The organism is Curtobacterium sp. MCBD17_023 (genome assembly GCF_003224415.1).
Taxonomy (GTDB): Bacteria; Actinomycetota; Actinomycetes; order Actinomycetales; family Microbacteriaceae; genus Curtobacterium.
Genome location: NZ_QKLJ01000003.1, coordinates 341366 through 397324, shown reverse-complemented (window position 1 = coordinate 397324; position 55959 = coordinate 341366). Strand labels below are relative to the sequence as shown.

The window sequence follows — 55959 nt, the reverse complement described above, 5'->3', positions numbered from 1 at the left end:
CGTCGCGATGGTGCACTGCAACAACGGTGCGAGCGAGATCGGCAGCTGGGCTCGGGTCTTCGGCCGTTTCGCCGCGGCCGCCGGTATCCCCGTCGACACCGACACCGTGTTCCGCACGCTCCTCGACGAGGCAGCGGACGCCGACACCGACGCCGGCGGACTGCTCGCGGTGAACTACCTGGCCGGCGAGCCCGTCACGGGTGTCGAGGACGGTCGCCCGCTGCTCCTCCGCGCGCCCGACGCCCGCTTCACGCTCGGCAACCTCGTCCGCGCGGAGCTCATGGGCGCGTTCGCGACGCTCGCGATCGGCATGGAGGTCCTGCACGGCGAGGGCGTCGCCGTCGACCGGATGACCGCGCACGGCGGGCTCTTCCGGACGCCCGGGCTGCCGCAGCGCCAGCTCGCCGCGGCCCTCCGCGTGCCGGTCGCCCTCGAGGCCACCGCGAGCGAGGGCGGGGCGTGGGGCATCGCCGTCCTGGCCGCCTACCTCGAGCACGCCGCCGACAGCTCCCTCGCCGAGTACCTCGACACCACGGTCTTCGGGTCCGCCGCGACGAACGTCGTCGAGCCCGACGACCGCGACGTCGCCGGCTTCACCGCGTACCTCGACCGCTTCCGCGCCGCGCTGCCGATCCAGGCGATCGCGGCCACGGTGCCCGGCGCGACCACCCGCGGCGGCGTGTCGACGGGCGCGGGTGAGCCGGGCCTCCAGGCCGACACCGACACCGACACCGACACCGACCCCCAGCAGGAACAGGACGTGATCTGATGACCGACGACACCACCCGGGCGGCCGTGGCGGCCGCGCGCGAGCGCGTGGCCCGCCTGCACGGCGAGCTCGTCCGCTACGGCCTGGTGATCTGGACCGGTGGCAACGTCTCCGAGCGCGTGCCCGGCACCGACCTCTTCGTGATCAAACCGAGCGGCGTCGTCAGCGAGGACCTCGCCCCGGAGAACCAGGTCGTCTGCACCCTCGACGGTGTGCCGGCCGACGGCTGGGGCAACGAGCACGGCCCGTCGAGCGACACCGCCGCGCACGCCTACGTGTACCGCAACATGCCCGAGGTGAACGGCGTCGTGCACACCCACTCGACGTACGCCACCGCCTGGGCCGCCCGCGCCGAGGAGATCCCCTGCGTCATCACCGCGATGGCGGACGAGTTCGGCGGACCGATCCCGGTCGGCCCGTTCGCGATCATCGGCGACGACACCATCGGCCGCGGCATCGTCGAGACCCTGTCCGGACACCGCTCCCGTGCGGTGCTCATGCAGAACCACGGCGTGTTCACGATCGGCAAGGACGCGAAGGACGCTGTCAAGGCCGCGGTCATGTGCGAGGACGTCGCCCGTACCGTGCACATCGCGAAGCAGGGCGGCGAGCTCGTCCCGATCGCCCCCGAGAACATCGACCGGTTGTTCGACCGGTACCAGAACGTCTACGGACAGAACCCCGAAGGAGCCATGCGATGACGCAGGACACCCCCGTCGACCCCCAGGCCACGCTCGACGGCTACGAGGTGTGGTTCCTCACCGGGTCCCAGGGCCTGTACGGCGAGGAGACCCTCCGCCAGGTCGAGGAGCAGAGCCGCGCCGTGCACGCCGAGCTCGCGCCGCACGTCCCGGTGACGCTCGTGTGGAAGCCGGTGCTCAAGGACGCCGACGGCATCCGCCGCGCCCTCATCGAGGCGAGCGCGGACGACAAGGTCATCGGCGTCACGACGTGGATGCACACGTTCAGCCCCGCGAAGATGTGGATCAGCGGCCTCAACGCCCTGACCAAGCCGCTGCTGCACCTGCACACGCAGGCGAACGTCGCGCTGCCGTGGGCGGACATCGACTTCGACTTCATGAACCTCAACCAGGCCGCGCACGGCGACCGCGAGTTCGGGTACGCGCTGGCCCGCATGGGCGTCCGGCACGCCACCGCCGTCGGTCACGTGTCCGACCCGCGGGTGCAGCAGCGGGTGTCCGACTGGTCCCGTGCCGCCGCCGGTGCCGCCGCGATCCGTCAGCTCAAGCTGACGCGCGTCGGTGACAACATGCGCTACGTCGCCGTCACCGAGGGCGACAAGACCGAGGCCGAGATCGAGCTCGGCGTCCAGGTCAACACCTGGGGTGTCAACGACCTCGTCGCGGCCGTCGAGACCGCGACGGCCGACACCGCCGCCGTCGACGCGCTCGTCGCGGAGTACGACAGCACCTACGACCTCGTCGCCGAGCTGCAGGACGGCGGCGCCCGTCGCCAGTCCCTCCGCGACGGCGCCGCGATCGAGCTCGGCCTCCGCGTCCTGCTCGCCGAGAACGGGTCCGCCGCGTTCACCACGAACTTCGAGGACCTCGGCACGCTCAAGCAGCTGCCCGGCCTCGCGGTGCAGCGGCTCATGGCGGAGGGGTACGGGTTCGGTGCCGAGGGCGACTGGAAGACCGCCGTCCTCGTCCGCGCGATGAACGTCGCCGGCGCCGGGCTCCCCGGTGGCGCGTCGCTCATGGAGGACTACACGTACGACCTCACCCCGGGCGCGGAGAAGGTCCTCGGCGCCCACATGCTCGAGGTCTCGCCGACGCTGACCTCGTCCACCCCGACGCTCGAGATCCACCCGCTCGGCATCGGCGGGAAGGACGACCCGGTGCGCCTGGTCTTCACCGCCGACGCCGGACCCGCCGTGGTCGCCGCGCTGTCGGACACGCGCGACGGCTTCCGCCTCACCGCGAACGTCGTCGAGGTCGTCGAGCCCACCGAGGCGCTGCCGAACCTGCCCGTCGGCCGTGCCGTCTGGGAGCCGCAGCCGTCGTTCCCGGTGTCCGCCGAGGCCTGGCTCACCGCCGGCGCCGCGCACCACACCGTGATGACGACCGCCGTCGGCATCCAGGTGGTCGAGGACCTCGCGACGATGATCGGCACCGAGTTCCTGGTCATCGACGAGCACACCACGCTGCGCGGCTTCCGCGACGAGGTCCGCACGCAGCAGACCTGGCACCGGCTCGACCGGGGCTTCTGAGCCGGTCGGGAGGCCTACGATGAGCGACGTGATCGACGACGACACCACCACCGCAGCCCACACCCGCACCAACTGGGCGGGGAACGTCACCTACTCGGCGAGCCACCTGGCGGAACCGACGAGCCTCGACGAACTCCAGCGGCTGGTCGCCACCACCCCGCGCCTGACGGCGCTCGGGTCGCGGCACTCGTTCAACACCATCGCCGACACCGACGCGGTGCAGGTGACGCTCACGGGCCTCCCGCCCGAACTCGACGTGGACGGCGAGCGGCGCGTGGCGCGCGTCGCCGCCGGCCTCACGCACGCCCAGGTGGCCGTCGCCCTGGAGGCCCGTGGCTGGGCACTCGCGAACCTCGCCTCCCTGCCGCACATCTCCGTCGCCGGTGCCGTCGCGACGGGCACCCACGGCTCGGGTGTCGGCAACGCCTCGCTGGCGCAGTCGGTCGTCGGGGTCGAGATCGTGCGGGCCTCCGGGGAGGTCGAGCTCGTCGGCGCGGACGACCCCCGGCTCGACGCGCACCGGGTCGCGCTCGGCGCACTCGGTGTCGTCGTCGCGGTGCACCTCGCCGTCGAACCGAGCTACCGCGTCGCCCAGACGGTGCACACCGGCCTCGGGTGGGACGTCGTCGACGCGCAGTTCGAGCAGATCATGTCGGCCGGGTACAGCGTCAGCATGTTCACCGGGTACACCGCCGACGGCGTCCGCCAGATCTGGACGAAGCGGCGCGAGGACCGGGACGACGCGGTCATCGACCTCGCCGCGCTCGGGGCCGTCGCCGGCGCCGAACCGATCCACCCCGTACCGGGCAGCGAGACCGCGGGCGTCACCGAACAGGGCGGCGTGCCCGGACCCTGGCACGAGCGGCTCCCGCACTTCCGGTCGTCGTTCACGCCGTCCGCCGGCGAGGAGATCCAAGCGGAGTACATGGTCGCCGCCACGGACGCCGTCCCCGCGATCCAGGCCCTGCGCGAGATCGGCGAGGCCATCGCACAGGTGCTCTTCGTCTCCGAGATCCGACGCGTCGCGGCGGACGACGCCTGGCTCGCGCCGAGCTCGGGACAGGACTCGGTCGCGTTCCACTTCACCTTCCGTCGGCAGACCGAGGACGTGGCCGTCGCGCTGCCCCTCATCGAGAACGCCCTCGCGCCCTTCGCTCCCCGTCCGCACTGGGGGAAGGTCACCGCGGCGACGCCGGAGCGGCTGCACCAGGTCTACCCGCAGCTCGGGGCGTTCGCGGCGCTCGCGCGGGACCTCGACCCGCAGGGCAGGTTCCGCAACCCGTACCTGGACCGCGTGCTCGGCTGACGCGCGCGGCGCAGTGGACCGGAGCGCCCCGCACCGCTGGATGCGGCGCGGGGCGCCCGTGTCACTGGCCCGTGCGGCGCAGGTCGAGCAGGAACCGGGCGAGGGTCACGAGCAAACTCGCGATCCCCAACCACGGGACCTGACGCCTGGGCCGGCGTTCGGTGTCGTGCGACATCGAGTACCTCCTGGTGTCATCGCCGGCGGACACGAGGAGCGTGAGCCAGGGGTGTGCCGCCGAGCGGGCTCGGCTACACTGTTCCCGAGTGCTGAACTCGGGGAACGGTGTCTTCCCCTGGCCCTCCACTCGGAGAGCGAACCGAAGCCCGGGACTGTTTGCCCAGTCCCGGGCTTCACTCGTCCGCCCTGAACGCGTTCCGGCGGTCGCGCGCTCGCCGTCCAGCCTAACGGCCTGATACACGTATTCCAGTTGCGCGTTGCCGCTGCGTCGCCGCCGCTCACAGGGGATGCCGGGGGAGTGCACCGGCAGCGCACCGGAGCACTGCCGCGTGCGCACATGTGAGGACGCAAAGGTCAGGTATGGCGAACCTGAACCGCATCCTCGGCATGGCCTCGAAGGTCATCGACAAGCAACTCCAGAAGCTCTCCGGCCAGCCCGGTGCCGGGAACCAGGGCGGTGCGCAGCAGCCGGGCGGCATGCAGCCGTACCGGCAGCCCGGTCGATCGGGTGGCACCGACTGGCGCGGCCTGGTCCGGACCGCCGCGGACAGGTTGACCGGTGACGACCGGAGCGGGCACGACTCCGCGCGGCAGCCGCAGCAGCCGACCGGACAGCAGCCGTACGGCCAGCCGACCGGTGGGCGACCCGCCCGCACGCCCTCGACCGATGCCGACCGCGTGGCGATCGCGAAGTACGACTACCTGCTGAAGACCGCGGACCCCGAGCGTCTGGAGCAGGCGCACCACGACGCGTTCGCTCGCCTGACCCCGGAGCAGCGACAGCAGGTGCTCCAGCGACTCAACGCCGAGGTCCCGCAGCACGACCGGTCGACCGATGCGTCCCCGGCCGCCTTGGCGAGGGCCGCGACCCGGGGCGAGACGAGCCGCCCGGGGACGATGCGGAAGGTCCTCGCCGGCACCGCGATCGGTGGCGGAGCACTCGCGGTCGGCGGACTCGCGGTGGCGGTCGCGGGCGGCGCGGTCCTCAGCGCGGCAGCGGGACCGGTGCTCGCGCAGGCGGCTGACCTCGGCGTCGACTTCGAGGGCGTCGCGTCCGGCCTGGGCGACACCGTGAGCGGTGGGCTCAGTGACCTCGGCGGTGGCGTCGAGGGTGTCGCCGCACAGGGTGAGCAGGCACTCGGCGGGCTCGGCGACCAGGTCGGGAACCTCGGCGAGGGCTTCCAGTGGCCCGGGATCGGCGACTTCTTCGACCGCTGAGCCGGTCTGGAGGTCGACCCCCCTGGTCCGCCGGCGTGCGCCCCGACGGACCAGGCCGGCCTCAGAAGTACGTGATCCCGTGCGGCGTGCGCGGCGGGGTCAGCATCGACCGCAGCAGGGTCGGGGCGGCCTCGTCGGCGGCGTGCAGCAGCCCGGCGGCCGCCAGGGTCTGCGGCGACACCGACCCGATGAGCACCGCTCCGAGGTCGGCGACGTCCAGCGCGATGTCGGAGCCGGCCGCGTCGGCGTCGTCGGCCAGCCGGGTGACGGTGCCACGGGCCTCCCGGACGTCGAGCCGGTACGTACCGGACGCATGGCCGAGCGCATCCGTGACCGCGAGCGTGAGCGAGCCGTCGACCGCGTACGGGCGGGACTCGAGCACGGCGGCGACGTCCAGGACGCGGAGCCAGACGTGGTCCTCCTCGTGGTCGACGTCGAACGCGCGGTTGTCGGCGACGGCGGCGACGATCGGGTCGTCCAGACGCGAGCGGTCGTAGACGACCACGTCGTTCAGGTCGATCGAGAGCAGGAACTCCCACAGCGACAGGTAGGCCTCGTCGGTCACGTAGACGAGGTCGACGACCTCGACGCGGGTGTCCTCACCGGTCTTGCCCTCGACGACGCGCCAGGTGACGTAGCCGTCGACCTCGTCCGAGCCGTCGGGGCGGTGCACGGCGGCGCGGACGTCCTTCGCCTTCTGTCCGTCGCGGCCGATCTCCCCGAACACGATCGGCCACGTGCCGGTGTTGCGGACCATCGAGCCCGGCGTGCGGGCATGGAACCGGGCGAAGACCTCCTGGCCGACGCCGTCCGCGAGCCACTGCGTCGGGACCACCGCGACCGTGCCGGTGGTCGGGGCGAGGAAGGGGAGCGCGCGGGCGCGGCGGACACGGACCGCACGCTCGCGGATGGCGCAGCCGAACCCGAAGCGGCGGTAGATCGTGCCCTCGGACGCCGTGAGGGACGCCATCGCGTACCCCTCGGCGACACCGCGCTCGAGCGCGTGCGTCATCATCCGCCGGAGGATCCCGCGCCGACGCTCGGTCGGGCGGACGGTCACCGCGGACACCGCCTGCGTGTCGATCGCGGTCCCGTCACCCCAGCTGAGCGCCTTCCGGAACCACGTGAACGTGCCGGCGGGCCAGGTCTCGTCGACCGACCCCGGCGCTGGCTGTCGGACGTACACCCCGAGGAAGGTCTCCTGGTCGGCGATCATGTGCGCCGCCATGCGGGCTGCCGCTTCGTCGGTCTCGGTCGGCTCGTGGAAGCCGAGGCCGACGGCGTCCATCCACGGCTTCGTCCTGCTGTCCGGAGCTCCCTGGTCGTCGGTCCCCGGGTGGAACTCCCGGAGCTCGTAGCGGTCGGCGGACGCGTCGTTGATCGATCCCACGTGGCCGACCCTACCGGCGTCCGGTGGCGGTCGTCAGGGCATCCGGCGGGCGGCCTCCTGGGCGACGACCCGGTCGTGGTCCCGGTCCCGGTGGCGTCGGGGACGGTACGGGGATCGGTTGCTAGTCCGTCGCGCCGCGGGGCGGGTCGACGAGCAGGGCGACGCGGTCGTCGAGGTAGTCGGCGAGCGGCACGTCGGTGCCCGCCGTCGCCGACCAGCGGACCCGGGGGGTGCCGTCGCGGACGAACAGCGTGCCGTTGCAATCGACCAGGGAGTCGTCGAGGGGGATCGGCGTCGCGCCGTGGTTCACGGTGTCGCCGGGGGCGAAGTGCCCCTTCGCCGCGGCTGCCCGGTAGGCGCGGCGGACCTCGGCGGACACGGACACGAACTGCGCGCGGCCGGCCTCGGTGACCCGGGTGATGGACCCGGTCGACCACACCCGCCCGGCCGTCTCGGGTGAGGACCCGAGCAGCAGCGCCCCGACACGCCAGACCCGGCCGAGCGAGCGGATCGTCGGGTCACGTCGGATCCCGAGCACCGGCTTCGGCTCGACGTACTCCCCGAGCGCCTCGTCCCGGGTACCGGCCGCACCGAGTCGGTCCGCTGCCCCGGCGAGCAGCACCCGCGCCCGTTCCACCCCGTCCGTCACCCGCCAGAGCCTAGACGGGCGACGGCCCGGTCGAGCACCCGGGGTACGAACGGCTGTGTCCGCGCTCGGCGCGCCGGGGTTCACTGGTAGTCCGGTCCCGGCTCCGACCTGTCGCCGCAGCTGCGTCACCGACGACGCGACCGGGCGGTCGGCACCCTGGCCACCGCCGCCACGACGTCCGTCGCACCGATGCTCGTCGGGACCTGAAGACCACCGCTCCTGCCGAGGAGGACACCGTGCCGCACGCCTTCGACCCCCAGCGCCCCCGGCCGGTCGCGCTCGCCGACGTCGCCGCGGCGGCCGGCGCGGATCCGCTGACCGGGGCAGCCGCACGGACCGTCGTCACGGGCGCCGCGGTCGCCACCGCGGACCTCCTGCCCGGCTGGCTCTTCGTCGCGGTGCCGGGTCGTCGTGGCCACGGCTCCCGGCACGTCGACGCGGCCCGTGCCGCCGGAGCGGTCGCGGTCCTCACGGACGACGCCGGGGCGCGTGATGCTGCGCTCGCGGGGCTGCCGACCGTCGTCGTCCCGGACCCGCGCGCGGTCCTCGGTGCGGTCGCCCGGGTGGTGTCGGGCACCGCCGCCCTCGGGTTCCCGCTGTTCGGTGTCACCGGGACCAACGGCAAGACGTCGACCGTGTCGGTCCTCGACGCGGTCATGCAGCGCCTCGGGTGGACCACCGCCATGACCTCCACCGCCGAGCGCCGCATCGCCGACGAGGTCGTCGCCAGCCGGTTGACGACGCCGGAGGCCACGGAACTCCACGCGTTCCTCGCGCGTGCCCGTGAACGCCGCGTCGACGGAGCCGCGGTCGAGGTCAGCGCACAGGGGCTCACGCGCCACCGCGTCGACGGCGTGTGGTTCGACGTCGCCGGGTTCACGAACCTCAGCCACGACCACCTCGACGACTACGTGGACATGGACGACTACCTCCGCGCGAAGGTGCAGCTGTTCCAGCCCGACCGGGCCGGACGCGGCGTCGTGTCGCTCGACTCGGCCGCCGGTCGCGCCGTCGTCCGGGCGAGCGGGATCCCGGTCGAGACGGTCACGAGCGACCCGGGCACGTCCGCGGACTGGCGGGTCACGGTCCTGGAACAACGCCCCGACGGCACCCGCTTCCGGATCGACGGCCCGGGCGTGCACGTGACGACCGAGGTGCCGTTGCTCGGTCGTCACATGGCGGCAAACGTCGGGTTGGCGGTCGCGATGCTCCGCGCCGGCGGTGTCCCCGCGGACGACCTGGTCGCGGCGGTCGACGGCGGGCTCGACGTCGTCGTGCCGGGGCGGATGGCCGATGCGTCGAGTGCGACGGGTCCGCGCGTGTTCGTCGACTTCGCGCACACCCCGGACGCGTTCGCGAAGAGCCTCGCGGCGATCCGTGCGTTCGCCAGCGGCCCCGTGGCGATCGTCCTCGGCGCGGACGGCGACCGCGACCCGAGCAAGCGCGGTCCGATGGGTGCGGTCGCGGCGACGATGGCGGACCTCGTGGTCGTCGCGGACCACCACCCGCGGTTCGAGGACCCGGACGGCATCCGGGCCGCGGTCCTCGACGGCGCCCGGCGGTCCGGGGGGACGGCCGCCGTCGTGGAACTGGCAGACCCGGCGCAGGCGATCCGCCATGCCCTCGCCGCGGTGGGGGAGGACGGGGTCGTGTACTGGGCCGGTCCGGGGCTGACCGACTACCGGGACGTCCGCGGCGTGCACGTGCCGTACTCGTCCTTCCGGGACGCGCAGGCTGCACTCGCGGAGGCCGGTTACCCGGCGCGGGAGGCCGTCTCCGCCGTGTGACCGTCGCGGGCGACGTGGTCACGGCCCGCCCGACGACGTTCCGCCCGGCGCCGACGGCGGCGCACGGCGGAGACCGTGCCGATGGTGATCATGACGACGCCGTAGGTGAGCAGCAGGCCGGCGAGCGTCGGCAGCAGCCACGTCCGGGACCCGTTCACCACCTGGTTGACCGCGCCGAGCCCGGGCACGCTGTACCAGACCTCGCCGCGGACCTGCGCCGGGATCACGGGGTCGGCGTCGGCCTCGGCGTTCGCGTCGCCGCGGAACTCGAACGTCCGGGAGCCGTCCGAGGACGCACCGATCGCGACGACCCGGTGCGTGACCACCTCGGGCCGTCCGGAGACGAGCTGGTAGGTGACGACGTCCCCGACCCGGATGTCCTCGGGTGCGACCGGACGGACGACGACGAGCGTCCCCGGCGGCAGGGTCGGCTCCATCGACTGTGTCAGGACGGAGAGCGGCACCGAGCCGGTGGCCTTCGGGAGCACGACGAGCACGACGGCCAGCGCCGCCACGAGCAGGACCAGCCCGGTGCTCAGACCGAGTCCGACCGCGCGGAGGAGTGCCGGGAAGCCGGTCGGGACACGACGGACGGCGGGGCGGGCGGCGTGGCGGGGCCGGGTCGCGCCTCCGGACCGGGTGCCGCTGCTGATCGTGGTCATGCGCCGCATCGGATGGCGGGGCCGTCCTGCTGCGTGAACAGGGTCACCGGCCCGGAACCGGCGATGTCGTCGGTCGGCTGCCCGGCGTCGTCGAGGACGCGGACGTCCACGGTCACGGGCCCGGCGGGGGTGCCCGGCGGGAGGTCCACCGGAGCGATCTGGAGGGTTCCGTGGTAGCCCTGGTCGGACGCGCCGACCCGCTTCTCGCCCACGTAGGCGGCGTAGTAGGTGGCGTCCGGCCGGGTACCGCGGGCCCAGGCCACGTCGACGTAGTTGCCGTCGTGGTCCGTGCAGGTGAACGCGGGGAGGCCGTTGCCCGTGTTGAGGTACAGCCCGCCCGACACGGTGGCGGACACCCAACTCCCGTTCGCCGTCGTCAGTTCGAGGTGCACGTCCGTGGTCGCCTGCGGGGGTGCGTCGGCCCGGACCGTCGACCGGATGCACCACACGGCATCGGCCCGCGGCCCGAGGTGGGACACCAGGCTCGGGAGCGCGGCCCAGGTCCCTCGGACGGCACCGCTGCCGACGTCCCCGGTCGCGGTGCACCCGTCGGCCGACGGGACGGGCCACGCCACGACGTCGACGGCCTGGGCGAGGGCGACCGACCCGGCGGCGACCAGGACGCGCGTCGCGGTCGTGCCCGCGATGTTCCCGGTGTTCCGCAGGGTGACGGGGCGGGTGACGGTCGGGTCCGCGGAGGTGAAGGTGGTCGTGATGGCCTCGGTGCCCGTGATGCCCGCGACCACCTTGCCGTTCGTGACGCTCGACGCGGTGGTCCCGGTCGCGGTCCAGAGCGCCCAGGCGACGGAGGAGCCACCGCCGACGAACGCGGCGACGAGCACCACGGCGAGCAGGACCCGGAGGCGGCCGTTCACCCTGCCACCTGCGTCCCCGTGACCGTCAGGGTGAAGTCGGTCACGGCACCGGAGACGGTCTGCGGCGCGTCTGCGTCGAGGACCACCTCGACGCAGGCCGTGCCCGTGACCCCGACCGGCAGCGTGTAGTAGCCGCTCCCGGTGTCGAACGCGGTCGGGCGGGCACTGTAGCCGCCGAGCCCGGCCCGGCAGTCGGACGCCCGCGCGACCGCGGCGAGACGCACGGTGAGCTCGTCGAGCACGGCGGCGTCGGGGACGGAGGGGACGTAGGCCACCTTCGTCCCGGTCAGCGCGAGCCGGATGGAGAGCGGGACGGTGCCGGTGTTCCGGACGGTGAACGTCCCCGTCGTGCTCGTCCCCGGCGCGAGCGGTGCCGCGTCCGTGACGCGCATCGCCGTGACGGCGAGGGTCGCCGTGCCCGACCGGATCGTGACCGCGTCGGTCTCGGCGGAGCTGTTCCACAGGGCGTAGGTGCTGCCACTGCCCATGACAGCAGCGCTCACGGCGGCGGCGAGAGCGATCCCGAGGGTCCAGACCCAGCGCCGACGACGGGGCGCGCGGTGGCGTCCCGTCGTCGGTGTGGTCCTCGTCATGGTCGTCCCCCTGGACGTCGCGGTCCTCGTGGTGCGACGGACGACGGGCGGGTCAGGGGCCCGCCGTCCGCCGTGTCCGGGTCGCCGTCCGTTCCCGGGCGGCGTCGGTGCGTCAGGAACCGATGGCGGTCTGGGTGAGCGTGAACGCGAGCGCGCCGACGTCCACGGTGCCGCCCTGGCCGGTGGTCGCGGACTCGGGCAGGCTGATCGTGAAGACGACCTGCACGGTCGACCGGGCCTGGGACGGCGTGACCTCGAAGGCCGTGTCGGAGGTCCTGCGGAGCGCGGTGCTCGTCGAGGTGACCTCGAGGTGCTGGGTGCTCGCGTCGATGAGCTCCTGGTCACCGGTGATGCTCTGCGGCGCGTAGGTGAGGAGGGCGCGGAGGTCCGTGCCGGTCGCGCCGACCACGAGGGTCTGCGTGAAGCGGTAGGTGTTGCCCGGGACCATGAGCACCTGCGTCGGGTCGATGGACGCGGACCTCCCGTTCGTGATGTCGGTCCAGGAGCCGTCGTCGTCCGCCGTCAGGGTGAAGGTGCCGGAGCTCACCCCGGTCGCGGCACTGCTGGCCTGCGCGTTCCACAGGGCGAAGGAACCCGCTCCGCCCAGGAGGAGGGCGACGCCGGCGGCGCTCGCGATGGTGCCGGTCACGATCTTGTGCATGGTTCTTCCGTTCCTGCGCGGGCAGCGCTGTTGGCGTCATGGACTTCGGGAGAGCCCGACGGGACGGCTGTCATCGACCCCTGCGTGCAGGGGGCGCGGCTGACCGGTGCCGGAGGACGGCCGGTGCCCAGGAGTGAGGGAAACTCGGGCTCGGTCGTCCTGTGGTCGAACATACCCGGTCCCCCATACTGCGGACAGGGCACTATGCGTTTGCATCGGCCCCAGTTCGGGGGCGGAGCTCCTGCCGCGCGCGTCGGCCCCGGAATGCACACCGGATCCTTGCAGTTGCATCGACCGGATCGAGGAGGGTCACATGGGCTTCGTGCGGTGGTTGTTCGACGCACAACTCGTCATCGGCGACCAGACGGTGCTGTGGCGCGAGGTCATCGGCAACGCGTTCGGGTTGCTCAGCGCCCTCGGCGGCATGCGACGCCGGGTCTGGGCCTGGCCCGTCGGGATCGCCGGCAACGCCCTCCTCTTCACGGTCTTCATGGGGGCGCTCTTCGACACGCCCAACCCCGTCAACCTGCTCGGTCAGGCCGGTCGGCAGGTGATGTTCATCCTGGTCAGCGTGTACGGCTGGTACCGCTGGACCCACCGGGCCGACGACACCGCGACCGTGCTCGAGCCGCACTGGGCCTCCTGGCGGTCCCGCGCACTGCTCGTCGTCGGCCTGGTCGGCGGCACGGCCCTGCTGACCCCGGTCTTCCGCGCCCTGGGGTCCTACGAGCCGGTGTGGAGCGACGCCTGGATCTTCGTCGGGTCCCTCCTCGCCACCTACGGCATGGCGAAGGGGTGGGTGGAGTTCTGGCTCATCTGGGTGGCCGTCGACCTGGTCGGCGTGCCCCTGCTGTTCTCGGCCGGGTACTACGCCTCGGGCCTCATGTACGTCGTCTACGGCGCGTTCACGCTGGCCGGCTTCTTCGTCTGGATGCAGCAGCGCCGCAGGCCGTCGGCGGCGCCGGTCACCGTCGGCTGACCCACCGACGGCCGACTGGCTGCCCGCCCGCCAGGGGCCTCCCGTCAGCGGGAGCGCGGCAGCGTGCGCGTCCGGCGCCACCCGGCGATCTGCTGCAGCGTCACCTTCGACCCGTACTGCGCGACCGAGTGCCGGAACAGGTACTCGGCGAACCAGAGCAGCAGACCCGCGACGACGAACACCTCGACGATGCACACCACCGTCTCGAGGACGGAGAGCGAGCCGACCGCGTTCCGCACCATCGCCGTCACCGGGGTGAACGTCGGGAAGTACGTGAAGAACGCGGCGATCGGCGACGCGGGGGTCGTCGTGACGAAGAACGCGGCGTACAGCGGGATGATCACCGCGAAGAGCGCCGCGGACTGCAGCGTGGAGGCGTCCTTGATCGTGGGGACCGACGCGCCGACGGCGACGAACAGTGCGGACGCCAGCAGCACCCCGCCGACCAGGAGGAGCGCCCCGGCCACCATCCGCCACGGGTCGACCGCGAGGGCGCCGACCCGTCCCGCGACGAGCGGTAGGACCACGGCCAGCGAGAGCAGGCCCGGAACCAGGAACACCCCGACCTGCACGAGTCCGACCAGGAGCATCGCGAGGACCTTGCCGCGGATGAGCGTGCCGGCCGTGACGGTCGTCAGGATCATCTCGGAGATCCGGTTCTCCTTCTCCTCGACCACGACGGTCACCATCCGGGCGGCGAGCAGGACCACGAGCCCGAAGAACGCGGCGACGTAGAGCAGCGGCGGCACGACCGACAGCCAGCCCGGCGCGACACGACCGTCGGCGTAGGTCGTGACGTCGGTGGTCGGTGGTGACCGGAGGATGCGGACGGCCTCGGCGTCGTCGACCCCGGCGGCGACGCTCTGTTCGAGCACCCGTTGCGCGAGCGCCGAGTAGCCGTTGTTCGCGAACATCCCGCGGTCGGCCCCGAGGACGGTGACCGGGGACGTGGACGGCTTCGCGGGGAACTCGATGAAGGCGTCGAGGTGTCCGGTCCGCACCGCCGCGCGGTCGGCCGCCGGGTCCTCGGACGGCGACCCGCCCCACCTCGCGGCGATCGGTTCCGAGACCAGTCCGGAGTGGTCGACGTAGTGGAAGGGCGTCCTCGCCGCGGAGCCGCTCGAGACCGCCGAGTCGGTGCCGGCCGCCTGCCCGATGCCGACGAGCAGCGAGACGACGATGACGACGAGGGGGAGCGCGAGCGTGCCGATCCAGAACGCGGGCTTCTTCACCGCCCGCACGAACTCGAACCGGACGACGGTGCCGAGGCGGCTCACCGTGCTGCTCCGACCGGGGCGGCGTCGGTCGCCGCGTCGTGGCCGTACAGCTGCACGAAGATCTCCTCGAGGGGGATGCGGCGCATCGCGAACGCGGTGACGTGCACGCCGGCCCCGACGAGCTCGGCGAGGATGTCGGACCCGTCGCGGGCCGAGGCCGCGGTGGGCACCAGGTGGGCGACGTGCCCCTCGTGCCGGGCGAGCCGGTACAGGTCCGACGCGGGCACGGAGCCGGTCAGCCCGACCTGCGCGACCGCGCCGCCGAACGCGTCCTGCACCTCGGGGATGGTGCCGTACGCGGCGGCGACGCCGTCCTTGAGGAGGAGGATCCGGTCACAGAGCCGTTCGACCTCGTCCATCTGGTGCGTGACGAGGACGACGGTCGCGCCGTCGGCCTTCCGCTCGGCCACGAGGTCGAGCAGCAGCCGCCGGTTCACCGGGTCGAGACCCTTCGTCGGCTCGTCGAGGATGAGCAGTCGCGGGCGGTCCATGATCGTGATGCCGAGCTGCACCTTCTGCTGCTGGCCGCCGGAGAGCTTGTCGATCCGGACCTTCGCCTTGTCCGCGAGGCCGACGCGCTCCAGGTACTCGGTCGACCACCGCGTCGCCGGACCCCGGGGCATGCCGCGGAGCGCTGCGAAGTACGTCATCACGTCGATGACGGTCTCCTTGCGGTAGAGCCCACGTTCTTCGGGCAGGTACCCGATGCCGCCGGTGGCCGGTCGGTACGCTCCGCCGTCGATGGTCAGTGTGCCGGAGGTGGGAGCCGTGATGCCGAGGAGGGCGCGGATCGTCGTGGTCTTGCCCGAGCCGTTGCTGCCGAGCAGCCCGAACGTCTCGCCGGGAGCGATGTCGAAGGTGAGACCGTCGACCACGGTCCGGTCCCCGAACCGCATGACGAAGTCACGCACGGTGACGGCTGCTCCGGCCACGCGGCCTCCTCTCGACGTGCCGACCCTACCGAGCCCGTCTGACGGGTCCGGGCGTCGGGGCGACCCCGGACGGACGGGAGGCCCGGCACGCGTCGCGCACCGGGCCTCCCGTCCGTCTCCCGGTCCGGTCGTGCCGTCCCGTCAGGGCCGCAGCCAGGCGGTCCCGACGCCCGCCAGCTCACCGTCCGTCACCGGCGCGCTGGCGAGCAGCAGCTCGCCCTCGGGCAGCCGGAACGGCTCCTCGCCGAAGACCGTGACGCTCGTCCACCCGTTCGGGCGGCGGAACGCCAGGACGTCGTCGCGTCCGGTCTCGACCCACTCCAGGTGCTCCGCGGCCTGCAGCGCGCGGCGCAGCCGGAGCGCCGCGCGGTACAGGTTCAGGGTGGAGTCGGGGTCGGCGTCCTCGGCCTCGACGCTCGACTCCGCGAACCAGGCCGGCTGCGGCAGGTGGGCGCCGCCGGGCCCGAACCCGAAGCTCTCGCCCGTCCGGGTCCACGGGATCGGCACCCGGCAGCCGTCGCGGCCCACGTCGACGCCGGGGTTGCGGAAGTAGGCGGGGTCCTGGCGGGCGGCGTCCGGGACGTCGCCGACCTCGTGCAGGCCGAGTTCCTCGCCCTGGTACAGGTACGCGGAGCCGGGGAGCGCGAGCTCGAGGAGCGTCGCGGCGCGCGCACGACGCAGGCCGAGGCCCCGGTCCAGGTCGTCCTGTGACCCGCCGGCGAGCAGCCAGTCGCTGCCCTGCTTGTCGGTGGAGGGGGCGTGCGCGGCGTCGCCGCTGCGCGGGGGCAGCGCGTAGCGGGTCGCGTGCCGGACGACGTCGTGGTTCGAGAACACCCACGTCGTCGAGGACCCGGACTGCTCCGCCAGGCCGAGGTTGAACTCGATGACCGACCGGAACTGCCCGGCGTCGAAGTCCGCCTCGAGCAGGTCGAAGTTGAAGGCCTGACCGAGCCCCTCGGCGCTGGCGTAGCGGGCACGCCGGTCCGCCGGCACCCAGGCCTCGGCGACCGCGGTCCGGGCGGGGGTGTACTCCTCGAACACCCGGCGCCACTCGGCGTAGATCTCGTGCACCTCGTCGCGGTCCCAGAGCGGGTGCGTGCCGTCCTTCGGCATCGCGGTGACCTCGGCCCAGGTCGGCAGGTCACCCGCGGGCAGGTCCTTCGCCAGTCCGTGGGCGACGTCGATGCGGAACCCGTCGACTCCGCGGTCGGACCAGAAGCGCAGGGTCCGGAGGAAGTCGTCGCGGACCTCCCGGTTCGTCCAGTCCAGGTCCGGCTGCTCCTTCGCGAAGCTGTGCAGGTACCACTGGCCGTCACCGACAGGGGTCCACGCCGGGCCGCCGAAGATCGACACCCAGTCGGCGGGGGCGTCCGCGCCGGACGGGCCGGTGCCGTCGCGGAACACGTACCGTGCCCGGGCGGGGGAGCCCTTCGGGGACGCGAGCGCCTCGCGGAACCACTCGTGCCGGTCGCTCGTGTGGTTCGGGACGACGTCGACGATCACCCGGATGTCGGCACCGTGCAGCGCCGCGACCATGTCGTCGAAGTCGTCGAGCGTCCCGAGCCGCGGGTCGACGTCCCGGTAGTCGTCCACGTCGTAGCCGCCGTCGGCGAGGGCGGACGGGTAGAAGGGGCTGAGCCAGACGGCCTCGACGCCGAGGGACGCCAGGTACGGCACCCGGTCGGTGACCCCGCGGAGGTCGCCGATGCCGTCACCGTCCGCGTCCGCGAAGGACCGGGGGTAGATCTGGTAGACGCTCGCCTGCCGCCACCAGGTCTCGTCGGTCGCGGGGGTCGTTGGCTGGACGGCCGGGTCGAGCACGTCGGTCATGGGGTTGCTTCCTTCGGTCGGGGTCGGGCGGGTGTCGGTCACTTGATGGCGCCCTGGGTCACGCCGGCCATGACCCACCGCTGCGTGATGAGGTAGACGATGATCGCCGGGGCCATGGCCATCAGGTACGAGGCGAACGACACGTTGTAGTTGTTGCTGAACTGGGTCTGGAACATCTGCTGCAGCACCGGCAGGGTCTGCAGCGCGGGGTCGGAGGTGATCAGCGACGGCATCACGAAGTCGTTCCAGGACGCGAGGAACGCGAAGATGCCGACGGTGGCGCTCATCGGTGCCAGCAGCGGGAACACGAGTCGCCAGAACACCTGCCCCGTGCTCGCACCGTCGATGCGGGCACTCTCCTCCAGCTCGGCCGGGATCGAGCGCAGGAAGGCGGTGAAGAGCAGCACGCTGAAGGACAGCTGGAACATGACGTGCAGGATCGCGACGCCGACGGGGTTGTCGAGCCCGACCAGGCCGGTGAGCTTCACCTGCGACAGGGCGAGCACCGGGAACGGCAGGAACATCGCGGCGAGCAGGTAGAAGAACGACCAGCGGAACAGCCGACGGTCCCAGTTCCGGGCGATGGCGTACGCGGTGAACGAGGCGAGCAGGATCGTGCCGGCGACGGTGATCGCCGCGACGAGCACGGAGATGCCGAAGGCCCGCGGGAAGTCCGTGAGCTCCCACGCCTGCACGAACCCGTCGACGCTGAACGGTGCCGGGAGCGAGAAGGCGTTGCCGTCGACCGCCTGTCCGGTGGTCTTGAACGCCATCGTCAGCGTGACGTAGAGCGGGACGAGCACGGACAGCGCGCAGAGGACGAGGACGATCGTGACCGGCCAGTTGGCGCGCTCGCGCCGGCCGGCGCCGCGGCTGCCGGTGGTCCGGTCGGCGTCCACCGACCGGATGCTGCCGGTCGCTGTCGTCCCCGGTCGCAGGGGTGCTTGCAGGGACATCAGAGCGCTGCCTTCCCGCGGGTGGCCCGCAGCTGGATCACGGCGATCACGACGGCGATCACGAAGAAGATCGTCGCGTTGGCCATCTGGTAGGCGTAGTCGCCACCGTTGAAGCCCTTGAAGATCGACATCGCGACGCTGGTCGTCGAGGTGCCGGGGCCACCGTCGGTGAGGCCGACGATGATGTCGTACGAGTTCAGGAAGTTCTTGAACCCGATGATGAGGTTGATGAGGATGTACCCGGCCGTCAGCGGCACGGTGATCGAGAGCAGCTGGCGCCACCCACCGGCACCGTCGAGCGACGCCGCTTCGTACACCTCGCCCGGGATCGACAGCACCCCGGCGATGTAGATGAGCAGGGTCGACGGGATCGCCTGCCACGCGGTGACCACGACGATCGCGATCCACGCCAGGTCCGGGTCCGCCAGGATGCTCTGCTCGAGCGGCGTGATCCCGAGCGTGGTGGCGAGCGCCGGCAGGCTGTTCGCGAACAGGAACGAGAACACGTAGGCGATGACGATGCCGGAGATCACCATCGGCAGCACGAACACCGCCCGCAGCGCGATCTTGCCGCGTACCTTCGCGGTCAGGGCGATCGCGAGCAGGAACGCGACGGCGTTCACGACGAGCACGGTCACGAGCGAGAAGCCGATCGTGAACAGGTACGCCTGCAGGATCGCCGGGTCGGAGAACACCGCCACGTAGTTCGTCAGGCCGATGAACCGGAACTCGCCGAACCCGACGGAGTTCGTGAAGCTCAGCACGATGCCCATCACGGCGGGGAGCGTGATGGCGAGCGTGAACAGGACGAGGGTGGGCAGCAGGAACGCGAGGAACAGCGGGTCGATCCGCGGTCGCCTCCGGCGTCCGGCCGGGAGGCTCGTGGTCCGGCCGTGCGTGCGGCCGCCGTCCGCCTTGGTGGTGAGGGTCATGGTCGTCTCCTTCACGCGGCCGAGCGGAGCGCCAGGCGCGCCCAGTCGGAGTCGAGGGTGCGGAGTTGTCGCTGCGGGTCGGCGCCGAACGCGATCGACTGCGCGTAGTTCGCGACGGGGATCTCGGCGGGGACGAGCTGCGAGGCGCCGAGGTAGAAGGCGGCGTCGTCGTAGTACGACTGCATGCCGCGCAGGGCGGGGTTCGACGCGGGCGGGGCGTCTCGCCGGACCCCGAACCCGTTGTTGTCCGCGTTGTACCGGTCGTTCACGGCCGGGGTCATGAGGAACGACAGGAACTCCCGCGCCGCCTCCTGCTTGCGCGAGGCCTCCGGGATCCAGAGCGCCAGGTCGACGTTGACCCGCACCTTCCGGTCGGCGGGGTCCTCGGTCACGGGCAGCGGGAACGTTCCGAGGTCCATGTCGGGCGTGGTCTTGGCGATCTCGCCGAGCGCCCACGGCCCCTGCAGGTACATCGCGGCCTTCCCCTGCGCGAAGGCCAGGTTGCCGTCCCCGTACCCGCGGCTGACCGCACCGGGCTGGTGCCACTCGCGCAGCTGCGCCATGCGTTCCATCGGGGCCGCGAAGTCCTCCGCGAACGACGGCGCGGATCCCGTGCCGACACGGGTGCCGGCCGCGCGGAGGGCCGCGAACGTCGCCGGGGTGTCGATCATCCCGCCGATGCTGTAGTCGAACATGCCCTGCGCGATCGTCCAGTTGTCCTTGAACGTGCCGTACACCGGTGCGATGCCCGCCTCCTGCAGCCGGCGGCACACGGCGGCGAACTCGGACCACGTCGTCGGGACGTCGAGCCCCTGCTCGGCGAACAGGGCGCGGTCGTAGATCACCGACGCGGCGGTCACGGAGTACGGCAGCGCGCTCCTGCGGCCCGGGTAGTCGGCGGTCTGCTCCATGAGGGGCCACAGATCCGGGTTGATCGTCGCGGCCTCGGGCAGGTCCGAGAGGTCGGTGAGCGCGCCGTGCTCCACGAAGGGCACGACGGAGAAGTTGTAGTTCCAGCAGCCGAGGTCCGGCGGGCTGTTCCGGACGAAGTTCGCCGACATGCTCGACGTCGAGTCCCGGACCACCCGGATCCGTGACTGCGCCTGGTGGAACTGCGCGATGAGGTCGTCGAAGTACCCGATGACCTCGGGCTTGGACACGTAGAAGCTGATCGTCTCCGGCCGTGAGCCGGTCGACCCGACCGGTGTACAGCCGGCGAGTGCGAGGCCGCTGGCGATGCCGCCCGCCCCGAGCAGGAACGACCGCCGGCTCAGCGCGGATGCGCTGCCGGCTCGTGTGGCGCGTGGTTGCACGTCGTCTCCGTTCGCCGGGACCGGCACCGTCGCCGTCCCGGTGTGCGCGCTGCTCCGATGCAGCCCGCCCGACTAAATATACGGACAAAATCTACTCGCGCAAGCAATCCGTGCCGCGGTAGTCTCGCCACATGCCGCAGCGTCGAGCGTCGCCCCGTGCCTCCAGCGCGGAGACCGTCCTCGACCACGCACTCGACGTCGGCGCCTTCACCGCGACCGAGGCGATGGAGTCGACCGGACTGACCCGCTCCACCGTGCTCGCGGCGTGCGAGGACCTCGTCGCACGCGGCTGGCTGACGGAGCTGGACGACGCGCGCACCGCCGGCGAGTACCGCATCGGTCGACCCGCACGGCGCTACGAACTCGACCCGACCGCGGGGTGCGTCGTCGGCGTCGACGCCGGACAGCACCGGGTCGCTGCGTTCGTCGCCGACCTGCGCGGTGCCGTGCTCGCGCGTGCGGAGACCGACCTCGGCACGCGGGGGCTCGACGTCGGGTTCCGCCTCGATGCGGTCGCGACCACCGTCGCCGCCGCGCTCGCCGCGGCCGGGACGGACGCCGACCGGGTCCTCGTGACCACCGTCGGGGTCCCCGCACCCGTCGACGCCCGCGGTGTCTCACCGGACGACGGCGGCTTCTGGGTCAGCATGAACCCCGGCTTCGACGCGGTCGCCCCCGGAGCCCGCGTCGTCGTCGAGAACGACGCGAACCTGGCGGCCATCGCCGAACGGCCGTCCGCGCCGGAGGCGTCCTTCGCCGCACTGCTCGCGGGGGAGCGGTTCGGCGCCGGCCTCGTCGTCGACGGCGTGCTGCTCCGCGGTGCACGGGGCGGCGCGGGCGAGCTGCGCGCACTCGGACTCGTCGTCGGTGTCGGGTCGTCGGACGGACTCGGCGCGGCGGCGCGCACCGCGGTGACCGCGGCGGTCGACGCCGGCCGGGTCGACCCGGACAGCCCGCTCGGCCGTGCCGTCGCCCGCGAGGGCCTCGACGCGGCCGCGGTCTTCCGCGCCGCGGACGACGGCGACCCCGTCGCGCTCGAGGTCGTGGACCAGCTCGGGGACCTGCTCGCCCGGGTGTGCGTCCTGCTCGCGAGCCTGCTCGACATCGACCGGGTGGTCGTCGCGGGGGCGATCGCGGGGCACGCCGGTGCCGTCATCGACCGCGCTTCGGCCGTGCTCGGCAGCGGGCGGTTCGACCCGGTGCCGGAGATCGTGGCCTCGACGCTGGGGGCGGACGTCGTCGTGACGGGTGCCGTCGCGCTCGCGCTCGACACGGTCCGCGCGGATCCGCTGTCGTTCGACCTCCAGACGGCACCCGCGGCGACGGCAGCCGTCGGCTGACGAGTGCTGGGCCGGCTCCGCCGTCAGCGGGGGAGTGCGGCGAGCACCTCGGCGGCCCGCGCGGCGTCCTCCGCCGACACGTCCAGGTGGGTGACGAGGCGCACCGTCGTCCGCCCGAGCCGCATCACCCGGACGCCAGCGGCCTCGGCGGCGGCGACGAACGTGTCGGGGTCGGACACCTGCGCGAAGACGATGTTCGTGTCCACCGACTCCGGATCGACGTCGAGCGCCGCTGCGAGCACCCGGGCGTTCGCGTGGTCCTCGGCCAGGCGGTCGACGTGCTCGTGCAGGGCGTGCCGTGCGCCCGCGGCGAGGATGCCCGTCTGCCGCATGCCCCCGCCGTAGCGCTTCCGCCAGATCCGCGCGGCCGCGATCCGGTCGGCCGATCCGACGAGCACGGACCCGACGGGCGCACCGAGGCCCTTCGACATGCAGACGGACACCGTGTCGAACCCGCTCGCCAGGTCGGGGAACGGGGTGCCCGACGCCACGTGGGCGTTCCACAACCGGGCACCGTCCAGGTGCAGGCCGATGCCGTGCTCGCGGGCGAACTCCTGCACGGCGCGGACCTCGGCCACGGGCTGCACGGTGCCGCCGCCGAAGTTGTGCGTGTTCTCGACCGCGATCGCCGTCGTCGACACCGAGTAGGCGCCGGCGTTCGGCTCCACGATCGCGCGCACCGCGTCGGCCACCAGACGGCCGCGGTCGGACGCCCACGTCCGTGTGGTGATGCCGGAGAACACGGCCGCCGCGCCGAGCTCGGCGCGGACGACGTGGGCCTGCACGTCGGCGAGCAGTTCCTCGCCGGGGCCGACGAGCAGGCGGAGCCCGAGCTGGTTCGCCATCGAGCCGGACGGGGTGAAGAGCCCGGCTTCGTGACCGAGGAGCGCGGCGACCTCCTGCTCGAGCGCGGTGGTCTCGGGGTCCTCGCCGAACACGTCGTCACCGACCTCGGCGTCCACCATGGCGCGGCGCATCGCCGGGGTCGGACGGGTCACGGTGTCGGAGCGCAGGTCGATCACCGGACAACGGTACCCCCGGCGACGCACCCCGGTCGTCCGGCCCGGCTACGGTGTGCGACATGCAGCCTCCCGCTCCCGGAACACTCCGCATCCTGCACCTGTCGGACACGCACGTGACCGGGGACGGTGCGCTGCACCAGGGCACCGTCGACACCACGGCGGCGCTGGGCGCCCTGCTCGACCACCTGGACGGCCTCGACGGCGTGGGGCTGGTCGTCGTCTCCGGCGACGTGTCCGAGGACGGGTCGCCGGAGTCGTACGCGACGGTCCGCGACCTGGTCGGCGGCTGGGCCGAGCGGCACGGCGCGGCGTTCGTGACGGTCCCCGGCAACCACGACCAGCGCGACGGCTTCCGACGGGTGCTGTTCGACGGGCACGTCCTCGGCGAGGGCGGGAGACCGCTCATGCACACGATGGAGCACCACGACCCCGCGGTCCCGGTCCGAGGGCGGTCCGTCGTCGCGGGCCGGCGGATCGTCACCGTCGACACGAGCGTCCCGGGCGCCGGGTACGGCGAGCTGTCCGCGACCGCGACCGAGCACCTGCGGGCCGCCCTCGCCGAGCCGGCACCGCACGGATCGGTCGTCGTCCTGCACCACCCGCCACTGCCCGCACCGACGTCGCTGCACGACGCGCTGAAGCTCCGCAACCCCGGTGACCTCGCCGCGGTGCTGCGGGGGACCGACGTCCGGGTCGTGCTCGCCGGCCACTACCACCACCACTTCGCCGGCTCGACCGGCGGCGTCCCCGTCCTCGTCGCGCCCGGGGTCGCGAACGACGCCGACGTCACCGGTCGGTACGACGAGGAGACCGCCCTCGTCGGCACCGGCGCCCTCGTCGTCGACCTCGCCGAGGACGGTTCGCTCTGGTCGACGCCGGTCCGCGTGCCGCGTCCGGACGCCGACCAGCGGGCGCTGCACCTCGACGCCGACACCGCTGCCCGCATCGCGGCGGCCTTCGGTCCGTCCTGACCGGTGTCCTCCCCCCCCGGTCGCCGGACCGGACGGGAGGCGCGCTCCGGGCCGCCCCGGGCCTCCCGTCCGACCCGTCCCTGCGAGTACCCCTCATCCCCGCGCACCGACCGGGGTGCGGCGAGTAGGACGGACGCACGACGTCCCGAGGAGGATGACATGCGAACCGGTAGCGCAGTCCAGTACGAGCGGTACGGCGAATTCGACGTGGTCGAGGTCGTGCCGCAGGAACGCCCCACGCCCGGCCCCGGCGAGGTCCTCGTCGAGGTGATCGCGGCGGGCCTCAACCACATCGAGCGGTTCCTCCGCGAGGGCAAGCTCCAGGACCACGTCCACGTCGACTTCCCGGCACGGCAGGGCGTCGACCTCGCCGGCATCGTGCGCGCGCGCGGCGACGGGGTGAAGGACCTCCGCGTGGGCGACGAGGTCATGGGGCACGCGCCCGAGGGCGGCTCGCACGCCACCTGGGTGGTCGTGCCCCGCGACGCCGTCGTCATCAAGCCGACCCACGTCGGGTGGGAGGTCGCCGGCGGGCTGTACCTGGCGGGCTGCACCGCCGTCGACGTCGTCCGGAAGCTCCGACTCGGACCCGACGACACCGTCGTCATCAGCGCGGCCGCCGGCGGCGTCGGGCACATCCAGTGCCAGCTCGCCCGCGACGCCGGTGCGACGGTCATCGGACTCGGCAGCCCGCGCAACCACGACTACCTGCGGCAGATCGGCATCCTGCCCGTCGCCTACGGGGACGGTGAGGAGGCCCGGATCACCGAGATCGCGAAGGGCCGGCCCGTCACCGCCTTCATCGACAACCACGGCGACGCGTCCGCGCGCGCGCTCGCCGTCCGGCTCGGGGTGGACGAGAAGCGCTTCGTGTCGTCGGATGACCGGCGGGACGCCGAACTCCGGTTCCTCCGGGCCCCGGCGTCCGACCCGGAGGGGCGCGAGCTCATCACGTACCTCGTGAAGGCCGTCGAGGACCGCCGTGTGCAGGTCCTCATCTCCGGGTTCTACCCGTTCGAGTACATCGTCGAGGCGTACGAGGACCTGGCGGAGATGCACTCCCGCGGCAAGGTCGTCGTCGGCATGCAGCCCGTCGAGACCGGGGCCCGGCAGGACTGGTACCGGTCCGAGAAGGCGCGTGACCTCCGCGACGTGTACGCGCACGAGAAGGCCGAGGGCACGCTCGAGAGCGGTTCCCCGGCGTCCCGCGGCGCCGACTGACGGCGGCGGCGCACCGCTGGCGCCCGGCCGGACCTAGCTGAGGACGTCCTTGCTGGCGAACCGGCCGTACGCCAGCGCGCCGAACACGACCAGGTACCCGAGCTGCAGGACCGCGTTGCTGCCGAACGAGTCGAACGAGATCGGGTCCCGCAGCAGGTCGCCGAACCCGAGCCAGAGGTGCGAGAACAGGAACGGGTGCAGCCAGTCGAGCTGCGGGAGCTGGTCGAGCACCTGCGATGCCCCGGCCAGCACGACCGTCGCGGCCATCGCCCCGACCGGGACGTTGGTCAGCGTCGACGCGAACAGACCGATCGCCACCAGGCCGAGCATCGACAGCGTCACGTAGAGCGCGAGCAGGACCGCACGGCCCGCGTACGACCAGCCGTCGACCTGCGTACCGGAGAGCAGCGTCACCGGACCGACCGGGAACAGCGCCGCACCGATCGCCGCCCCGACGAGGACGACGAGCAGTGTGGCGGCGAGACAGAACGCGACCGCGCCGATCGTCTTCACGACGATGAACCGCACCCGCCCAGTTGGGGCGACGAGCAGGTAGCGCAGCGTGCCGTGGCTGGCCTCACCGGCGACGGTGTCGCCGGCGACCACCCCGACCGTGAGGGGCAGGAAGAGCGGGATCGACACCGTCAGCGCCGTGAAGGACACGAACAGGCCGTTGTTCGTGATGTCGCCGAGGAACGCCGGGCCACCGTCGTCGCCGTCGGTGGTGAGCCGGACCGCGACGGCGATGAGGACCGGCACGAGGGCGAGTGCCCCGAGCATCGCCCAGGTCCGACGCCGACGGAAGACGAGCGCGAGTTCGGAGCCGAGCAGGGCGAACGTGCGGGTCCGCCGCGCAGTGCTCGGAGCGGACCGGGTACCAGCGGGTCGTGTCGTCGTGTCCACGGTGTCACCCTGCGACATCGAATCCCTCTCCGGTGAGTGCGACGAACAGGTCCTCGAGGGTGCCGCCGCCGACCGCGATGCCGCGCACCCGGACCTCGGCGCGGACGAGTTCGGCGGTGATCGTTTCCGGCTCGACGTCGGTGGTGAGGTCGGCGACCAGGACGTCGGACCCGCCCTCCCGCCGGGGCGCGAGTCCGAGGCGGGAGAGGACGACACCGGCCTGCCCGATGTCGGGGGTCCGGACCGTGACGGTCCGGGCGCCGGCGGCTCGGAGCTCGTCGAGCGGGCCCTGCGCGACGATCGAGCCGGTGCGCATCACGGCCGCGTGCGTGCAGACCTGCTCGATCTCCGCCAGCAGGTGACTCGACACGAACACCGTCGTGCCGTCATCCGCCAGGGACCGGATGAGGTGCCGGACCTCCCGCGTGCCCTGCGGGTCCAGGCCGTTCGTCGGCTCGTCGAGGACGAGGAGCTCGCGCGGGGACAGCAGCGCGTTCGCCAAGCCCAGGCGCTGCTTCATCCCGAGCGAGTACGCGTGCGCCTTCTTGTCGGCGGCGTGGCTCAACCCGACCCGGTCGAGTGCGCTCGCGACCCGCTCCCGCCGCGTCCGCGGGTCGGAGGTCGGATCGGCGGCGTCGAAGCGGGACAGGTTGGCCCGGCCGGACAGGTAGGGGTAGAAGGCCGGACCCTCGACCAGGGCGCCGACCCGGGGGAGCACCGAGTGCAGCCCGCGCGGCATCGGTTCGCCGAGCACCTCGATCGTCCCGCTCGTGGCGGTCGACAGCCCCAGGAGCATCCGGATCGTGGTGGTCTTGCCGCTGCCGTTCGGCCCGAGGAACCCGAACACCGAGCCACGGGGCACCGCGAGGTCGATGCCGTCCACGGCCCGCTGCTTCCGGAAGACCTTGCGGAGGCCGACCGTCCGGATGGCGAGCCCGGCTGCGGTGTCCGGAGTGTCCCGGGGTGCGGCCGCGGTGTCCGTCCCCGTCGTCACTTCGCGGCGGCGACCAGCGTCGCGACCGGCACCGCGCCCGCGAGGACACGGCCGTCGTCGGCCAGGTACACCGAGACGAGCGAGGTCTGCAGGGCGCGACCACCGTCGACCGCCGTCGTGAGCTGGTCGAGGAGCCCGGACGCCTCCGACCCGAGACCGGTGCTGTCGGCGGTGCCGGCGGGCAGGGTCACGACCGTGTCCCACCCGCTGCCGGTGACCGTCGCGCCGCCGTGGTCCGGGGCACCGTGTCCGCGACCGTCCCCGGATGCACCCGGGATGTCGGAGAGGTCCTTCGTGGTCACGTCCGCACCGCTCGGCGGCGTGAACGCGAACAGCCGTGCCGCCGGCGCGCCGTACGACAGGCTCGTGAAGCCGACCTGGAACGCGGGGTCGTCCTTCCCCGCGGCGGTGACCGACGCGCGCAGCGGCAGCCCCGTCTGCTGGTCGACGGCGAGCTGCACCGTGCCGACGAGGGTGTCGGAGGACTTCGGGGTGAGCGTGAGGAGCCAGGCGTCGTGACCGGCGACCGAGGTCGCCACCGGCTTCGAGACCTCCGTGGTCGGGGTGATGGCGTCGATCGCGCGCTCGGCCACGTCACCCGGTGTGGTGGTGCCGTACCCGGGCGTCTCCGCGGAGCGGCTCGGGAGCGTGACCTTCGTCGCGGCGCGCTCCTCGGAGTCCCACGTCCACACGGTGCTGCCGTTGCGGATGACGTCCCGCTCGGCGAGCTGTTCGGTGACCTGCACCCGCTGCTTCGTCGCTCCGTCGACGTAGACGCGGGCGGTGTGCGGAGCGGTGAGCAGACCGAGTGCGTCCGAGGCGTCCCCCTCGAGCGAGGAGCCGCCGGAGCCGGTGGGCAGTTCCGGGAGCCCGAGGTCGCTCGTCTGCGCCAGCTTGCCCGAGTACTGCGCGTCCGAGGAGCCGGCGATGCTGGCGATGACCGCGGCGGCGGTCGGGTGCTCCCCGGCGACGGGAGGAGCGGCGGCGTTCGCCAGTGCGGGAGCGGCGACGGCCCCGGCGACGACGACGGGCGCGATCAGTGCCGGCAGCCAGACGGACTTCTTCATGGGGGTTCCCCTCGGTCGAGCATCGGACCCGCGGTGGTGCATCGGAGTCGGGTGCACGGTACGTCCGACAACCGACAGAACGCTGTGCTCCGGCCAGGTCCGGCGGCCGGAGCACAGCGTTCACCGGGTCATCCGGCGGACTGCTCGTACGACCGGATCGCGTCGACCTTCCCGGCGCTCGCCGATGCCGGGTCGAAGGTGTACCCGAGCCACTCGCGCACCAGGCGGCGGGCGAGCTCGGTGCCGATCACCCGCTGCCCGAGGCAGAGGACCTGCGCGTCGTTCGACAGCACCGACCGCTCGACGCTGAACGGGTCGTGCGCGGTCACCGCCCGGATGCCGGGGACCTTGTTCGCGCTGATCGCCACCCCGAGTCCGGTGCCGCAGACGAGCAGCGCCCGGTCGGCGGACCCTGCGGCGACGAGCCGCGCGGCCTCGACGGCGACGTGGGGGTAGGCCGTGTGGCCGTCGGCGTCGACACCCACGTCGACGACGTCCACGACCCGGGGATCGGCCATGAGGTCGGCGCGCAGCACCTCCTTGAGCGTGAAGCCGGCGTCGTCCGACCCGATCGCCATGCGGAACGTCATGCGTGCACTCCTCCAGTGGTGGTGGTGATGGTGGTGTTCGTGGTGTCACGTCGGGCGGTGAGGACCTCGCCGACGCGGGTGAGGACCATGCCCATCGAGACGGCTCCGGCGTCCGGGGTGCCGACGCTCTTCGCGGCGAGTGGCCGGGCTCGTCCCACGCGTGGCGACAGCGCCGCGGTGGCGGTCGCCTCGAGCCGGGCGACCTCGGCGGCAGCGGTCCAGGCCTCCGGCAGCGGCACGCCGGAGCGCACCGCCGCGTCGAGGGCGTCGACGAACGGCAGCAGGGCGTCGAGCAGGGTCTTGTCGCCACGCCGCGCCCGTCCGAGCTGGACGACCGCGTCGGCGAAGGCCCGGGCTGCGTCGACCACGAGCGACGCGGTGACCTCGTCGACGTCGTCGCCGATCGCGGCGCCGAACGCCTCGAGGGCTGCGCCCCAGAGCACGCCCGAGGTCCCGCCGGCCTCTGCCGCCCAGGCCTCGCCGGCGCGTCCGAGCAGGAACGCGACGCCGGCGGTCGCGTCCGTGCCGTCGACCGCCCGCCGGGCCGCACCGATGCCCTTCACCATCCCGCGTCCGTGGTCGCCGTCCCCGGCGACGGCGTCGATGCGGCCGAGTTCGTGCTCCTGCTCGCGGAGCAGCCGTTCCGTCGCCGCGACGACCACGCGCACGGTGTCGGCGGCCTGCCGGGAGGCCCGGCTCGCGTTCGGCACGACCGTCGCGTCCGCAGCGCACTCGGTCCCGGCGGCCGCGGGGACGAGTGTGGCGACGGGCGCTGCCACCTTGCGGTAGGCGGGCGCGTAGGCGTCGGCACGCCAGAGTCGCTCGAGGTCGTCGTCGAGCCACTGCAGGGTGAGCGAGCACCCGCCCATGTCCAGGCTCGTCACGAGTTCGCCGACCTCGGGCTCGACGACCGCGAGGCCGGCCTGCTCGAGGAGCGGCGCGATCCGTCCCCAGAGCACGAACAGCTCCTCGTACTTGGTGTCGCCGAGGCCGTTGAGGACCGGGGCGACCCGGCCACCGGCGGGGGCGTCGGCCGGACGCTCGGCAAGCAACCGGTCCACGAGCAGGTGCGCGAGCTGGCGGGCCGGCACGAGCGGGACGTCGCGGATGCCCGGCTCCCCGTGGATCCCGAGGCCGAGGCCCAGGTGACCGTCCGGCACCGTGAACAGCGGCTCGTCGGCTCCGGGCAGCGTGCAGCCCGAGAAGGCGACGCCGATCGTCCGCGTTCGGTCGTTCGCGTGCCGGCCGACCCGTTCGACCTCGTCCAGCGAGGCCCCGGCGGCCGCCGCGGCGCCCATGGCCTTGACGACCGCGAAGTCGCCCGCGATGCCCCGTCGTCGGTCGACCTCGTCCGCCGAGGCGACGTCGTCGGTGACCACCACGATCCGCGTGTCGACACCGGCAGCGCGGAGTCGTTCGGCGGCGATCCCGAAGTTCATCGTGTCGCCGGCGTAGTTCCCGAAGCACAGGACGACGCCGCGGCCCTGGTCGGCGGCCCTGGCCACGGAGTACACCTGGGCGGCGGACGGTGACGTGAAGACGTTCCCGACGACCGCGCCGGTCGCGAGCCCGGGACCGACCAGACCGCTGAAGGCGGGGTAGTGGCCGGAGCCGCCACCGATGACGACGGCGACCTGCGGGGCGGTGTCGGCGGTCGGCAGCGTCACGACGCCGCCGGTCACCCCGCGGACGCGGTCGGCGTACAGGGCGAGCCAACCGGCGAGTTGGTCCTCGGCGAACTCGTCGGGGTCGTCGCAGATCGTGGTCATGTGCGGTCCTCCTCGGGGGACGGGTGGGTGGGAAGGGACGGGGACATCGGTCAGTGGGCCTCGTCGTGCTGCGGGACGTGGAGTCGGCCGACCATGAGGAAGGCGCAGGCGTAGAGCCCCACGAACGTCCAGGTGACGGCGGCGCCGCCCCCGCCGAGCGCGAGGACGACGGCCACCACTCCGGTGCCGAGGAACGCGGCACCGCCGGCCGCGGTCGTGTACATCGCCATGGCCGCACCACGGTGCTGCGGTTCGAGCGCCGGCATGATCGCGCCCATCGGGACGAACCCCGCGAGTGAGCACCCGAAGACGCACCCGGCGACGACGGCGGCGACGTACCCCCAGTCGGAGCCGGCGGGGACGAGTTGCGGGACGTACCACCAGGCCAGCAGCCCGACCGCGGACCCGACGACGCCGAACCAGCGGACCGTGCGGACCCATCCGATGCGGTCGCCGACCCAGCCGAACAGGGCGTTCACGAGGATGTTCGTCGCGTACACGCACACGGTCATGAGGAGCCAGCGCTGCTGCCCCCAGCCGCGCTCGTCGGCGATGACGGCCGGCAGGACGACGAACATGCCGAACTCCGGTGCGGTGTTGACGAGTCGGACGAGGAACCCCATGAGCACGCGCGGCCGTGTCGCGGTCAGGCGGATCCCGCTCGTGACGACCCGCCAGGCGCTCTCGCCGGCGGGGGCGATCCGCTGCGTGCCGCTCGGCAGCCGGACACCGAAGCGCGCGAGCGCCCACCCGGCGACGACGAGGGCGATCGAGGCGGTCATCGCTCCGGTCTCGCCGACGACCCCGCCGCCGAGGGCCGGGATGGTCCCGAGGGCGAACAACGAGCCGAGCGTGGGCAGGCCGCCGGTGAAGGCGACGTAGAACCACCCGACCGCCGCACCACGGCGTTCGACGGGTGCGGTGACGTTCACCCAGACCAGGAACGCGAACGCGGCGAGCGGGTGCCCGAGTCCGCGGAGTGTGTAGGCCACCGCGGTGAGCGGGACGCTGCCGAGGTGAAGGGCGCCGAGGAACAGGACCTCGAACACGACCCAGACGACGACGCCGACGGTCATCACGGGGCGTGGGCCGACCAGGTCGGCGAGCGCGCCGGACAGGTAGCTGCCGACGAGGGTCGCGAGGCTCGCGCCGGTGACGATCGTCGCGACCGTGGCCGGAGGGCTGCCGAGCACGGCGACCATGTGCGGGGTGACGAAGTTCGACTCGACGCCGACCCCGGTCATCATCACCAGGACGCCGAGGAAGCCGAGGGCGAGGGGGCGGGGGATCCCGAGTCGGTCGAGGCGGCCGGGGGCGGGAGCGGTGCGCAGGAGTGGGGGCGTCGTCGTCGACATGGGCTCTCTCGATCGCAGTGGCATCTGACATCGGGTATGTTACCCGTCATGTCCGCGTTCCAGAACCACCACCCGTCCACCGGTCCCGCGTCGGCCCCGGCAGCGCTGCCGGACGACGACGACCTCGCCGCGCTGCTGCGGCCCGGTCCGGCCCACCTCGACCACACGAACCCGTTCACCGGCCGCGTCGCGGTCGTCACCGGTGGCGCGTCCGGCATCGGCAACGCGGTCGCACGCGCCCTCGCCGGCCGCGGTGCGCGGGTCGCCGTCCTCGACGTCCGCGCCGACGCGTCGTCCTCGGCTGCGTCCGAGCTGCCCGGGGACGGGCACCTCGGCATCGGGTGCGACGTCACCGACCAGGCCTCGGTGGACACGGCCGTCGCCGAGGTCCTCGCCGGCGCCGGGCACGTCGAGGTCCTGGTGAACTGCTCGGGCATCGTCGCCCTGGCCTCCGCCGAGGACCTCGGGCCCGACGCCTGGGCGCGGACGCTCGACGTGAACCTCACCGGCACGCACCGCGTGACGCAGGCGGTCGGACGGCACATGCTCGCCGCGGGGTACGGGCGGGTCGTGACCATCGCGTCCCAGGCTGCGCACGTCGGGATCGACGGGCACGCCGCCTACTGCGCGTCGAAGGCCGGTCTGCTCGGGCTGACCCGCGTGCTCGCCCTCGAGTGGGGGCGCCGCGGCGTCACCGTCAACACGGTGTCGCCGACGGTCGTGCTCACCGCCCTGGGTCGGTCCGCGTGGGCGAACGAGGCGGGCCTGCGCCACCAGGACGAGATCCCGACCGGACGGTTCGCGACGCCCGACGAGGTCGCGGCGGCGGTGCTCTTCCTCGCCGGCGGGTCGGCCGCGATGGTGAACGGCGCCGACCTCCGCGTCGACGGTGGCTTCACCATCCGGTAGGACGGGCGGCGCTACGATCGCGGTGTCGTCCCGGCACCCGGCCGACGGCACCACCCCGGGAGGCCCGCGCTCGATGTCCGGAACGAGTCCGTCCGACCCCGCACCCGCCAGCGGTCCGCCCACGGAGGGCGGTGTCCCCGCCGGCGACGGTCCCCGCTCCCGGTTCCCGCTCGACACGGTGTACCAGGCGGCCCGGATGTACTACCTCGAGGACGCGACGCAGAACGAGATCGCCGCCCGCCTGGGCGTCTCCCGCCCGACCGTCAGCCGCCTGGTGTCCGAGGCCCGCCGCGCCGGGCTCGTCCGGATCGAGGTCGTCGACCCGTTCCAGGACGAGACCGCCGTCCTGGCCGAGCGGTTGCGGGTCGTGCTCGGTCTGCAGGCCGTGTACCTCGCGGCCGTGACGCACACGGCGACCCTCGGCGTCGACCTCGCCGAGCCCGTCGCCGCAGCGGTCGAGGCCATGCACCTCGCCCCGGGGGACGCGGTCCTGGTGTCCTCCGGCAGCACGGTGCACGCCATCGCGCACGGCGTCGTGCCCCCGATGCCGGGCGTGCAGCTCGTCCCGACCGTCGGTGGTCAGGCCGACCCGAACCAGTGGTTCCAGACGAACGAGATCACCCGGGCGGCCGCTGAGCGGTCGGGGGCGATCCCGACCTTCCTGTTCGCGCAGGCGCTCCCGTCGGAGGCGCTGCGGGCCTCCCTGGACGAGGACCCGGCCTTCCAACACGTCGTCGGTCTCTGGGAGCGTGCGACGGGCGCGATCCTCGGCATCGGCGCGCCGGTCGCGACCCGCGACGCGATGGCCAGGGGCCTGCCCGTGGACCACGCGGTCTTCGAGCGGGCGACCGGGGACGTGTGCCTGAACTTCACCGGCCCCGACGGCGAGGCGATCGAGTTCCCCGGCAGCGAGCGGATGGTCCGGACCTCGCGGGAGGTCCTGGCCGCGGTGCCGCACGCGGTCGGCGTGGCCGTCGGTGCCGTGAAGGTGCCGAGCATCATCAGCGCCGTGCGTGGCCGGCTCGTCAACGAGCTGGTCACCGACGCGGCGACGGCGCGGGCACTGCTCGACGCGCTCGCCTGACGCCCGGCCGGGAGGCCCGGACCGCTCAGCGCGACCGGCGGACGTCCCACAGGTGGTGCACCGGGTCGTGCGCGTAGTAGACGGCGAGCGTCGCGACCGTGAAGACGCTGCCGTCCGAGCGGCGCCCGGTCCGGGCGAGCTGGTGGTCGGGCACCCCGCCGAAGGCCGACACGGCGCGGTCGGCGGCGGCGAGGAGCTCACGGGTGACGGTGGCCGGGTCCTGTTCGGCGTAGCGGTCCGCGACGGCGGTGGCGTCCTGGTCCCAGTTCGGGAACAGCGGGTCCTCCTCGGCGAGCATCAGCTCGAGGCGCTCCGTCATCTTCCGGTGCACGTCACGGACGTGGGCGCCGTACTCGAGCGGTGACCACGTCGACTCGTCCGGGCGCTCCCGCACGTCCGGGCGGCGGAGCTGCTCGGGCCAGCCGTCCGTGTTCGCGTCGATGACCGCGGGCACGTCCCGGAACGTCACCGCGCTGCCGTCGAAGCCGCAGTCCGGGCACGCCGCCTCGATGACCCAGGTCCAGTTCTTCGTGTCCGGTTCGATCGCCACGGCCAGACGGTAGCAGTCGCGGACGGTCCGGTGGCGGGTCGGTCGCGGGGACCGTGCCGTCAGTCGCGGTCGAGGACGGGCCACACCGGGAAGGGGTCGGCCCAGGCGCGCCACAGGTCCGGCCCGGCGAGCAGCTCGTCCGGGGTGATGAGCGCTCCGTCGAGCGCCCGCGTGACCCGGTCCGCGTCCAGGTCCTCGCCGACGAACCAGAGCGACTGGCCGATCGGGGCGTCCTCGTCCCAGGACGGGTTCGCGGTCGGGTCGAGCGCGAGCATCGCCCCGACGCTCGACCAGGAGCCGACGTGGTCGGGCCGGGACGCCAGCCGGAAGAACCCGCGGGAGCGCAGGACCCGTCCGTCCGGCCCGGCCGCGAGGTCGTGCTCCACGACGTCGGCGAGTCGGGACGGGTGGAAGGGCAGCGGGTCCCGGTAGCACACGGCGGTGAGCCCGTCCGCGGACTGCCGGTGGGCGTCGTCGGCCCCGGTCGACAGGGCGCGCATCCACCCGGCGCTCCCGGCGAGCATCCGGGCCGCGCCGCCGTTCGACGCCGGGAGGTCGTCGGCGCTGCGGACCCGCTCGTCGGCGAGGACCACGGCGGACGGCGCGCAGCGGTGCACGAGGGCGACGAGGGCGTGACGCCGTGCCGGGGACAGGCGGTCGGTGCGGTCGAGCACGATGACGGTCGCGTACTCGACCAGGGCCGCGAGGCGCTCGCCGGCGACGAACGCGTCGTCGACGCCGGACCAGAACAGGTGCTCGACCTCGTCGGCGCGGAGGACGGACACCACGTGCCGGAGCACCCGGTCGTCGCCCGTCTCGGCCCGGGCCGCGTTCGCGAGCATCATGCCCACGGCCCGAGCGTCACCGCCGACGGGCAGGGTGACGACGAGCGCGTGCCGGGCGCCGGGCCCGCAGATGTCGGCGAGGCGCCCGGCCCGGTCCGCGACGGCCCGCGCCGCGGCCATCGCGCTGCCGGCGGCGTGCAGCCGGTGCCCGTCGGACAGCCGTGCGGCGATGCGTGCGGCGTCGACGTCGTGGAGGGCGGAGACGAGGGTGATCGGGACTGCGGCCATGTGCAGTACGGTACATGAAAACCGTTCTCATCAAGGAGGTCCACGTGAAGGTCCGCAACTCGCTCAAGGCGCTCAAGAAGATCCCCGGCTCGCAGGTCGTGCGGCGGCGCGGGCGCGTGTACGTCATCAACAAGAAGGACCCGCGCTGGAACACCCGTCAGGGCTAGTGGGGGAGTCGCTCCGTAGGGTGAGGGGATGCGACTCCTGCTCGTCCGACACGGACAGACCCCCGCGAACGTGACCGGCCTGCTCGACGCAGAGGTGCCCGGACCCGGCCTGACCGAGCTCGGACAGGAGCAGGCCGACGCGCTCCCCGCCGCGCTGGGGGACCGGGGCATCGAGCGCCTGTTCACCTCGACGATGGTCCGGACGCAGATCACCGCGGCCCCGCTCGCGCGTGCGCTCGACCTCGCACCCGTGGTGCTGCCGGGCCTCCGGGAGATCGAGGCCGGCGACCTGCAGGGCAGACGGGACACGGTCGCCGTCCAGAGCTACCTCGCGGCCGTGTACGCCTGGGCTGCCGGTGACCGCGACGAGCACCTGCCCGGCGCGGAGGACGGCCACGCGTTCTTCGCGCGGTACGACGACGCCGTGCGGCAGATCGAGGAGACCGGGGCGGACGTCGTCGCGGCGTTCAGCCACGGTGCCGCGATCCGGATCTGGGCCGCGGTCACGGCGCAGAACGTGCCGGACGACCTCGGGCGGAACCGGCACCTCGAGAACACCGGCGTCGTGGAGCTCGAGGGCTCGACGGCCGACGGGTGGCGCCTCGTGGACTGGGCGGGCGAGCCCGTCGGCGGCGACGACCTCGCCGACCTGGCCGCGGAGGACCCGACCGGCGAGCGGTTCTGACGGCACCGACGGCGCGACGCCGCCGGGACGGCAGAACGCCGCCCCGGATGCGTCGAGACGCCGCGGCATCCGGCGGCGTCTCGACGCATCCGGGGCGTCTCGCACCGGGCAGGTGGCGGGGCAGACGGACGGGAGGCACGGTGCCAGCTGGCACCGTGCCTCCCGTCCGTCGTGCGTCGCGTGGACTACGCGAGCTGCGACGCGGACGTCAGTGGCACGATGACGCGGTGCGACTCGCGCAGGACGTCGAGCGTGCGCTGGACCTCGTCGGCGCGCTCCTCGGCCGTCCAGTCGAGCGACTCGGCCATGACGTCGGCGAGCTCGTCGAGCAGGTCGATCGTGACACCACCGACGAACGCGAGGTTCGTGCGGCGGAGGACGACGTCGACCAGGTGCACGGCCTGCTCGTGCTCGGCGAAGTACCGGACCTCGGCACGGGTCAGCGTGCCGTCCGACTCGAGCGGCTCGACCGGACCGGTGACCAGCGCATCGACGACCTCGGCGGCACGGGTGCCGTAGCGGTCGAGCAGGCGGTCGACGGTCTCGGACGCGAGGCCGTCACGGTGCGACTTGATCCACAGGGCACGCTGGCCGTCGGTGGTCGGGAAGTCCTTGCCTCCGCCGATCGGCATGCCGGTCGTGTCGACCGTGCGGGCGACGCCGAGTTTCTTCGTGACGTCGGTCGACAGGTGCGCGGCCAGGGCCCGGAAGGTCGTCCACTTGCCGCCCACGAGCGACAGCACGGTCGTGTCCGGCAGGCCGGCGATCGGGGTGTCGACGATCCGGTAGTCGCGGGACACGAACCCGGGGGCGGTGTCCTCGTGGCGGGGGAGCGGTCGGATGCCCGAGTAGCTGTAGACGATGTGGTCGCGCGTGACCTCGATCTGCGGGAACACGTGCTTCACGAGCCCGAAGAAGTAGTCGATCTCCTCGTCGGTCGTGACGACCGGCTGCGACGGGTCGGCGTCGATGTCGGTCGTGCCGATGAGGACCCGGCCCTTGAGCGGGTAGATGAGGACGATGCGGCCGTCGTTGTTCTCGAAGAACAGCTCGCGGCCCTTCGTCGCCTCGAGCAGCTCGGGGTTGTCGACGACGATGTGGGAGCCCTTCGTGCCGCCCATGTACTTCGTGCCACCACCGAACGCCTCGTTCGTCAGGTCCGTCCAGGGACCGGACGCGTTCACGACGACGTCCGCGGTGAACACGAACTCCTCGCCGGTCTCGCGGTCACGGAGCAGGACGCCGCCGTCACGGCTGCCGACGGCCTCGACGTAGTTCGTCGCACGGGCGGTCGCGTCCGAGCCGGTACCGGTGCTCGCGGCGAGCCCGTCCTTCAGGACGTCGAGCGCCAGGCGCTCCGGCTCGTGCACCGAGGCGTCGTAGTACGTGCCCGTGTACTTGAGGTCGCGGTTGAGGGCCGGCATGTCCTCGAGCGCCGCCTTCTTCGTGCGGAAGACGTGCTTCGGGACCGAACCGCCGTCGCGCGAGAAGGAGTCGTAGATCGTCATGCCGATCTTGATGAGCATCGCGCCGCGCTCCTTCGTGGAGCGCTGCTTGTGCGTGAGCATGCGCAGCGGGGCGTTCATGATGCCGGAGAACGTCGAGAAGACCGGCATGGTCGTCTGCAGCGGCTTGACGTAGTGCGGGGCGATGCGGATGAGGCCGTTGCGCTCCTGCACGCTCTCGCGCACCAGACGGAACTCGCCGTTCTCGAGGTAGCGGATGCCGCCGTGGATCATGTGGCTCGACGCGGCGGACGCGCCCGAGCCGTAGTCGCTGCGCTCGACGAGGGCGACGTCGACGCCCTGCAGTGCGAGGTCGCGGAAGGTGGCGATGCCGTTGATCCCGCCACCGACGATGAGGACCTGTGCGTTCGGGCGTCCGGTGAGGGCGGTGACCGTGTTCCTGGGCTGCGTCTTCTTCGACATGGTCGTTCGCATCGCTTTCTGGGGTCGATTCCGTTGGTACTCCATCGATCGTGCGCTCGTCGGAACGTGTGGGCAACCTCCGTGCACGGACGTGCAGAACGGTTGTCGCGCCTCCTGTCCGGGCCGCTGGACGGCGGACGGGAGGCCCGGACGGGGTTGCAGCGGGCGTGCACGTCCGTGCATGCTCAGACCCATGAGCGACGCCGCCCAGCCCGTGCGCACCCAGCAGGCCCTGCGGGCCGCGCACCTCTACTACCTGCAGGACCTCACGATGGACGCCATCGCCGACGAGCTCGGCACGTCCCGGTCGTCGGTGTCCCGCCTGCTCAAGTACGCCCGTGACACCGGGCTCGTCGACATCCAGATCCGCTCACCGCTCGACCAGGCGGCCGCGCTGAGCCGGAGCATCCGGGCGCGCTTCGGCGTGCACGCACACGTCGTCCCGGTCCCGGACCACACGAGCGACGTCGACCGGTTGGAGCGGGTGGCCCTGTCCGCCGCCCGGATCCTGACGCAGTACATCGAGTCGAACATGGTCATCGGCATCTCGTGGGGTTCGACGGTCAGCGCCGTGAGTCGCTACCTCGTGCCGAAGACCACGCACGGGTCGACCGTCGTGCAGGTGAACGGCGCCGCGAACACCCGCACGACGGGCATCGTCTACGCGTCGGAGATCCTCCGGCGGTTCGGCGAGGCCTACGGCGCACTCGTGCAGCAGTTCCCCGTGCCGGCGTTCTTCGACGACCCCGCCACGAAGGCCGCGCTGTTCCGCGAGCGCTCGATCCGACGCGTGCTCGACCTGCACGAGCGGATGGACCTGGTCGTGTTCGGGGTCGGAGCTCCGCAGGCCCCGGTCCCCTCGCACGTGTACTCCGGCGGGTACCTCGACCCGGCGGACCAGGACGAGTTGCGACAGGCCGGCGTCGTCGGCGACGTGTCCACCGTGTTCTACCGCGCGGACGGGTCGTGGAAGGACATCGGGGTGAACGCCCGGGCCGGTGCGCCCGACCTCGACACGGTCAAGCGGGCGCCGCGCCGGATCTGCGTCGTCGCCGGGCGGGGGAAGGCCGCGTCGCTGCGCGGCGCCCTGGCCGCGGGGCTCGTGACGGACCTCATCCTCGACGAGAGCGTCGGGCAGGCGATCCTGCAGAGCTGACCGGACGGGAGGCGCGTGGCCCCGGCTCTGGGGGAGGCCCGTCGAGTCCGATGTCGGAGGTGTCGCGTACGGTCGGAGCATGGTGCTCACTCCCGATGCCGGTCCCGCTCCGTCCGCTCCGCCCGTCGGCGTCGAGCGTGCCGACACCCGGTCGTACCGGCGGTTGGCAGGCACGGACATCGACCAGGCGATGGCGTTCTTCACCTCCGACTACGACCTGAAGGCCCCTGCGATCCGGCGGACGCACGCGGACACGGCGTGGGACTTCGCCGGTGTCACCGATGAACGGATCTCCCTGCGGACCTCCCGCTTCGGCGTCGACCTGCGCAGTCAGAGCCAGTCCGACGACTTCATCGTCGCGTGGCTCCGCAGCGGGAGCAGCACCATCACGTTCAACGGCCGCTCCGTGGACCTCGAGCCCGGCGTCCCGGTGATCCTGCCGTCGGAGCCGTACGACCTGCACCACCGCGACATCGGTCTCAACCTCGTGCACCTCGACCGCTCGTTCGTCACGAGCCTGGTCGGCGACGACACGTTCTCGTTCGAGCCCCTCGAGCGGCCGGCCGCCGACGGCATGGGGGTCTGGCGCGACACGGTCCGACGGCTCTCCTCGACGTGGCTGCAGGTGGACTCCCCGATGACCGCCACCGTCCGCCGTGACGTCGCCGAGGCCTTCGCGAGCGCGGCGCTCCGGGCGTTCCCGCGCCGCAGCACGTGGCGTGCCGCCGTGACCGGGTCCGGACCGGAGCACCAGCGGCTGCGGCGTGCGCTCGACTACGTGCAGGCGCACGCCCGTGAGCCCATCGGCACGCCGGAGATCGCCGCGGCGGCCGGGCTCAGCCCACGCGGGTTGCAGCAGTCGCTCCGACGACACCTGGACCAGACGCCCGGTGAGCTGCTGCGGTCCGTCCGGCTCGACGGCGCGCTCGACGAGCTGCGTCGGGCGGAGCGGGACGAGACCTCGGTCGCGGACATCGCCCGTGGGTGGGGCTTCGGCCACCTCGGTCGGTTCTCGGCCGCGTACCGGTCCCGGTTCGGCGAGCTGCCGAGCGACACGTTGCGGACCCGGTCGCGCCGCTGAGCGCGGACCCGGTCGCCGACGGCTGACTCGTCGCCGTCAGCCGAGGTGCTGCGTCGGTCCGGGGGAGTGACCAGATCGTTCGGTGGGAGCGCTCCCGACCTGCGTGATGCCGAACTCCGCGGAACGGAACGGCCGGTGGGCGGGTGATCCTTCGGTGCGCGAGCGCTCGCGGCGAACGTGCGGCTGGATGGGCGGTGTCCGAGCACCTGCCCACGAAGGAGTCCGTCATGCGCATCGGCGTCCCCACCGAGACCAAGAACAACGAGTTCCGCGTCGCCGCGACCCCGGCCGGCGTCGCCGAGCTGACGATGCACGGGCACGAGGTGCTCGTGCAGTCCGGCGCCGGGACCGGCTCGGCGTTCTCCGACGACGAGTACACCGCAGCGGGTGCCGTGATCGTGCCGGACGCCGGGTCGGCCTGGGACGCCGAGGTGGTGCTCAAGGTGAAGGAGCCCGTGGCCGCCGAGTACCCGCTCCTGCGCGCGGGACAGGTCCTCTTCACCTACCTGCACCTCGCCGCCGACCGCCCGCTGACCGCGGCGCTGGTCGAGTCGGGCGCCACCGCGATCGCGTACGAGACCGTGCAGCTCCCCGACCGGTCGCTGCCGCTCCTGTCGCCGATGTCGGAGATCGCCGGGCGGCTGTCCGCCCAGGTCGGCGCCCACCACCTCATGCGTGCGAACGGCGGCCGCGGGCTCCTCCTCGGGGGTGTCCCCGGCACGCCGAAGGGGCGGGTCGTGGTGATCGGCGGTGGTGTCGCGGGCGAGCACGCCGCGACGATCGCGCTCGGGATGGGTGCCGAGGTGACGGTCTTCGACATCAGCCTGCCGCGCCTCCGAGCCCTCGACGCGCGGTTCGACGGCCGGGTGACGACCCTGCGGTCGAGCCCGCTCGCGATCGCGCACGCCGTCGCCGAGGCGGACCTGGTGATCGGGTCCGTCCTCATCCCCGGGGCGTCGGCTCCGAAGCTCGTCACGGACGCGATGGTCGCCGACATGCGCGCGGGGTCCGTCCTCGTCGACATCGCGATCGACCAGGGCGGGTGCTTCGAGGGGTCGCGGCCGACCACCCACGACGACCCGACGTTCGCCGTGCACGACGCCGTCTACTACTGCGTGGCGAACATGCCGGGCGCGGTCCCGCGGACGAGCACCATCGCGCTGACGAACGCGACGCTCCCGTATGCCGTGGCGATCGCGGACCAGGGGTGGGAGCGGGCGCTGGAGTCCGACCCGGCACTCGCCGCCGGGCTCAACGTGCACGACGGCCGCGTGACGAACGAGGCCGTCGCCGCCGCGCACGGCATGGCCGTCGCGCGGCGCTGAACCCGGCCCGCCCCGGCCCGCCCGGCCGGTCATGCACGCGGAACCGACAGATCGACGCGGAAGGTCCACGTCGATCTGTCGGTTCCGCGCAGTGGTCCGGCGCTGCGCCAGCGCGCTCAGGCGGTGTGGAGCGCGGCCGCACCTGCGGTCCAGCCTGCACGGGCCCGCGCGACGACGGTCACCACGAGCACCGCGGCGACGGCGACCAGCGCGGCGACGGCTGTGGGAACCGAGACGAGCGGCCCGTCGAGCCGTGCGACCGCGACCCACGCGAGCCCCCAGCCGAGCGACAGGGCCGGGGCGATGCGACCACGGCCGGTCACCCCGACGAGGACCCCGACGAGGCCGGCGACCGCTGCGACCGCCACACCCCACACGTCCTGACCGAGGCCGAGGCCCCGGAACCCCGCAGCCGTCAGGACCGCGGCGGTGTTGGCCGCCGTCGCCACGCAGACCCATCCGAGGTACAGCCCGAACGTGCCGTCCGTGACGACCGCCTCGACACGGCCGGACGGCCTGGTGCGCCGGAGCACCACGAACGCCCACGCCAGGACGCCGAGCAGGGCGAGGATGATCGGCTCGCTCAGCCAGAGGAAGCCGAACTGCACGGACAGGATCCACGCCGCGTTGAGGAGCAGGGACAGGGTCGCGGGCACGGCGAGGCGGTCGTGCCGGGCCTGGTCGTCCCGACGGGGGAGGAACTGCCAGACGGCGAAGGCGACGAGCCCCACGTAGATGACGCTCCAGATGCCGAATGCGGGCCCACCGGGGGCGATCGCCGTGGACGATGCCGAGAGCGCGCCGTCGGCCGCCTCGGCGATCGGGGTGCCGCCCGCGGCCCCGGACCCGATGAACGAACCCACCACGGCGACCACCGTGCTCACGGCGATCATGACCTTCCGCATCCAGCGCATCGTGCTCCCTTTCGTCAGCATGCTGATGACCAGGACGCTACGCCGCCCCGTCCGCGATCACGCAGCCGCTGCCCAGGGTGCGTACGGTGGTGCCGTGACCGTCGAGCTGAACACCGTGTACGTGGACCGGATCGCCCCGACGACGAGTCCCTCGCTCGACGAGAGCTTCACGATGATCGCGGAGCACGGTGCCTCGGCCTGCATCGTGCTCGATCGGCCGGACGCCGAGGAGCTCGGTGACGTCGCGGTCGCCCTCGGCCTGCACGAGCTCGCGGTGGAGGACTCCGCCGAAGGGCACCAGCGACCGAAGCTCGAACGGTACGGCTCGACGCTCTTCGCGGTGCTCAAGCCCGCGGTGTACCGGGACGCGGCCGAGGAGGTCGAGTTCGGCGAGGTCCACGCCTTCGTCGGCGAGGACTTCTTCCTCGCGGTGGTGCAGGCAGACCCGCGGGGCGGACGAGCGGTCCCGCGCGCCCTGCAGCGGATGAGCGGCAAGCCCGGGCTGGTCACCGCGGGGCCCCAGGCGCAGCTCTGGGCCCTCATGGACTCGATCGTCGACGACTACCGGCCGGTCATCGACGGGCTCGAGGAGGACATCAACCAGATCGAGGGGCAGCTCTTCTCGGGCGAGGCAGGCGTCTCCCGCCGCGTCTACGAGCTCTTCGGCGAGGTCGTCGACTTCCAGCGTGCCGCCCGCCCGCTCATCCGGATGATCGAGGACCTGCACCGCGGCGCCGAGAAGTACCACCTGCCCGTCGAGCTCCAGCGCCGGTTCCGGGACGTCCTGGACCACGTCATCCGGGTCGTGGAGCGGCTGGACACCTTCCGGCAGCTCCTGCAGAACGCGCTGACGGTCGACTCGACCCTGGCGGCGCAGAAGCAGAACGACGACACGAAGCGGATCTCCGGCTGGGCGGCGATCCTGTTCGCCCCGACGCTCATCGCCGCGGTCTACGGGATGAACTTCGAGCACATGCCGGAGCTGTCCTGGACGTGGGGGTACCCGCTGTCGATCGTGCTGATGGTCCTGTTCGCCGCGGTCCTCTACGCGGTGTTCAAGGTCAAGCGCTGGTTCTGAGGACCCGACCGCCCGCCCGCTCGGACCGGTGTCGTCGCTCCCCACCGTCCCCGTCCACCTGAGCGCAGGGGGTCTTTCCCTCGTGCTCGACTGCTCGGACGGTCGGCTCGCCGCCGTCGTGCCCGACCGCGTCACCGCGGTCTGACGTCGCAGCCCGGCCGGGAGGCCCGGATCACCGCCTCCGGACCGGTGCCGGACCCGGGACGTCGCGTCGGGCCTCCCGGCCGACCCACTGACGAGCGCGCCGACCCGGCGGACGAGCGCGCCGACGCGCGCCGACGCGCGCCGACGCACGCCCGCTACGCTTGCCGACATGCCACACAACGGTCTCGCCGCTCCGGCCTGGGCGCTCAAGCTCGCCGTGGTCACGGGGCTCGTCGGCGTCGCCGGCGGGGCCGCCGGGATCGCCGTGTGGCTCGCGCTCCAGCTCATCCAGTTCGTCGCCTTCGGCTACGCCTTCGGCGGGCACCGGGAGGCGGCGGACGCACCGTCGGCGCTGAACCGGTTCCTCGCGGTCCTGGCCGCCGGCGTCCTGACGGCCGTCGCGTGGTGGGCGATCCGGCGCTGGGGACGTCCGGTCGTCGGTGTCCCGGCCGCCGTCGCGGGCAGGCGGATGCCCTCCCTGGTGACCGTCGGCAACGCGGGCGTGCAGATCCTCGCGGTGGGTCTCGGTGCCTCGATCGGCAAGGAGGTCGCACCGCGCGAACTCGGTGCGTGGGCCGCGCAGCTGCTCACCGTCCGCGCCGGGTTGACGCCGCGGGAGACGAAGGTCCTGGTGGCCTGTGGTGCTGCCGCCGGGCTCGCAGCGGTCTACGACGTGCCGCTCGGGGGTGCGCTGTTCGCGGTCGAGGTGCTGCTCGGCGAGCTCACCCTGGCGACGGCCCTGCCCGCGTTCGTCACGAGTGCCGTCGCCGCGTTCGTCGCCCGGCTCGTGATCCCGGACGAGGTGCTCTACCACGTGCCGGCGATGCACCTCTCGCCCTCGCTGCTCGTCTGGGCGGTCGTCGTCGGGCCGCTGCTCGGGCTCGCCGGGGTCGGGTTCGTGCGGACCACGAACCGGCTGCAGGCGATCGCCCCGACCGGGTGGAAGCTGCTCGTCGTGCTGCCGGTGGTGTTCGCACTCGTCGGCCTCGTCGCGATCCCCTTCCCGGAGGTGATGGGGAACGGCCGCGCGCTCGGACTCGCCGCGATGAACGCCGACCTCGACGGGCCGACGCTGCTCGGCATGGCGCCCCTGCTCGCGCTCCTCGTCCTCGGACTGCTGAAGACCGTGACGACCGCGGCGACGATCGGTGCCGGCGCCGTGGGTGGCACGCTGACCCCCTCGATCGCGGTCGGATCGGCGCTCGGCGGTTTCCTCGGGGCCGCCTGGATGCTGCTCTGGCCGACCGACGGCGGCAGCCTGGCGGCCTTCGCGTTCGTCGGCGCGGCCGCGTTCCTGGCCACCACCATGCGCGCGCCGTTCACGGCCCTCGTGCTCGTCGTCGAGTTCACGCAGGAGGGCACCGACATCCTCATCCCCTCGCTGCTGGCGGTGAGCGGAGCCGTCGCCGTCGGCTACGTCCTGGCCCGTCGGCGCAGTGCGCAGATGGCCTGAGCCGAGCCGAGCCGCGCCGCGCCGCGCCGCGCCGCGGCACCGTCGACCGGTCCGGTGCTGGGCATCCGGTGGACGGCCCGGACCAGGTGGCCGCACGCTGGTTAGCATCGGCGCCAGGACGCGGGGCACGAGGTCCCGCCCGAGACACGAGGAGCCGGTCATGGCAGGGTTCGACGACATCACGAAGAAGGCCCGGGCGCTGCTGCAGGACGGCAAGGTGCAGGACGCCCTGAAGAGCGAGAAGGCCGAGGGTGTCAGCGACAAGGTGTTCGACGGTGTCGCCGACGCCGTGAAGAAGGCCACCGGCGGCAAGTACGACGACAAGATCGACGCCGCCCGCGAGCAGGCCGACAAGCGCGTCGGGAACGAGTAGCGCCCCGCGCGGTGCCGGTCCGACTGGACGCTGCCGGGAAGAACGACCACCATTGACGGGTTGTCTCCCGGAGACGCACAGGAGGGCCAGCACCGTGACGATCGTTGCACCAGCGCCGACGGACGACTCCGTCGAACCGCTCACCGAGGACGAGGTCCTCCGCATCCGGGCGGACTTCCCGATCCTCCAGCAGGAGGTGAACGGGCAGCCGCTGGCGTACCTCGACTCCGGCGCGACGGCCGAGCGGCCCGTGCAGGTCCTCGACGCCGAACGGCGCTTCCTCGAGCAGGACAACGCGGCCGTGCACCGCGGTGCCCACACCCTCGCCGCGCTGAGCACCGACGCCTACGAGGACGCCCGCGCCACCGTCGCCCGGTTCATCGGGGCCACCAGCCCGTCCGAGGTCGTCTGGACCGCCAACGCCACCGACGCGCTCAACCTCGTCGCCTACGGCATCCGCAACGCCAGCGCCGGACGCGGCGGTCCCGAGGCCGACCGCTTCCGCATCGGCCCCGGGGACGAGGTCCTGGTGACCGAGGCCGAGCACCACGCGAACCTCGTGCCCTGGCAGGAGCTCGCTGCAGCCACCGGTGCGACGCTGCGCTGGGTGCCGGTCGACGACGCCGGGTGCTGGAGCGCCGAGGACGCCGTCGCGCTCGTCACCGAACGCACCCGGGTCGTCGCGTTCGCCCACGTGTCGAACGTCACCGGGATGATCGCCCCCGTCGCGGAGCTCGTCGCGGCGGCCCACGCCGTCGGGGCGCTCGTCGTGCTCGACGCCTGCCAGTCCGCACCGCACCGGCCGCTCGACGTCCGTGCCCTCGACATCGACTTCGCCGCGTTCTCCGGGCACAAGATGCTCGGCCCGAACGGGATCGGCGTGCTCTGGGGTCGGCAGGACCTCCTCGACGCGCTTCCGCCGTTCCGCACCGGCGGCTCGATGATCACCACGGTGACGATGGACCACACCGACTTCATGCCGGCCCCCGAACGGTTCGAGGCAGGCACCCAGCCGGTCTCCCAGGCCGTCGCGCTCGCCGAGGCCGTCCGCTACCTCGAGCACATCGGGATGGACCGGGTGCAGGCGCACGAGGAGCACCTGGCGCAGCGGATGCTCACCGGCCTCGCCACCGTCCCCGGCGTCTCCGTCGTGGGTCCCGCTGCCGGTGTCCCGCGCAGCGGCCTCGCGTCCTTCGTCGTCGACGGGGTGCACGCGCACGACGTCTCCCAGTACCTCGACGCGCAGGGCATCGCGGTCCGCTCCGGCCACCACTGCGCGCAGCCGCTCCACCGTCGTCTGGGGCTCACCGCCACGAGCCGCGCGAGCACGTACGTGTACACGACCGAGGAGGACGTCGACCGCTTCGTGACCGCGGTCGGCGGGATCCGCGGCTACTTTGGTGCGGAGGAGCCCGCGTGACCGGCCTGGACGGGCTCTACCAGCAGGTGATCCTCGACCACGCGAGAGCCCGTCGGGGCGACGGTCCGATGCCGGATGCGGACGCCGAGCACTTCGAGCGGAACCCGACGTGCGGTGACGAGATCACCGTGCGGCTCCGACTCGAGCCCGGGACCGACCGGATCGCCGCCGTCGCCTGGCAGGGGGACGGCTGCTCGATCTCGATGGCGTCGGCCTCGGTCCTCACCGACATGGCCGTCGGCCGGACCGTCCCGGAACTCCTGACCCTGACCGAGGCGTTCCGCACGATGATGCGCTCCCGGGGCGTCGGCGAGCCGGACGAGGACGTGCTCGAGGACCTCGTCGCCTTCCAGGGCGTCTCGAAGTTCGTCATGCGGGTCAAGTGCGGGATGCTCGCGTGGGTCGCCGCCGAGGCGGCGGCGCAGCAGGCGGTCGCGGCGGGCTGACGACCGGCGCGGTGCGGGGGCGCGGCCCTCGGCGGCGGTCCACCGGACGGGAGGCGCGGTGCCAGCGGGTGCTGCGCCTCCCGTCCGGCGTCCTGCTTCCCGTAGCCTGCACCGCATGGCGGAAGAGGGGCGCGAGCCAACCGGGCGCGAGCTCGTGTTCCTGCACGCGTCGAATCGGAGTCCGAGTCGGGCCTGGTCCTCGGTGGGGACACTGCCCGGCGCCCGCTTCGCGGCGATGCCGGGGTACGACGCCCGTCCACCGGTGCGGTTCGAGCAGGACCGGTGGGAGCGGCGGCTCCTCCGTGCGTGCGGCACCGGCAGTGCGGTCGTCGCCCACTCCTTCGGCGGACCGGTCGCCATGCGCGCCGCTGCGCGTCATCCGGACCTCGTCCGCGTGCTCGTGCTGTTCGAGCCTGGCGCCTACGCGCTGGCGCGGGGGCACGCATCGGTCGAGGAGCACGTCCGACGTGTGCAGCCGGTCCTCGACCAGGCGGGCCTGCTCCCGCCTGCGCAGTTCGCCGTCGCGTTCACCGCGGCACTCACCGGTCGGAGCCCCGCACCACCGAGGGACGCCGATGCCCTCCTCGCGGCGGAGCGGCAACGTCGGCTGCCGGGACCGTGGACGCTGGACACCCCGGAGCGTCCCGGCGTGCCGACACTGGTCATCACAGGAGGATGGAACGACGAGTACGAGACGATAGCCTCCCGGATCGCCGACGCTCGTCACGTCACCCTCGTCGGACACGGCCACCGACCGCAGGACCATCCCGACGCCGCGCGGGTCGTTCGCGACTTCCTGTCGCATCACGGGTGACGTCGCGCCGGATTGCGCCGCGACGAGTCACGGTCAGCCAGCGCTGGCGCTGTCGGCCGCGTCGCTGCGCAGTGCGCGCACCATGCTCCGCAGCAGCCGCCTGGCCGCGGCGCGGTCGTCCTCGTCGAGGTCGGCGAGCATCCGGTCCTCCACGGAGCGGACGGCGGCCGTCGCGGCGGCGAGGTCCCGGCGTCCGCGGTCGGTGAGCTGCGCCGGCATGACCCGGCCCGAGCGGGCCTCGGACGGGCGCTCGACGACGCCGTCGCGCTCGAGGGTCTGCAGTAGGACGTTCATCGACTGCCGGGTCACGAAGGTGCCGCGGGCGAGCTCGGAGTTCGACGACCCCGGACGCTGCGCCAGGAGTTCCAGGCAGGAGTAGTGCGTCACGGTCATGCCGAGCGGGCGGAGCACGGCCTCCATCGCGGTCCGGAGCGCCGTCGCGGTCTCCTTGAGCAGGTACCCGATCGAGGTCGGGAGGTCGACGCCGTCCTGTTGACTCATGTCAGCAGTCTGACATACGCTGCTTGGTGTCAGACAACTGACATGACCAGAAGGAGCACCCATGCCCGCCACCGGCCCCGACTTCCTCTCCCTGCAGGTCCGTGACCTCGATGCCTCGCAGGCGTTCTACGAGCGGTACCTCGGGCTCGAGCGTTCGCCCGCCGGGCCACCGCACGCCGTCGTGTTCACCACGACGCCGATCGCGTTCGCGCTGCGCGACGTCCTCCCCGGGACCGACCTCGCGTCGGTCGACCAGCCGGGACTCGGCGTCGCCCTCTGGTTGCACGCGACCGACGTCCAGGCGGTCCACGACGCCCTCGAGGCCGACGGGCACCGGATCGTCGCGGCACCGATCGACGGCCCGTTCGGCCGGACGTTCACCTTCGCCGACCCCGACGGTTACCACGTCACCCTCCACGACCGCGCCTGAGCGTCGCGCGGACCGCCGGTCGTCCCCGACCGGTGGTCGTGACCACATCGTGTCCCCACCACCGCTCCTCAGGGCCGACGATGGGGGCGTGCGGGGGCGACGGATGTGGGCAGCGACCGGGGCTGCGCTGTCGGTGCTGACGACAGCGGCGTGTGGCATCGTGCCCACGGCCTGTCCGGCGATCGGGTGGACGAACACCGTGGTGGTCACGGTCAGCGGACCGGTCGGGTCGGTCGACGCGGTCCGTGACGTCGCCGTCTGCACCGGGACCGGATGCACGCCGCCCGCGCCGAGCGACCCGCCCGTCCTGCCTCCCGAGGTCGCGCCGGCCCCGTCGCCGACGTCGACCGCCGCCGGAACCGTCTGGCGGCTCCCCGTGCTGATGGGCACGCCGGACCGGGCGGTCGTCGAGCTGCGGGACGCCGCCGACCGGCCGCTCCTGACGGAGACGGTTCGCACGCGGTGGATCCGGTACGGCGGCTCCGAGCAGTGCGGCGGCCCGTCGACGGCGGAGGTCACGGTCCGGGCGCCCCGCTGACCACCGGCACGTCCCGCATCCAGATGCCCGTGTCATGCGGCGTCATCCTCCGTGACGCGGCGGGGACGGCCGACGTACGGTCGCGTCGTGACCACGAACCGCGAGCCCCGGCAGATCCGCTTCAACGCGTTCGACATGAACTGCGTCGCGCACCAGTCCTCCGGGCTGTGGCGCCACCCGCGCGACCGATCCCGGCACTACAACGACCTGTCGTACTGGACGGACCTGGCGAAGATCCTCGAAGGCGGGGCGTTCGACGGCATCTTCATCGCCGACGTCCTCGGGACCTACGACGTCTACGGCGGGACGAACGAGGCCGCGCTCCGCACCGGGTCGCAGGTACCGGTGAACGACCCGATCCTCCTCGTGTCCGCGATGGCCGCCGTCACCGAGCACCTGGGCTTCGGCATCACCGCGGGCACCGCCTACGAGCACCCGTACCCGTTCGCCCGACGCATGTCCACGCTCGACCACCTGACGAAGGGCCGCGTCGGCTGGAACGTCGTCACCGGGTACCTGCCGAGCGCAGCCCGCAACATGGGCCAGACGGACCAGCTCAGCCACGACGACCGCTACGACGTCGCCGACGAGTACCTCGAGGTCCTCTACAAGCTGTGGGAGGGCTCGTGGGAGGACGACGCCGTGGTCGAGGACCGCGAGACCGGTGTCTTCACCGACCCCGCGAAGGTGCACCCGATCGAGCACCACGGTGCGCACTTCGACGTGCCGGGCATCCACCTGTCCGAGCCGTCCGTGCAGCGCTCGCCCGTCATCTACCAGGCGGGCGCCTCGCCGCGCGGGATCCGCTTCGCCGCCGAGAACGCCGAGGCCGTGTTCGTCGGGGCGCCGACCCTGCCGCAGCTCGCCGCGACGGTGGGGAAGATCCGGGACGCCCTGGAGGCCGCTGGTCGCGACCGGTACGCCGCCAGGGTGTACACGCTGCTCACCGTCATCACGGACGAGACCGACGAGGCCGCGCAGGCGAAGTACCGCGACTACCTGTCGTACGCGTCCGAGGCGGGTGCGCTCGTGCTGAACTCCGGCTGGATGGGCGTCGACCTGTCGCAGTACGACCTGGACGAGCCGCTCGGCAACATCGAGTCGAACGCGATCCAGTCGGCCGCCGCGAACCTGTCCGCCGCGACCGGTGAGGACGGGACGACGTGGACGGTCCGGGACATCGCCCGGCAGACGGCGATCGGCGGACTCGGTCCGGTCGAGGTCGGCAGCGGGGCGACGATCGCGCAGCGGCTCATCGACATCCAGGAGCAGACCGACGTCGACGGCTTCAACCTGGCGTACGCGGTGACGCCGGGCACGTGGCAGGACGTCATCGAGTTCGTCGTCCCCGAACTCCGGGCGCGCAACGCCTACCCGGACGGGTACGAGGAGGGCTCCCTGCGGCACAAGCTGCTCGGACGGGGCGACCGGTTGCCGGACGAACACCGCGGAGCGTCGTTCCGGGTACGGGTGCCGGCGACCGCGTGACGGGTGGTCCTCGTGACGCCGTGCCCTGGCGTCCCGCGCACGCAGGAGCCCGGTCGTAGGGTGGTCCGGTGATCGAGTCCTCTGCAGCCGTGCGGGTCGCGACGGCGGAGGCCGGGACGGACACCGCGTGCATCGACCTGTGGGCCGCCGCCGTCGCCGCGCGCGACGGTCGTCCCCGGGACCCGGCGGTCCGGGCGCGAGCCGCCGCGAAGTTCGCCGCCGAGCGGGTCGCCCTCGTGGTCGCGCCAGGGGACTCCGACGACGGCGTCCACGGCTTCGCACTCGTCACCGCGCCGGGCACCGGAGGGGGAGTGGGACCGGCGGACGCCGCCTACCTCAGCCTGCTCGCGGTCGACCCGGCCGCGCAGGGGAGCGGGCTCGGTCGAGCGCTCCTCGTCGCGGCCGTCGACGCTGCCCGGGACGCCGGGTACGAGCACTGCATGCTGCACGCGCTCGAGGACAACGCGCCGGCCGTGCGCCTCTACCGCAGCGCCGGGTTCCGCCCGGTCGGCGAGCCGTTCCCGCACGCTCTCAGCGGCCGCCCGACCCGGACGTTCGTGGTCTGACCGCTGCTGCGGAGCCGCGGCCCGCCCGGATCAGCGTCGTCGACCGCTCGGCGGCACGGGGGTCCAGTCGCCGTGGGACGCGACCCGCCCGTCACCGGAGGACCGGCCGGTCACGCGCCGCCGGACCCACGGCACGACGTGGTCCCGGTAGTACCGGAGTTCCTCGGTGACCGACGTGCGCGCCGCGTCCGGGACGGCCGGCACCGTCACGGTCGGTCCACCCGCGATCTCGTGGAGGGCCAGGTCGGCGACCCGCTGGTGTCCGAGCGGGTTCATGTGCAGCCGGTCCTCGGACCAGAACTCGGCGCGCCGCAGGTGTGGGTCGCGGGACACGTCGACGTAGGGCAGGCCCCGCTCCCGCGCGAAGCCGGTCAGGGCCTCGGCCCAGGCGTCCCCGCGGGCGTTGATGAGCTTGCCGAGCGGCAGTCGGGCGCTCGGGTCGGCCGGGCTGAGGAGCGCCAGCCGGATCCCGCGGGCGGCGACCGCGTCCGCCGCGGTCGCGAGTCGGCCGAGCAGCACGTCCACGTCGTAGCCCGGACGGAGCATGTCGTTCCCGCCGCCGCAGAACGTGACGAGCGTCGGCGCCGGGTCGAGGGCGAGCGCGGCGTCGAGCTGCTCGTCCAGGACCCCGGCGAGCAGGCGACCGCGGATCGCGAGGTTCGCGTACGAGACCGGGCCCGACAGGTGGTCGGCGAGCCCGGAGGCCAGTCGTCCGGCCCACCCGGGGAAGGGGACGTCCCCGTCGTCCCCGACGCCCTCGGAGAAGCTGTCGCCGATGGCGACGTAGCGGACGGGGTCGGTGCGGGCGGGGACGGTGGACATGGTCCTCCTCTGAACAGCCGGTGGCGGCGGAGCGTGCGGTCGCGTCCATCGTGCTCCTCCCGCTGCGCGGCCGGTGCGGACCGGTCGTCCTCGGTGGGGAACGCCCCGGTCAGGGGAGCCTTCCCTTGCTGGTGCGATCCCCGCGCAGGTGCTTGGCTCTCGCCATGTCGACCGCAGCTGACCTCGCGCTCCCCGGCACCGAGCACGACGACGCCACGAGCGCCGCCCGCCTCAACTGGTTGCGCGCCGGTCTCCTCGGCGCGAACGACGGCATCGTGTCCGTCGCCGCCGTCCTGGTCGGGGTCGCCGGTGCCGGTGCCACGACCGGCCCCGTCCTCGCCGCGGGCACGGCAGCACTCGTCGGCGGCGCCGTGTCGATGGCGCTCGGCGAGTACGTGTCGGTGAGCGGAGCCCGCGACGCCCAGCGCACCGGCCAGGCCGCCCACCAGGCCCAGCTCGAGGCCGAGTCCGAGGACGCGGTCACCATCGCCGACCACTACCGCGCGCTCGGGGTCGCGGACGACGTCGCGACCTCCGTCGCCGCCGAACTCGTCCGACCCGAGGTCCGGGACCGCCGCGCCGCCGCCGCACTCCGCGACGCCGAGGAGGAGGTCGTCAGCCCGTGGCGCGCGGCCTGGGTCTCGGCCGCGACCTTCACCGCGGGCGCGGCGCTGCCCTTCCTCGCGATGCTCCTCGCCCCGACGTCGATCCAGATCGCGGTCACGGTGGTCGCCGTGCTCGTCGCACTCGCCGTGACCGGGACGACCGGCGCCGCACTCGGTGGTGCTCGCCGCGGCCGCGCCACCGTCCGCGTGGTGTTCGGCGGGGCGCTCGCGCTCGCCGCGACCTACGCCGCCGGGACGCTCCTCGGAGCACACGCGTTCTGACGCGCCCGGGCCCCGTCCCCGCGGTTCCGCAATTCGCGCATCTCGCGCCGCGAGATGCGTGAATTGCGGAACCGGGACGAGCCAACGGCGGCGTCTTGCGGAACCCCGAGCGCAAGCGAGCAAGCAGGACGCACGCACCGCACGGACGCACGGACGGGAGGCCCGGACCGCGTGACCGACGTCGGTCACGCGGTCCGGGCCTCCCGTCCGGCAAGCGGCGGCCGGTGGCTACGGCGTCGGCATCTCGGCCGGCTCCAGCACCGCCTTCGGCACCCGGTGCAGCGTCACGGCACCGACCGCGTCGAACGGGTGGAGCGGATCCGGCGCACCGGAGCCCGTCGGCCCACCGAGCTTCGAGTCGCCCACGGCGCTGAGCACCGCGTAGGCGTCGTCCCCGGACCAGCCGTGCTCGTCGACCAGGAACGCGTACGCGTCCTCGTACCCGCGGCGGATGCTCTCCTGCACGGGCTCACCGAGGCCGACGAACAGCCACTCGTCGGCGGTCTCGATGCGCGGGGCACGCAGTTCGGGTCCGCCCTTGACGAGGTCGACGGACACGACGGCGGTGCCCTGCGCCTCGATGGCGACGAAGGAGGACTCGCCCTCGGCCATGATCGCGTGGATGTCGCCGATCGACAGCAGGGCGCCGGGCACCCGGACCGGCAGGTACACCGTCGAGCCGGGGCGGGCCTCGGTGACGTCCATGTTCCCGCCCTCGGCGTACGCGGGCATGATCGTCGAGTTCTCGCCCGCGGCCGGGGCGGTGCCGATGCAGCCGATCATCGGGCGGACCGGGAACGCGTGCCGGTCGGTGACGTGCACGACCCCGTCCTCGATCGGGCAGCGTCGGGTGAAGACGCGGTCGCCCATGACGTGTTGCAGGGCGCCCGAGCCCGGCAGCGACACCGACCAGCCGTGGGTGGTGAGCTCGATGTCGTGGATCGTCACGGCGAGGGTGTCGCCCGGCTCCGCACCCTCGACGTACACCGGGCCGGTGACCGGGTTGATCGGGGCCTGCAGCTGCGCCATGTCGTGGTGGTCGTCCAGCTCGGCGTACACGGCGTCGGTCGTCTCGAACCCGATCGTCTCGCCGGTGCCGGGCGCGATGGTCAGCACGGGCTCGCGGTCGGCCGCGTAGCCGGGGCGGCCGAGCGTGTTCGGGAGGTGGTGGTCCGCGGTCATCGGTGGTCCTCGTCCTTCGTCAGGGTGGTGGCGGCGGTGCGGTCGCCCTCACCCAGCGTGCCCGGCTCCTCCGAACCGACCTCGGTGGAGCGCCCGGTCGCCCAGTAGTACAGGAACACGCCGGCGCCGACGACGAGCCAGATGACGCCGCCGACCTTCGCCTCGACGGCCGCGTTGAGCAGCACGTACCCGATGATGAGGAACCCGATGAGCGGCACGACGAGGTGCAGCAGCCAGTTGCGCGACTTCCCCTTCACGACGTGGTGCACGAACACCGACACGTGCAGGAGCATGAAGCCGAACAGCGCGCCGAAGTTCACCAGTGACGAGATCGTGTCGATCTGTCCGACGAAGAACAGCACGAGGATCGCGGAGAGCACCGAGACGACCAGGATCGCGTTCTGCGGGACCCGACGGCCGTTGAGCTTGTGCAGGAACGCGGGCAGCTGCCGGTCGCGGCTCATCGAGAAGAGCAGGCGGCTCGTCGCGGCCTGCGCGGCCATGGCGTTCGCGATGCCCACGGCCAGGACGTTGACGGCGAAGAAGGCCGTCGCCCACCCGCTCGACGAGGCCTGCTCGACGACGGTGAAGAACGCGTTCCCGGCCTCGCTGTCCGAGAACGAGTCCCGACCGGCGGCCAGTGCGCTCGCGAGCCAGGTCTGCACGACGAACAGGAACGCGACGATGACGAGCGCCAGGATCATCGCCAGCCCGGCACCACCACGGCGGCCGGTCGACTCCTCCGACAGGGTGGAGATGCCGTCGAAGCCGAGGAAGCTCAGGACCGCGATCGACAGTGCCGACGCGATCAGCGGTGCCGACACCTTCGCCGGGTCGAACACCTGGTCGGTGCTGAAGGACGCTCCCGGCACGGTGCCGCCGGTCAGGGCGACGATCGCGATCACGACGAAGACCACCACGAAGACGAGCTCGATGAGCAGGAAGATCCGGTTCGCCAGCTTGAGCGACGACACCCCGGCCAGGTTGATGACGGTGTTGATCGCCACGAAGACGAGCGCCCACAGCCACCGCGGGGTGCCGGGGAAGATGCCGACCATGCTCTCCGCGGCGAAGACGTAGAGCAGCGTCGGGACGAGCAGGTAGTCGAGCAGGATCGCCCAGCCGGCGAAGAAGCCGGCGGTGGGGTGGATGCCGCGGCCGACGTACGAGAACACGC

General features: G+C 73.0%; 55 protein-coding genes (2 of these 55 only partly in view). 28 read left to right on the top strand and 27 right to left on the bottom strand.

Translation table 11 applies throughout. The features are described 5' to 3' along the window. The 5 genes from DEI84_RS06695 to DEI84_RS06670 all read left to right on the top strand — a co-directional run. Positions 1-769, top strand: partial view of a xylulokinase gene (locus DEI84_RS06695; RefSeq protein WP_110890137.1) — the final stretch only. The gene continues 917 nt to the left of window position 1, outside the view; 769 of the gene's 1686 nt are visible here — the last part of the coding sequence; the start codon falls outside the window, past its left edge; the stop codon is at positions 767-769. Continuing rightward, entirely contained in the window at positions 769-1470 is a 702-nt protein-coding gene (locus tag DEI84_RS06690; protein WP_110890136.1) for an L-ribulose-5-phosphate 4-epimerase, read from the top strand. Before DEI84_RS06695 ends, DEI84_RS06690 begins: the two co-directional genes overlap by 1 nt. Then, positions 1467-2999, top strand: coding sequence for an L-arabinose isomerase (araA, locus tag DEI84_RS06685; RefSeq protein WP_110890135.1), 1533 nt, complete (start codon positions 1467-1469; stop codon positions 2997-2999). The genes DEI84_RS06690 and araA overlap by 4 nt, the downstream gene beginning before the upstream one ends. Before the next feature lie 28 nt (positions 3000-3027). Further along, positions 3028-4305 (top strand): D-arabinono-1,4-lactone oxidase, encoded by a 1278-nt coding sequence (locus DEI84_RS06680; protein ID WP_258371709.1) that lies wholly within the window; start codon positions 3028-3030, stop codon positions 4303-4305. 537 nt (positions 4306-4842) lie between these two features. Continuing rightward, positions 4843-5700 carry a cation-transporting ATPase gene (locus tag DEI84_RS06670; RefSeq protein WP_110890132.1) on the top strand — a complete coding sequence of 286 codons (858 nt, stop codon included), beginning with the start codon at positions 4843-4845 and terminating at the stop codon, positions 5698-5700. Between the two features lie 61 nt (positions 5701-5761). Here DEI84_RS06670 and DEI84_RS06665 read toward each other — a convergent pair whose 3' ends face one another. Beyond that, positions 5762-7090, bottom strand: a complete 1329-nt coding sequence (locus DEI84_RS06665; protein WP_110890131.1) for a GNAT family N-acetyltransferase — start codon at positions 7088-7090, stop codon at positions 5762-5764. Positions 7091-7211: 121 nt separating this feature from the next. Then, on the bottom strand, positions 7212-7739 hold the full coding sequence (locus DEI84_RS06660; RefSeq protein WP_146236321.1) for a hypothetical protein: 528 nt from the start codon (positions 7737-7739) through the stop codon (positions 7212-7214). A 236-nt stretch (positions 7740-7975) separates the two neighbouring features. Between DEI84_RS06660 and DEI84_RS06655 the strand changes: the two genes are divergently transcribed. Next, positions 7976-9526 carry a Mur ligase family protein gene (locus DEI84_RS06655; protein WP_110890129.1) on the top strand — a complete coding sequence of 517 codons (1551 nt, stop codon included), beginning with the start codon at positions 7976-7978 and terminating at the stop codon, positions 9524-9526. On the opposite strand, the gene DEI84_RS06650 is transcribed toward DEI84_RS06655, so the two are convergent. The 4 genes from DEI84_RS06650 to DEI84_RS06635 form a co-directional block, all read right to left on the bottom strand. Then, complete coding sequence (locus DEI84_RS06650) at positions 9493-10188, bottom strand: signal peptidase I (protein WP_110890204.1); 696 nt, start codon at positions 10186-10188, stop codon at positions 9493-9495. The two genes, DEI84_RS06655 and DEI84_RS06650, sit on opposite strands and share 34 nt — an antisense overlap. After that, the gene (locus DEI84_RS06645; protein WP_110890128.1) at positions 10185-11063 is read right to left on the bottom strand and encodes a hypothetical protein; all 879 of its coding nucleotides are present in this window, start codon (positions 11061-11063) and stop codon (positions 10185-10187) included. Before DEI84_RS06645 ends, DEI84_RS06650 begins: the two co-directional genes overlap by 4 nt. Then, complete coding sequence (locus DEI84_RS06640) at positions 11060-11656, bottom strand: TasA family protein (RefSeq protein ID WP_110824765.1); 597 nt, start codon at positions 11654-11656, stop codon at positions 11060-11062. Before DEI84_RS06640 ends, DEI84_RS06645 begins: the two co-directional genes overlap by 4 nt. 112 nt (positions 11657-11768) lie before the next feature. After that, complete coding sequence (locus DEI84_RS06635; protein ID WP_110824764.1) at positions 11769-12317, bottom strand: alternate-type signal peptide domain-containing protein; 549 nt, start codon at positions 12315-12317, stop codon at positions 11769-11771. 313 nt (positions 12318-12630) lie between these two features. On the opposite strand from DEI84_RS06635, the gene pnuC reads away from it, so the two are divergent. After that, positions 12631-13296, top strand: a complete 666-nt coding sequence (gene pnuC / locus DEI84_RS06630) for a nicotinamide riboside transporter PnuC (RefSeq protein WP_110824763.1) — start codon at positions 12631-12633, stop codon at positions 13294-13296. Positions 13297-13340: 44 nt separating this feature from the next. On the opposite strand, the gene DEI84_RS06625 is transcribed toward pnuC, so the two are convergent. From DEI84_RS06625 to DEI84_RS06600, 6 genes are all read right to left on the bottom strand, one after another. Beyond that, complete coding sequence (locus DEI84_RS06625; RefSeq protein WP_110890127.1) at positions 13341-14573, bottom strand: ABC transporter permease; 1233 nt, start codon at positions 14571-14573, stop codon at positions 13341-13343. Beyond that, the gene (locus tag DEI84_RS06620; RefSeq protein WP_110890203.1) at positions 14570-15469 is read right to left on the bottom strand and encodes an ABC transporter ATP-binding protein; all 900 of its coding nucleotides are present in this window, start codon (positions 15467-15469) and stop codon (positions 14570-14572) included. Before DEI84_RS06620 ends, DEI84_RS06625 begins: the two co-directional genes overlap by 4 nt. A 177-nt stretch (positions 15470-15646) precedes the next feature. Further along, positions 15647-17335, bottom strand: a complete 1689-nt coding sequence (locus DEI84_RS06615) for a glycoside hydrolase family 13 protein (protein WP_110890126.1) — start codon at positions 17333-17335, stop codon at positions 15647-15649. A gap of 38 nt (positions 17336-17373) precedes the next feature. Next, positions 17374-18291 (bottom strand): carbohydrate ABC transporter permease, encoded by a 918-nt coding sequence (locus tag DEI84_RS06610; protein WP_181420368.1) that lies wholly within the window; start codon positions 18289-18291, stop codon positions 17374-17376. Then, positions 18291-19223: a carbohydrate ABC transporter permease gene (locus tag DEI84_RS06605; RefSeq protein ID WP_181420367.1), complete on the bottom strand. Its 933-nt coding sequence runs from the start codon at positions 19221-19223 to the stop codon at positions 18291-18293. The genes DEI84_RS06610 and DEI84_RS06605 overlap by 1 nt, the downstream gene beginning before the upstream one ends. A gap of 11 nt (positions 19224-19234) precedes the next feature. Continuing rightward, entirely contained in the window at positions 19235-20536 is a 1302-nt protein-coding gene (locus DEI84_RS06600; RefSeq protein WP_110890200.1) for an ABC transporter substrate-binding protein, read from the bottom strand. A gap of 131 nt (positions 20537-20667) precedes the next feature. Here DEI84_RS06600 and DEI84_RS06595 point away from each other — a divergent pair, with 131 nt between their 5' ends. Continuing rightward, positions 20668-21876: an ROK family protein gene (locus DEI84_RS06595; RefSeq protein WP_110890125.1), complete on the top strand. Its 1209-nt coding sequence runs from the start codon at positions 20668-20670 to the stop codon at positions 21874-21876. A gap of 23 nt (positions 21877-21899) precedes the next feature. Here DEI84_RS06595 and DEI84_RS06590 read toward each other — a convergent pair whose 3' ends face one another. Next, complete coding sequence (locus tag DEI84_RS06590; protein ID WP_110890124.1) at positions 21900-22898, bottom strand: low specificity L-threonine aldolase; 999 nt, start codon at positions 22896-22898, stop codon at positions 21900-21902. Between the two features lie 59 nt (positions 22899-22957). On the opposite strand from DEI84_RS06590, the gene DEI84_RS06585 reads away from it, so the two are divergent. Next, positions 22958-23869 (top strand): metallophosphoesterase, encoded by a 912-nt coding sequence (locus tag DEI84_RS06585; RefSeq protein WP_110890123.1) that lies wholly within the window; start codon positions 22958-22960, stop codon positions 23867-23869. 159 nt (positions 23870-24028) lie between these two features. Beyond that, the gene (locus DEI84_RS06580; RefSeq protein WP_110890122.1) at positions 24029-25090 is read left to right on the top strand and encodes an NADP-dependent oxidoreductase; all 1062 of its coding nucleotides are present in this window, start codon (positions 24029-24031) and stop codon (positions 25088-25090) included. Positions 25091-25123: 33 nt separating this feature from the next. Here DEI84_RS06580 and DEI84_RS06575 read toward each other — a convergent pair whose 3' ends face one another. The 6 genes from DEI84_RS06575 to DEI84_RS06550 all read right to left on the bottom strand — a co-directional run bounded on the left by DEI84_RS06575 (position 25124) and on the right by DEI84_RS06550 (position 31768). Further along, positions 25124-26011 carry an ABC transporter permease gene (locus DEI84_RS06575; protein WP_181420366.1) on the bottom strand — a complete coding sequence of 296 codons (888 nt, stop codon included), beginning with the start codon at positions 26009-26011 and terminating at the stop codon, positions 25124-25126. Beyond that, complete coding sequence (locus tag DEI84_RS06570) at positions 25998-26987, bottom strand: ABC transporter ATP-binding protein (RefSeq protein WP_110890121.1); 990 nt, start codon at positions 26985-26987, stop codon at positions 25998-26000. Before DEI84_RS06570 ends, DEI84_RS06575 begins: the two co-directional genes overlap by 14 nt. Continuing rightward, positions 26984-28054 (bottom strand): DUF2092 domain-containing protein, encoded by a 1071-nt coding sequence (locus DEI84_RS06565; RefSeq protein WP_110890120.1) that lies wholly within the window; start codon positions 28052-28054, stop codon positions 26984-26986. Before DEI84_RS06565 ends, DEI84_RS06570 begins: the two co-directional genes overlap by 4 nt. Positions 28055-28182: 128 nt before the next feature. Then, entirely contained in the window at positions 28183-28644 is a 462-nt protein-coding gene (locus tag DEI84_RS06560) for a ribose-5-phosphate isomerase (RefSeq protein WP_110890119.1), read from the bottom strand. Then, complete coding sequence (locus DEI84_RS06555; RefSeq protein ID WP_110890118.1) at positions 28641-30413, bottom strand: dihydroxyacetone kinase family protein; 1773 nt, start codon at positions 30411-30413, stop codon at positions 28641-28643. The genes DEI84_RS06560 and DEI84_RS06555 overlap by 4 nt, the downstream gene beginning before the upstream one ends. Positions 30414-30463: 50 nt before the next feature. After that, the gene (locus DEI84_RS06550; RefSeq protein WP_110890117.1) at positions 30464-31768 is read right to left on the bottom strand and encodes an RbtT/DalT/CsbX family MFS transporter; all 1305 of its coding nucleotides are present in this window, start codon (positions 31766-31768) and stop codon (positions 30464-30466) included. Positions 31769-31816: 48 nt separating this feature from the next. Here DEI84_RS06550 and DEI84_RS06545 point away from each other — a divergent pair, with 48 nt between their 5' ends. Continuing rightward, the gene (locus tag DEI84_RS06545; RefSeq protein ID WP_110890116.1) at positions 31817-32677 is read left to right on the top strand and encodes a GolD/DthD family dehydrogenase; all 861 of its coding nucleotides are present in this window, start codon (positions 31817-31819) and stop codon (positions 32675-32677) included. A 73-nt stretch (positions 32678-32750) separates the two neighbouring features. Next, positions 32751-33761, top strand: coding sequence for a sugar-binding transcriptional regulator (locus tag DEI84_RS06540; RefSeq protein WP_110890198.1), 1011 nt, complete (start codon positions 32751-32753; stop codon positions 33759-33761). 25 nt (positions 33762-33786) lie between these two features. On the opposite strand, the gene DEI84_RS06535 is transcribed toward DEI84_RS06540, so the two are convergent. Beyond that, complete coding sequence (locus tag DEI84_RS06535) at positions 33787-34311, bottom strand: DinB family protein (protein WP_110890197.1); 525 nt, start codon at positions 34309-34311, stop codon at positions 33787-33789. A gap of 59 nt (positions 34312-34370) precedes the next feature. Continuing rightward, the gene (locus tag DEI84_RS06530; protein WP_110890115.1) at positions 34371-35384 is read right to left on the bottom strand and encodes a GTP-binding protein; all 1014 of its coding nucleotides are present in this window, start codon (positions 35382-35384) and stop codon (positions 34371-34373) included. Positions 35385-35428: 44 nt separating this feature from the next. On the opposite strand from DEI84_RS06530, the gene ykgO reads away from it, so the two are divergent. Continuing rightward, positions 35429-35551 (top strand): type B 50S ribosomal protein L36, encoded by a 123-nt coding sequence (ykgO, locus tag DEI84_RS06525; RefSeq protein ID WP_056224971.1) that lies wholly within the window; start codon positions 35429-35431, stop codon positions 35549-35551. Between the two features lie 28 nt (positions 35552-35579). Continuing rightward, positions 35580-36236 carry a histidine phosphatase family protein gene (locus DEI84_RS06520; protein ID WP_110890114.1) on the top strand — a complete coding sequence of 219 codons (657 nt, stop codon included), beginning with the start codon at positions 35580-35582 and terminating at the stop codon, positions 36234-36236. Between the two features lie 185 nt (positions 36237-36421). Here DEI84_RS06520 and DEI84_RS06515 read toward each other — a convergent pair whose 3' ends face one another. Beyond that, the gene (locus DEI84_RS06515) at positions 36422-38164 is read right to left on the bottom strand and encodes a glycerol-3-phosphate dehydrogenase/oxidase (RefSeq protein WP_181420365.1); all 1743 of its coding nucleotides are present in this window, start codon (positions 38162-38164) and stop codon (positions 36422-36424) included. A gap of 193 nt (positions 38165-38357) precedes the next feature. Here DEI84_RS06515 and DEI84_RS06510 point away from each other — a divergent pair, with 193 nt between their 5' ends. The 3 genes from DEI84_RS06510 (at position 38358) to ald (ending at position 41726) form a co-directional block, all read left to right on the top strand. Then, on the top strand, positions 38358-39320 hold the full coding sequence (locus DEI84_RS06510; protein ID WP_110890112.1) for a sugar-binding transcriptional regulator: 963 nt from the start codon (positions 38358-38360) through the stop codon (positions 39318-39320). A 79-nt stretch (positions 39321-39399) separates the two neighbouring features. Further along, on the top strand, positions 39400-40401 hold the full coding sequence (locus DEI84_RS16020; RefSeq protein ID WP_110890111.1) for an AraC family transcriptional regulator: 1002 nt from the start codon (positions 39400-39402) through the stop codon (positions 40399-40401). Positions 40402-40628: 227 nt separating this feature from the next. Continuing rightward, entirely contained in the window at positions 40629-41726 is a 1098-nt protein-coding gene (gene ald, locus DEI84_RS06500; protein WP_110890196.1) for an alanine dehydrogenase, read from the top strand. A 116-nt stretch (positions 41727-41842) separates the two neighbouring features. Here ald and DEI84_RS06495 read toward each other — a convergent pair whose 3' ends face one another. Continuing rightward, positions 41843-42661, bottom strand: coding sequence for a tryptophan-rich sensory protein (locus DEI84_RS06495; RefSeq protein WP_220032871.1), 819 nt, complete (start codon positions 42659-42661; stop codon positions 41843-41845). Between the two features lie 73 nt (positions 42662-42734). Between DEI84_RS06495 and DEI84_RS06490 the strand changes: the two genes are divergently transcribed. The 6 genes from DEI84_RS06490 (at position 42735) to DEI84_RS06465 (ending at position 48368) form a co-directional block, all read left to right on the top strand. Then, positions 42735-43718 carry a magnesium and cobalt transport protein CorA gene (locus DEI84_RS06490; protein ID WP_258365918.1) on the top strand — a complete coding sequence of 328 codons (984 nt, stop codon included), beginning with the start codon at positions 42735-42737 and terminating at the stop codon, positions 43716-43718. A gap of 313 nt (positions 43719-44031) precedes the next feature. Beyond that, entirely contained in the window at positions 44032-45315 is a 1284-nt protein-coding gene (locus DEI84_RS06485) for a chloride channel protein (protein ID WP_110890109.1), read from the top strand. A gap of 160 nt (positions 45316-45475) precedes the next feature. Beyond that, complete coding sequence (locus tag DEI84_RS06480) at positions 45476-45688, top strand: antitoxin (protein ID WP_110890108.1); 213 nt, start codon at positions 45476-45478, stop codon at positions 45686-45688. Positions 45689-45782: 94 nt separating this feature from the next. Beyond that, positions 45783-47108, top strand: a complete 1326-nt coding sequence (locus DEI84_RS06475) for an aminotransferase class V-fold PLP-dependent enzyme (protein ID WP_110890107.1) — start codon at positions 45783-45785, stop codon at positions 47106-47108. Then, positions 47105-47554: a Fe-S cluster assembly sulfur transfer protein SufU gene (sufU, locus tag DEI84_RS06470; protein WP_110824738.1), complete on the top strand. Its 450-nt coding sequence runs from the start codon at positions 47105-47107 to the stop codon at positions 47552-47554. The genes DEI84_RS06475 and sufU overlap by 4 nt, the downstream gene beginning before the upstream one ends. Positions 47555-47669: 115 nt before the next feature. Beyond that, a complete protein-coding gene (locus DEI84_RS06465; protein ID WP_146236320.1) occupies positions 47670-48368 on the top strand; it encodes an alpha/beta fold hydrolase in 699 nt (232 codons plus the stop codon). Positions 48369-48401: 33 nt separating this feature from the next. On the opposite strand, the gene DEI84_RS06460 is transcribed toward DEI84_RS06465, so the two are convergent. Beyond that, positions 48402-48869: a MarR family winged helix-turn-helix transcriptional regulator gene (locus tag DEI84_RS06460; protein WP_110890105.1), complete on the bottom strand. Its 468-nt coding sequence runs from the start codon at positions 48867-48869 to the stop codon at positions 48402-48404. Between the two features lie 61 nt (positions 48870-48930). Between DEI84_RS06460 and DEI84_RS06455 the strand changes: the two genes are divergently transcribed. The 4 genes from DEI84_RS06455 to DEI84_RS06440 all read left to right on the top strand — a co-directional run bounded on the left by DEI84_RS06455 (position 48931) and on the right by DEI84_RS06440 (position 51891). After that, entirely contained in the window at positions 48931-49299 is a 369-nt protein-coding gene (locus DEI84_RS06455; protein ID WP_110890104.1) for a VOC family protein, read from the top strand. An 88-nt stretch (positions 49300-49387) separates the two neighbouring features. After that, complete coding sequence (locus DEI84_RS06450) at positions 49388-49837, top strand: hypothetical protein (RefSeq protein ID WP_146236319.1); 450 nt, start codon at positions 49388-49390, stop codon at positions 49835-49837. Between the two features lie 87 nt (positions 49838-49924). After that, positions 49925-51325 carry an LLM class flavin-dependent oxidoreductase gene (locus DEI84_RS06445; RefSeq protein ID WP_258369060.1) on the top strand — a complete coding sequence of 467 codons (1401 nt, stop codon included), beginning with the start codon at positions 49925-49927 and terminating at the stop codon, positions 51323-51325. Between the two features lie 68 nt (positions 51326-51393). After that, the gene (locus DEI84_RS06440) at positions 51394-51891 is read left to right on the top strand and encodes an N-acetyltransferase (protein ID WP_110890102.1); all 498 of its coding nucleotides are present in this window, start codon (positions 51394-51396) and stop codon (positions 51889-51891) included. Positions 51892-51921: 30 nt separating this feature from the next. Here DEI84_RS06440 and DEI84_RS06435 read toward each other — a convergent pair whose 3' ends face one another. Next, on the bottom strand, positions 51922-52713 hold the full coding sequence (locus DEI84_RS06435; protein ID WP_110890101.1) for an SGNH/GDSL hydrolase family protein: 792 nt from the start codon (positions 52711-52713) through the stop codon (positions 51922-51924). Between the two features lie 164 nt (positions 52714-52877). Here DEI84_RS06435 and DEI84_RS06430 point away from each other — a divergent pair, with 164 nt between their 5' ends. Then, the gene (locus DEI84_RS06430; RefSeq protein ID WP_110890100.1) at positions 52878-53600 is read left to right on the top strand and encodes a VIT1/CCC1 transporter family protein; all 723 of its coding nucleotides are present in this window, start codon (positions 52878-52880) and stop codon (positions 53598-53600) included. Between the two features lie 228 nt (positions 53601-53828). Here DEI84_RS06430 and DEI84_RS06425 read toward each other — a convergent pair whose 3' ends face one another. Beyond that, positions 53829-54782: an acetamidase/formamidase family protein gene (locus DEI84_RS06425; protein ID WP_110890099.1), complete on the bottom strand. Its 954-nt coding sequence runs from the start codon at positions 54780-54782 to the stop codon at positions 53829-53831. Beyond that, positions 54779-55959, bottom strand: the 3' portion of a protein-coding gene (locus DEI84_RS06420) for an APC family permease (RefSeq protein WP_258371708.1). 268 nt of this gene lie beyond the right edge of the window; only the last 1181 of its 1449 coding nucleotides appear in the window; its start codon lies beyond the right edge, outside the window; it ends in the stop codon at positions 54779-54781. Before DEI84_RS06420 ends, DEI84_RS06425 begins: the two co-directional genes overlap by 4 nt.

Excerpts from the sequence above, each read along its gene's own strand:
- DEI84_RS06455 (WP_110890104.1), top strand. The coding sequence starts at position 48,931 with ATGCCCGCCACCGGCCCCGACTTCCTCTCCCTGCAGGTCCGTGACCTC.
- DEI84_RS06575 (WP_181420366.1), bottom strand. The coding sequence starts at position 26,011 with ATGTCGCAGGGTGACACCGTGGACACGACGACACGACCCGCTGGTACC.
- araA (WP_110890135.1), top strand. The coding sequence starts at position 1,467 with ATGACGCAGGACACCCCCGTCGACCCCCAGGCCACGCTCGACGGCTAC.
- DEI84_RS06565 (WP_110890120.1), bottom strand. The coding sequence starts at position 28,054 with ATGAAGAAGTCCGTCTGGCTGCCGGCACTGATCGCGCCCGTCGTCGTC.
- DEI84_RS06520 (WP_110890114.1), top strand. The coding sequence starts at position 35,580 with ATGCGACTCCTGCTCGTCCGACACGGACAGACCCCCGCGAACGTGACC.
- DEI84_RS06580 (WP_110890122.1), top strand. The coding sequence starts at position 24,029 with ATGCGAACCGGTAGCGCAGTCCAGTACGAGCGGTACGGCGAATTCGAC.
- DEI84_RS06460 (WP_110890105.1), bottom strand. The coding sequence starts at position 48,869 with ATGAGTCAACAGGACGGCGTCGACCTCCCGACCTCGATCGGGTACCTG.
- DEI84_RS06605 (WP_181420367.1), bottom strand. The coding sequence starts at position 19,223 with ATGACCCTCACCACCAAGGCGGACGGCGGCCGCACGCACGGCCGGACC.
- DEI84_RS06540 (WP_110890198.1), top strand. The coding sequence starts at position 32,751 with ATGTCCGGAACGAGTCCGTCCGACCCCGCACCCGCCAGCGGTCCGCCC.
- DEI84_RS06650 (WP_110890204.1), bottom strand. The coding sequence starts at position 10,188 with ATGACCACGATCAGCAGCGGCACCCGGTCCGGAGGCGCGACCCGGCCC.
- DEI84_RS06560 (WP_110890119.1), bottom strand. The coding sequence starts at position 28,644 with ATGACGTTCCGCATGGCGATCGGGTCGGACGACGCCGGCTTCACGCTC.
- DEI84_RS06635 (WP_110824764.1), bottom strand. The coding sequence starts at position 12,317 with ATGCACAAGATCGTGACCGGCACCATCGCGAGCGCCGCCGGCGTCGCC.
- DEI84_RS06640 (WP_110824765.1), bottom strand. The coding sequence starts at position 11,656 with ATGACGAGGACCACACCGACGACGGGACGCCACCGCGCGCCCCGTCGT.
- DEI84_RS06510 (WP_110890112.1), top strand. The coding sequence starts at position 38,358 with ATGAGCGACGCCGCCCAGCCCGTGCGCACCCAGCAGGCCCTGCGGGCC.
- DEI84_RS06480 (WP_110890108.1), top strand. The coding sequence starts at position 45,476 with ATGGCAGGGTTCGACGACATCACGAAGAAGGCCCGGGCGCTGCTGCAG.
- DEI84_RS06515 (WP_181420365.1), bottom strand. The coding sequence starts at position 38,164 with ATGTCGAAGAAGACGCAGCCCAGGAACACGGTCACCGCCCTCACCGGA.
- DEI84_RS06670 (WP_110890132.1), top strand. The coding sequence starts at position 4,843 with ATGGCGAACCTGAACCGCATCCTCGGCATGGCCTCGAAGGTCATCGAC.
- DEI84_RS16020 (WP_110890111.1), top strand. The coding sequence starts at position 39,400 with ATGGTGCTCACTCCCGATGCCGGTCCCGCTCCGTCCGCTCCGCCCGTC.
- DEI84_RS06595 (WP_110890125.1), top strand. The coding sequence starts at position 20,668 with ATGCCGCAGCGTCGAGCGTCGCCCCGTGCCTCCAGCGCGGAGACCGTC.
- DEI84_RS06545 (WP_110890116.1), top strand. The coding sequence starts at position 31,817 with ATGTCCGCGTTCCAGAACCACCACCCGTCCACCGGTCCCGCGTCGGCC.
- ald (WP_110890196.1), top strand. The coding sequence starts at position 40,629 with ATGCGCATCGGCGTCCCCACCGAGACCAAGAACAACGAGTTCCGCGTC.
- DEI84_RS06585 (WP_110890123.1), top strand. The coding sequence starts at position 22,958 with ATGCAGCCTCCCGCTCCCGGAACACTCCGCATCCTGCACCTGTCGGAC.
- DEI84_RS06495 (WP_220032871.1), bottom strand. The coding sequence starts at position 42,661 with ATGCTGACGAAAGGGAGCACGATGCGCTGGATGCGGAAGGTCATGATC.
- DEI84_RS06550 (WP_110890117.1), bottom strand. The coding sequence starts at position 31,768 with ATGTCGACGACGACGCCCCCACTCCTGCGCACCGCTCCCGCCCCCGGC.
- DEI84_RS06485 (WP_110890109.1), top strand. The coding sequence starts at position 44,032 with ATGCCACACAACGGTCTCGCCGCTCCGGCCTGGGCGCTCAAGCTCGCC.
- DEI84_RS06435 (WP_110890101.1), bottom strand. The coding sequence starts at position 52,713 with ATGTCCACCGTCCCCGCCCGCACCGACCCCGTCCGCTACGTCGCCATC.
- DEI84_RS06425 (WP_110890099.1), bottom strand. The coding sequence starts at position 54,782 with ATGACCGCGGACCACCACCTCCCGAACACGCTCGGCCGCCCCGGCTAC.
- DEI84_RS06690 (WP_110890136.1), top strand. The coding sequence starts at position 769 with ATGACCGACGACACCACCCGGGCGGCCGTGGCGGCCGCGCGCGAGCGC.
- DEI84_RS06555 (WP_110890118.1), bottom strand. The coding sequence starts at position 30,413 with ATGACCACGATCTGCGACGACCCCGACGAGTTCGCCGAGGACCAACTC.
- DEI84_RS06620 (WP_110890203.1), bottom strand. The coding sequence starts at position 15,469 with ATGCGGTTCGGGGACCGGACCGTGGTCGACGGTCTCACCTTCGACATC.
- pnuC (WP_110824763.1), top strand. The coding sequence starts at position 12,631 with ATGGGCTTCGTGCGGTGGTTGTTCGACGCACAACTCGTCATCGGCGAC.
- DEI84_RS06610 (WP_181420368.1), bottom strand. The coding sequence starts at position 18,291 with ATGTCCCTGCAAGCACCCCTGCGACCGGGGACGACAGCGACCGGCAGC.
- DEI84_RS06465 (WP_146236320.1), top strand. The coding sequence starts at position 47,670 with ATGGCGGAAGAGGGGCGCGAGCCAACCGGGCGCGAGCTCGTGTTCCTG.
- DEI84_RS06615 (WP_110890126.1), bottom strand. The coding sequence starts at position 17,335 with ATGACCGACGTGCTCGACCCGGCCGTCCAGCCAACGACCCCCGCGACC.
- DEI84_RS06430 (WP_110890100.1), top strand. The coding sequence starts at position 52,878 with ATGTCGACCGCAGCTGACCTCGCGCTCCCCGGCACCGAGCACGACGAC.
- DEI84_RS06530 (WP_110890115.1), bottom strand. The coding sequence starts at position 35,384 with ATGGCCGCAGTCCCGATCACCCTCGTCTCCGCCCTCCACGACGTCGAC.